Raw genomic sequence first — 57671 nt, 5'->3', positions numbered from 1 at the left:
GGGTGTTGGATAAATTCTTTATATATTTCGCCATAATTCCACAGCGTCCATAAGGTATCGTTCCCGTTTTCATCGAACATGGGTACATGGTCAGTGTGGATGCCATCAAAAAAATCTATCTTTTCTTCCAGTGTCATTGATTGCCATGCGTTCTTTTTGATTTTTCTGTAATGTTCGAGGTTTTTCAAATATTCCTCATGTGATTCTATCGGCTTATATGCCATAGTGTTATCCTCCTCCAGTCAAGCTGTCTCTTTCCACTTTGTGCTTTCCTATTTTACCACAATTCCGAGAGCGTGGAAATAGGGAGTTTTCCGGGCCGATTTCCGACTTTATGGATATACGGGATGGACGGTCATTTAGGTGTAGACTTATCTTAGTTCATCGATGAGCCGCACCTTGAAAACAGAATGACCGTCCGAAAAGGAATACCCCGGCGGGGGAAGCACCGCAAGGAGCCGACTTCGGGACAAATTGTCCCGAAGTCCGGGGAGCGTGCCAACGCCGGAACACGCCGCAGAAATGGGGCAGGAAGCCTTTTCGGGGAGAACGGCAACAGGAAAACGGAGGGATACATGAGAAATAACCTATACAAGGATTTGCCGCCGTTGGAGCGCAGGCCGGACGGTTCCCTGTACCGCATGAACCCGGCGCAGAGGAAACAGGCCAACGCCCTTATCCGGCGGGAGTGCTGTAACTGTGAAAACGGGAATTGTATCGCCCTTGACGACGGGGACGCCCACGCTTGCCCGCAGATGATTTCTTTCTCGGTCTGCTGTAAGTGGTTCCGCTGGTCGGTCTTGCCGCTGGCGGGGACGCTGGAAGCAGAGATTTACCGGGGGCGGGATTTGAAACGCTGTGCGGTCTGTGGCGGCGTGTTCGTTCCGAAGTCCAACCGGGGGAAATACTGCCCCGACTGCGCCGCCAGAGTTCACAGGCGGCAGAAAACAGAAAGTGAACGGAAAAGGAGGTCTGCTGTGGACAGTTAGGGCTTAAAAAGTCCTTGATTTTCAAGGCTTCCAGAGAGCGGAACCGGGGCAGGTGGTATAAAGTACCGTTCTCCCCCGAAAATGCCGCCCTAACCGTCCACAAAACACGATATGACAAGCACGATTTATATTCATCAGCCGGAGAAAGCGGTCAGCTTCACACGGCTCCCAAATTTCCTCTTTGAAGCCCCCACATTCAGCCCTCTGTCCAACGAGGCAAAGGTGCTGTACGCCTTTATCCTGCGCCGGACGGAGTTATCCCGCAAGAACGGCTGGGCGGACGAATACGGGCGCATTTACCTGTATTATCCAATCTGCGAGGTGGTCGCCCTGCTCCATTGCGGGCCGCAGAAGGCGGTCAACACCCTGCGGGAATTGCAGTATGCGGGGCTTGTGGAGATACAGAAGCAGGACTGTGGAAAACCCAACCGCATTTACCCAAAATCCTATAAAGCGGTATCAAACACCTACTTCAAGAAATCCGGTTATGGTACGCCGGAGGGCTGAAAACCGCACTCATGGAGTACGATAATCAATCCTCTTGAAGTACGAAAACCGGACGGAAGATAGAAATACAGAGATTAACAGATTTTATTCATATCTTATCCATTCCAATCCTATCAGAGATAATTCCGGCGGGATTTTCCCTGTGGAAAAGTCCCGGATAGGAAAGGAATGGGGAAAGGAGTTTATGGCACAACACGCAATTTTGCGATTTGAGAAGCACAAGGGCAACCCGGCAAGGCCGCTGGAAGCCCACCACGAAAGGCAAAAGGAACAGTACGCCAGCAATCCCGACATTGACACCAGCAGGAGCAAATATAACTTCCACATTGTCAAGCCGGAGGGACGCTACTACCACTTCATTCAGAGCCGCATTGAACAAGCGGGGTGCCGCACCCGCAAGGACAGCACACGCTTTGTGGATACGCTCATTACCACCAGCCCGGAGTTTTTCAAGGGCAAGTCCCCAAAGGAGATACAGGCGTTTTTCCAGCGGGCGGCAGACTTCCTCATAAACCGGTTAGGCCGGGAAAATATCGTGTCAGCGGTGGTACACATGGACGAAAAGACGCCCCACCTGCATTTGACCTTTGTTCCGCTGACAAAGGACAACCGCCTGTGTGCTAAAGAGATTATTGGGAACAGGGCAAATCTGACGAAGTGGCAGGACGATTTTCACGCCTATATGGTGGACAAGTACCCCGACTTGGAGCGTGGCGAGAGTGCAAGCAAGACAGGACGGAAGCATATCCCCACCCGGCTGTTCAAGCAGGCGGTTTCCCTCTCCAAACAGGCGAGGGCGATTGAAGCCACGCTGGACGGTATCAATCCGTTGAACGCCGGGAAGAAGAAAGAGGAAGCCCTTGCCATGCTCAAAAAGTGGTTCCCGCAAATGGAGAACTTCTCCGGGCAACTCAAGAAATACAAGGTCACGATAAATGACCTTTTGGAAGAAAACAAAAAGCTGGAAGCGAGAGCCAGAGCCAGCGAAAGCGGCAAGATGAAAGACCGCATGGAACGGGCAAAGCTGGAGAGCGAGTTACAGAACATTCAAAGGCTGGTTGATCGTATCCCGCCGGAGGTGCTGGCGGAGTTGAAGCGGCAACAGCGATACACAAAGGAAAGGTGATTGATATAAGCAGAATTTCACGCCGCCAGCGTGCGGCATTGTACCTTGAAAATTGAATATGGGAGGTTCTATGGAGCATATCAGATACAAAAAGGAAACAGAGGTCGTGACTTTTCAGGGAAAGGAAATCACGCTGGAAAATCTCTCCCCGGTGTTCACGCCGGAGCAGGAAGCGGCAAAACGCCGGGAGCTGGAACAGCAGCTTTATGAGGTGTTCCGCAAGTATGCCGACAAGCGGCAGAGTGAGGAAGCCGGGGCATAAGATTTTCCGAAGCCATCGTTGATTTGCGGGGTTGCTGGCGGTATAATAAAACTGTCAGCAGCTCCGTTTCTTTTTTAAGAAAATGAGCGACAATATGAACAATCGAATAGACGCAATCTATGCAAGACAATCGGTAGACAAAAAGGACAGCATTTCCATTGAAAGCCAGATTGAATTTTGCAAATATGAGTTGAAAGGCGGTAACTGCAAGGAATACACAGATAAAGGGTACAGCGGCAAGAACACAGACCGTCCAAAGTTTCAAGAACTGGTGCGGGACATCAAGCGGGGCTTGATTGCAAAAGTCGTGGTTTACAAGCTCGACCGTATCAGCCGTTCCATTCTGGACTTTGCCAATATGATGGAGCTGTTCCAACAGTACAATGTAGAGTTTGTGTCCTCTACGGAAAAGTTTGATACCTCCACCCCGATGGGGCGGGCGATGTTAAATATCTGTATCGTGTTCGCCCAGCTTGAACGGGAAACGATACAGAAGCGGGTGATAGACGCTTACTACTCCCGCAGTCAGCGGGGCTTCAAGATGGGTGGGAAAGCCCCTTACGGCTTCCATACGGAGCCGATTAAGATGGACGGTATCAACACAAAGAAGCTGGTGGTAAACCCGAACGAAGCGGCAAATATCCGGCTGATGTTTGAGATGTACGCCCAACCCACTACCTCCTACGGAGACATTACCCGGCACTTTGCCGAACAGGGGATTATGTTCAACGGCAAAGAGCTGATACGCCCCACGCTGGCGCAGATGTTACGCAATCCTGTCTATGTGCAGGCAGACCTTGATGTGTACGAATTTTTCAAAAGTCAAGGGACGGTCATTGTCAATGACGCTGCCGATTTTACGGGAATGAATGGCTGCTATCTGTATCAAGGGCGGGATGTGAAGCCCAGCAAAAAGAACGACTTGAAAGACCAAATGCTGGTACTGGCTCCCCATGAGGGCATTGTCCCCTCCGACATCTGGCTGACCTGCCGCAAGAAGCTGATGAACAACATGAAAATCCAGTCCGCCCGGAAAGCTACCCACACATGGCTGGCGGGAAAAATTAAATGCGGGAATTGCGGGTATGCTCTTATGAGCATTAACAATCCTGTGGGAAAGCAATATCTCCGCTGCACAAAACGGCTGGACAATAAAAGCTGTGCCGGGTGCGGGAAAATCATTACTTCGGAACTGGAAGCAGTTGTTTATCAGCAGATGGTAAAGAAACTGGCAAGCTACAAGACGCTGACAGGCAGAAAGAAAGCGGCAAAGGCAAACCCGAAAATTGCAGCACTGCAAGTGGAGCTTGCCCATGTGGACAGCGAGATTGAAAAGCTGGTGGACAGTCTGACGGGCGCAAACAATGTCCTGCTCTCCTATGTGAATGTGAAGATAGCGGAACTGGACGGGCGCAAGCAGGAACTTCTGGCGAGGATAGCGGAACTGACGGTGGAAGCCATTAGCCCGGAACAGGTCAACCAGATTTCTGGCTACCTCGACACTTGGGAGAATGTATCCTTTGACGACAAGCGGCGGGTGGTGGATTTGATGATTACCACCATAGCCGCCACAAGCGACAGCTTGAATATCACATGGAAAATCTGACGGGTGGACCCCCTCCCGTCAGATACCTACTCTGTGTAGTTCCTTGTAAACTGCACTTTTTCACTGTATAAATATTTGAAAATCCCCTGATATAGGGGGTGTGCAGTATCTGTCATCCCGATTTCCCGCAGCAGGTTTATCGCATAAAGCGTCGTATAGGGCGTGGAATCGGGATTCCAGTTATCCGGCTCCAGCGCATTTCCAAAACCGCCGTCCTCATTCTGATAATAAGAAAGCGCAGAAACAACGTCTTCCTTCCGCCCTTTTTCAAAATAGAATTTCCATACGTTTAAATCAATTTCTCTGGCATTCCGATATACCCATGCTTTGATTCCTGAAAATTGTTTTTCTGTCAGCATATGAATCCTCCTTGGTTATATGGAGCAAAATTGCCCTCTGGCGGGCAGAAGATGCTCCTCCTCGTTTACTGAAGGATAATAGTATATCCCCGGCTATTTGTATTGTAAATTTGCGACAGGATTTCCGGCCATTTTCCGTGCATAGGCTTTTGCCTCTTTGGGAAGAAGCGTATGATATTTTTTAAAATCATGCAGGAGATGAGACTGGTCCGTATAGCCGTATTTGTGTACTGCATTTGCTGCATCAAACGATTCCTCCCGCAGGATATCCTGCCACAGATACTGGTATCGGATCAAAGAAGAGAGCTGTTTGGGGGAGACACCGGTATATTCCCGGAACAGCCGTTCCAACTGCCGTCTGCTGAGGAATACCTCATCTGCCAGAGCCGCTGTGCGAAGGTTCCCTTTTTGAGTAAGTAGGACAGCTATGGCGGCTTCCAGGGCAGGCTTCTGCCGTCTGGTTTCCAGGCGGCGGAGAAGAATTTTTTCCGCTTCTTTTGCCCGGCTGGGGAAAGCGGTTATTTCATACAGCAACGGTTCCAGGCAGTTTTTTATTGCCATGAAATGCTGCTCTGCATCAAAGACATTGTTTTGCACCCCATCCATGGAATCCTGGGAAAACAGGACGGCGGTCCATGCATAAAAACGGATGCCGAAGACGGAACGGCGGTCCGTCCCTTTCATACCGCCCGCTGTGAGGAAAGCTTTGTTATTAATACCTACAAACCGGTTTTCTATCCGGTTCCGGGTGTGGTTCACTTCAAAAATAATATCCATGCAGGTATCCGGTATAATCAGCTCCCCTTCTGTCCCGGCGCCGTCCGCCGGCCTTTCACTGCTCCAGAAGCATTTGATATAAGGCTTCAGGGCGTCGCAGGGAGGAATTTCCGTATAAGTGCCGTCGTTCCGAAACGGGGCGGCGGTGATAGGGCGGTAAAGCCGGTAATAACTATTCATTCTGTTTTCCCCCGGTTCATCCGGATAAATTCCCTGGGAGAGCAGCCATACTGCTTCCGGAACACCCGGTAAAAATAGCTCAGGTTATGAATCCCGCATTCCTGGCAGATATCAATGACCTCCAGCCTGTTTTCAAGAAGCAGCCCCGCCGCATAATCCATCCGTCTCATGTTGATGAATTCCGTGGGAGACATGTGCAGGAATCTGCGGAAGGACCGGTTCAGGTATTCCTGGGAAAGACTGGCGAGAGACAGCAGCCGCGGAAGACCTTCGATGTAATTTTCCGGTTCCTCCATTTTCCGGATAAGCTCCGACAGCCAGGCGGGAAACGGCGCCGTTTCCCGCAGGGACGGGCCCGGACAGAACTGGTAAAGGAAAAAAGGCAGCACCGAGTTCAGGTACAGCCTTCTTCCTGCACCCGGATCCAGCCTCCCCACCTGAAGCATTTTATCCCGGATATCGGAAAGCAAAGGCTCCGCCAGTTCCGTATGGAGGCTTAAGGGGGAGCCGGTAAAAAAAGACTGGGGACAGCCCAGAAGCCCGCAGATCTTATCAAAAATGGAGGGCAGGAAGGAGACATTGATTAATTCCAGATCATACTGGTTCAGAAAGTCATATCCATGCCTGTCCGAAGGGCGCACAAATACAAAGGAACCCTCCGAAAGCAGGATAGATGCCTCGTTGATCCGGTGGATCCCTTTTCCCTTGCTGATAAGAAAAAATTCATAAAAGGTATGAGTATGGAACGGATAAGTCTCCCCCACACTGAATTGATGCTGAAAGCCGCAGTCCTCTCCCTTCAGGGTGAGAAGAGGAACCGGTTCTGCGGCATCCTCAGCCGGGGGCACCTGCTCATAATTCTTCAAAGCCGATCTCCTTTTTTGATAAAAACGTCTTTACGGCCTTATCCCAGAGAACATCCACGGTTTTGTCGGGAAGAAAGGTATGAAAAGCCGTTCCCGTTACCAGGCTCAGTCCACCTCCGTCATACTTGCAGGTGAGCACCAGCGCCTTAATCTGCTCCGGGGAAACCGGCGTCTCTCCCGGTTTTAAAATGCCCGGCACATACCGGGGCATCAGATGAAAAATAAACTTAAAACCCGCGGGCGTTTTCTTGCCCTTTATCAAATCAAAACACAGATGCCGCATGGTTTTCCATGCCGAAAAATCATCCGGATGATTTTCCGCGTTTTCCCATTCCTCATTGCTGAAAAACTCCCGGTTAATGCGGCCGTCAATATGAAAGGTATTATAGGTGGTAATAACCGCCTCTTCCAATAGGAAGGAATCAAAACATTCCGTCCCAAGCAGCTTTCCCATAAAACTCTTTACTTCTTTTATCTGTAATGCAATCATGTTTCTTCTCCATTACTAATTAAAAGGTTACTGTTCACGCCCCCTGTACCGCTGTCTCGTGGTGGTGAACAGTTACATCATAAGGAAGCATCGGTTCTTAGCAACCTCAATCTTTCATGCAGCGTATCACACCATCCAGCCCATTCCGGCAGGCGGCCAAAGCCCTCGTATGTCCGTCTGTAAAGATAATCCTTCCGTCCAGCCGTTTCACGGGAACCGGCTCAAAGTTTGATAGATCGTCAGGGCGAAACCAATGTTCCACCTGGGCCAGTTTCTCCATGGATACATAAAATTGCGACGGCTGTATGTCGGAAAGCTTTATATCAGATAGTTCCATTCCAAACCTCCTCAGACAAATGCAACAGTATGCCGGCTGCGCGCATGATAGGAACAGCAGCTGATCTTTCTTATTTTAACACAGCAGAATACGATCCGCTATTCTTTCTTCATTGATGGTAATATTTTAACAAAGTACTTGTAAGCTGATAAAAACTGAATAACTTTCAGAAATTCTCTTTACAATAGATACAGGCGGGTGTTATTATAAGTGGTAATGAAAACTACTTGTGATTGTAGTGAATAATCGGAGGAACGAATGAGTTATAAGATTGTAGTGGATAGCTGTTGTGAATTACCTGAAGAATTAAAAGGAGATCCCCGCTTTGAGATTGTCCCTCTGGGTATAGAAGTGGGAGATTGGCATATCCAGGATGATGCCGGCTTTAATCAGGCGGAATTTTTGAAAAAGGTGGCAGAATGTCCGGAATGTCCCCGTTCTTCCTGTCCGTCTCCCGATAGGTACAGACAGAGTTTTGACTGCGATGCGGATCATATTTATGTGGTTACGCTGTCCGCAAATCTGAGCGGCAGCCATAACAGCGCCATGCTTGGAAAGAATTTGTATGAAGAAAAGCACAGCGGCAGGAAAATCCATGTGGTGGATTCCAAATCCGCGTCCTGCGGAGAAGCACAGATTGCCCTTAAGGCCATGGAACTGGAAGAACAGGGATTGTCCTTTGAAGAGATTGTGAAAAAGCTGGAAGCTTTCAGGGATGAAATGAACACGTACTTTGTTTTGAATAATCTGGAAACCCTGCGCAAAAACGGCCGTCTTACCGGCGTAAAGGCGCTGGTTGCATCCACCCTGAATATCAAGCCGGTCATGGGAGCGACGGAGGAAGGGACCATTGTCCAGCTGGGACAGGCCATCGGTTTTAAAAAAGCTTTGCAGAAGCTGGCGGATACCGTTGTCCAGGGAACCAAAAACCCCCAGAAAAAATGTCTTATGATCACACACTGTAACAATCCGGCCAAGGCGGAAAGCGTTCGGCAGATGATATTGGAAAAAGTAAAATTTGCCGATTCCAGAATCCTGGATACCGCAGGAATCAGCAGTATGTACGCCAATGACGGCGGAATTATCATTGCAGTATAACGAAGGTTTAACCCAATATAAAAAAGAAGGCCATCTGCGGACAGGGATATCCGCAGGATGGCCTTTTTTCAGAAATCCTGCCTGACCTCCGTCACCATGGTGCGCAGCGCTTTCCGGCTGGAGGGCGAAATCTTGATTTTGTGCCCGTCTGTCATGGAAAGCTGGAAAAGAGAGACCTTGTCCGCATATTTCAGATTTATCACCGCACTGCAGCCAATCATGGCGAGAAGTCCGGATTCGCTCACCCGGATATATCCGATATCAAGCTTGGTGGTGCCTCTTGCGGAATAATCGATGTCAAAGCCGAGGGTGGCGCAGAAGTTCAGCATGGTAGCCACACATTCCCTGTTTTCCCCGTTTGCCAGATGGATGCGGACAAAACGGTCATCGGGATATGCGTACATAATATCTTCTTCCGTCAGATAAAAGGCTTCCGTATCCGTGCGGAATTCCAGCCGTTTTTCCTGGCTGTTTTTAATAGTAAGAAGCATTTCCACCATTTCGGTAAGCTTGTCGGCCTGGATGGGCTTGTCCAGGAAATAGCAGTTTTCCGGCAGATCCGGATCTTCCCTGTAATTGATTTTGGAACAGCAGAAGATGATCGGAAGCTTATTTCCTGCCTTGCGCAGCTCCCGTGCTATTTCCGCCGCATTGCAGCCGTCTTCCACCATGTCCATGAACAACCCGTCATAGATCATGGGGGTGGATAGAACCGCATTCCTGTTGCCGAAGGAGTCCACATACAGGACCCCGGTCGTGTTGATCCTCCGATCCGATTCCCGCCCCAGAAGACGCTCCGTCTGTTTTCTGTCGGCAATATTGTCGTCACATACCGCTAGATGCATAATGTTTCCTCCTGTTATTCCCGTGAGCAACGAGACAAACGGATGCGCCCGCTGCTTAACAAGTTTGATGCCCCGTCAGCCTGCTGCGGGGGATTTGGCTTTTCCTGGATAGATCCCCATACGGAAAGGCCCGTCTGAACACTGCTTCAGACGGGCCGGATTCTTTTGCTACATAAGTGTGAACTGTACAGGTGCCGCTAACAAAAGATAGAGAATCGCCGCCAGCTGAACGAGCAGTATGACAGGCATGCCGATAACAAAGCTTTTGTGCTTGGTTTTATGGCGGAAGGTATACATACCTGTAATACAGCCTATGCTGCCGCCTATCAGGGCGATCAGGAAAAGATTGGCTTCCGGTATGCGGAAAGCACCTCTTTTGGCCTTTCGCTTGTCAATACCCATTTCGGCAAAACCCACTATATTCACTATTATAACATAAAGAAACAAAATTAAAATAACATTCATAAGAAAACCTTTATTTCCGCAGGCAACGAGCCAAACGGACACATGAATGCGTCCGCTTGGCGACTGCCGCCGGGGTATTTGACTAATTTTTTGCCGTTTCCTGCTGCTTCATGGCGCGCACTTTGCTGGAAAGGCCGAACAGATTGATAAAACCTTCCGCGTCATGATGGTCATACAGGTCGCCGGTGGTAAAGGAGGCGATGGATTCATTGTACAGGGAATAAGGGGAGGTGGTTCCTGCCTTGATGATATTACCCTTGTAAAGCTTGAATTTCACTTCTCCGGTTACGTATTCCTGGGTGCTTTCCACAAAAGCCTGGACAGCTTCACGAAGAGGGGTGAACCATTTGCCTTCGTATACAATCTGTGCAAATTTGTTACCCATATCCAGCTTCACGGTAGTGGTTTCCCGGTCAAGGATCAATTCTTCCAGCTGCTGGTGGGCTTCATACAGAATGGTTCCTCCGGGAGTCTCATATACGCCGCGGGATTTCATGCCTACCACACGGTTTTCCACGATGTCCACAATACCGATGCCATGCTTGCCGCCAAGCTCATTCAGTTTGCGGATAATATCAGAAACCTTCCTTTTTTCTCCGTTGATGCTGACAGGCGTTCCCTTTTCGAAGGCAATCGTTACATATTCCGGTTCGTCCGGCGCTTTTTCAGGAGTGGTTCCCAGGACAAGCAGATGCTCGAAGTTAGGCTCGTTGGCGGGATCCTCCAGCTCCAGTCCTTCATGGCTGATGTGCCACAGGTTGCGGTCACGGCTGTAGCTGCTGTCTGCGGAGAACGGAAGATCGATGCCATGGGCTTTGCAGTATTCGATTTCAGATTCCCGGGAATCCATGGTCCATTTGTCATTTCTCCATGCAGCGATGATTTTCAGGTCGGGAGCAAGCGCTTTGATCCCCAGCTCAAAACGGATCTGGTCATTACCCTTTCCGGTAGCGCCGTGGCAGATAGCGGTAGCCCCTTCCTTGCGGGCAATTTCCACCAGCTTCTTGGCAATAAGTGGCCTTGCCATGGAGGTTCCCAGAAGATATTTGTTTTCGTATACGGCCGCGGCCTTTACACAGGGCATTACATATTCATCACAGAATTCATCGATAACATCCAGGACATACAGCTTGGCGGCGCCGCAGAATTTTGCTCTTTCTTCCAGGCCGTCCAGTTCTTCCGCCTGTCCGCAGTCGATGCAGACACACACTACCTCATAATCAAAATTTTCTTTCAGCCAGGGAATGATAGCTGTGGTGTCAAGTCCGCCTGAGTAGGCAAGGATTACTTTTTCTTTCATAAGATTCCTCTTTCCTGCCGCGAATGCCGGCATATTTGGTATATGTAGATTACAGGAGCCTTCCGCCGGAAAGGCCGGCTCATTTGTTCTGGAATTAATATACAACAAAACCTTTTAGAATGCAAGTGAAAAAATATGCATATTTTTGCTTGGTTTTTATAGAAAATATGCATAAAGTTTAAAAAACTATTGCATATTATGCAAAATGGACGTATAATTATGCGAAAACCGAAGCTGCTGTTATATTTGTTTCCGCAGTACGGATAATCCGGGCAGCCGTTACGGTTCGCTCCGTGTCCAGTGACGGACAATAGTTACTGCTCACTCAGTACTGTGCATTTACTGCACAGTACGTGAGAAAGTGATTCAAGAGTACATAAATCCCATCACCGCAGGTGATTTTAATGGATTTATGCTTGTTACTGGTCACGGAGTGAACCGTAACGAACAATAACCGGTTTGTCCCATTATAATATAGAAAAGGTTGAGTTTCGGAAAGAATCTGATTATACTGAGAATAGCGCCGGCAGCTGCCGAAAAGAACGGAAAGCTATGGGGGAATCGGGAAGGCCGGAACAGTACAGAAAAAAGAAAGTACAGAAAGGATTAAAAAAATGATAAAAGCAGGAATCATCGGAGCAACAGGATATGCAGGAGGGGAACTGGTAAGGCTGTTAACCGCCCACCCAGAGGCGGAAATCGCCTGGTATGGCTCCAGAAGCTATATCGATAAGAAGTATTATGAGGTTTACCGGAACATGTTCCAAATCGTGGATGACAAATGCCTGGATGATAATATGGAAGAACTGGCGGAACAGGTGGATGTGATTTTTACGGCAACTCCCCAGGGACTGTGCGCCTCCCTCGTGAATGAGGAAATCCTCTCCAAAGTAAAAATTGTGGATTTAAGCGCGGATTTTAGGATCAAGGACGTAAAAACCTATGAAGCCTGGTATGGTATAGCGCATAAATCCCCCCAGTTTATAAAGGAAGCCGTATACGGTTTATGTGAAATCAACCGGGAAGCGGTGCGCGGCGCCCGCCTCATCGCAAACCCGGGATGCTATCCCACCTGTTCCACCTTGTCCATTTATCCGCTGCTGAAGGAAGGCCTGATCGAGCCCTCTACTCTTATTATTGACGCCAAAAGCGGCACATCCGGCGCCGGGCGCGGGGCCAAGGTGGATAATCTATACTGTGAGGTCAATGAAAATATCAAAGCCTATGGCGTGGCAAGTCACAGACATACGCCGGAAATTGAAGAACAGCTCGGCCTGGCGGCAGGCGAAGAGGTGCTGCTTAATTTCACGCCCCATCTGGTACCCATGAACCGCGGCATCCTGATCACGGCTTATGCGTCCCTGAAAAAAGAACAGCGGCCCGACGGAACTCAGGTCTGCCCTTCCTATGAAAAGGTGAAGGCGGCTTATGATAAATATTATGATAAGGAAAAATTTGTCCGTGTCCTGGATAAAAATGTATGTCCCGAAACCAAATGGGTGGAAGGCAGCAACTACGTGGACGTTAATTTTAAAATTGATGAAAGAACCGGCCGCATTATTATGATGGGGGCGATGGATAACCTGGTAAAAGGCGCTGCCGGCCAGGCGGTGCAGAATATGAACCTGATGTTCGGAATGCCTGAGGCGGAAGGCCTTGAGCTGGTTCCGATGTTCCCATAGGAACGGGAGGAAAGCGATATGATGGAATGTCCCTATTGCGGCAGGCCTATGAAAGCCGGCAGGATAGATACGGTAAAGCCGGTAAACATGGAATGGTACCCGGAGGATAAGGAATCCTTTCTGGAAAAAGCGGAAAACAGCATCACCATTAAGAATACATATCAATTTGAACGTCCCGCCGCCTGGCTGTGCTTCCACTGCCATAAGCTGGTAATGGACGTACCGGAGAGAGCGAATTTCAGGTTCACGGAGGATTGATCACGGCAACGTGACCGGATGCAGATAAGAAGGAGGACACCATGAGACTCAGGCCTTACAGGAAAAGAGATGCCGGTGCTGTTGTAAACTGGATAAAGGAGGAACGCACCCATGCCCTGTGGTGCGCCAACCTTCTGCCTTTTCCTTTTACGGAACAGGACTTAACCGGGTATCTGGAGGAAATGGAGGAACAGCGGGGCAGCAGCGGCTTCACCGCCACCCTGGCAGACGGCACCCCGGCGGGTTTCTTCCAGATAGGGATCAATCCCGTTCTGAACAGCGGCTTTTTAGGTTTTGTGGTGGTGGATCCCGGCATAAGGGGAATGGGTTACGGAGAACAAATGCTCCGTCTGGCCGTTAAATATGCCTTTGAAATCGCCGGCCTGCAGTCGGTGGCGCTGCATGTGTTTGACTGCAATACCCCCGCTATCGGCCTATACAAAAAGACCGGCTTTCAAGAAACCGCCGTAACGCCGGAATGCTTTGCCTTCCGGGATGAAGTATGGGGGAGATGCAAAATGGAAATAACCGTTAATTAAGTCTGCGCATTTACAAATGGAAATGGCCGTAAGAAAGTAATTCAGGAGTGCCGGAACCAATACTTCGCGGAGGAAGCAAAAATGCTCACAGAAACGTTTGACATAAATACGGAACCTTTGATAAGTCCGGAAGCTTTTTACGGAGTCAGGGAAAAGGTATGCGATATCTGTATTATTACTTTTTCCGATGTGGTGGTGGAGGCGGTCAGAACAAAATTTGCCTGTACCAGGATAGCGGATATAGGGAGTGTAAACGGAGGCCGCCCGATCTGGCTTATGACCTATAAAGGAAAAAAGATTGCTTTTTACATGACAATGGTTTCCTCCTCGGCGGCAGGTTCCTGCCTGGAGGAGGCCAGATGCCTTACCGGGGCGGGCAGTTATATTATGTTCGGTTCCTGTGGAGCGCTTGACCGGGAAATCACCGCGGGAAAGATCATTGTACCCACCCACGCGTACCGGGATGAGGGGCTTTCCTACCACTATGTACCCCCCGCTGATTACATTACCATGAAAAATGCGGGAAAGGTGTCTGCCTGGCTGAAGGAAATGGGAATTCCCCATACAGAAGGCCGCACCTGGACCACCGATGCCATATACCGCGAGACAAAAGGCAATATGGATAAACGGAAGGCGGAAGGCTGTATTGCTGTGGAAATGGAGTGCGCCGGCGTGCAGGCAGTCTGTGATTTCAGGGGGCTTGCGCTGTATTCCTATCTGATAAGCGGTGATTTGCTGGACTGCGAGGAGTGGGATGCCAGGATTCTGGGGGACGAGGAAGAAAAAATCCACCAGCTGAAGAACTTTTATATCGCCCTGGAGATGGCTTTGAAGCTGCCGGTATGAGCGGCTTTCCGGGAACTGGCCAGATTTAGTCATCCGACACATCAAATGAGTTTTCATACAATTTCCGCACTTAATACACTTACTTATCAAAGGAGCGATGAAATTTATGGCAGAAAAAAATAACAGTGATTTATTTTATACATGCAGCCTGCTTGAGTTTATAGGCCGCAAACAGAAGCTGCCCCGTGTATCTGGTGCCGGATTACTGGACCATTGGTGAAGTGTATGAAAGGCTGATAGAAGATTGTTTTTCCGATAATATGATAAAGACAGGAATCTGGGAGATATATCATTCCTGGATAGACAGTCATTTGTCGGATTATAACACTGATTTTTACTATCAGCCAAGAGATTATATAGCGGCCTGTTATAAAGAAGGCATGATATTGTAAAAATTCAGGCAGCATGGTGCCGCCCGGGGAACCGGGCATGGGAATTTACAGGAGAAAAAATGGAACAGAACCGGATTAAAGAATTTGTAAAGAAGTACGATCCTTCCCTTACCCGTTATGAGGCCTATTATTATGGCTATCTGGAAATCGCGGATGAACTCTGCAGTCTGGTGCTGCGGGGAGAAAAGAAAGCCACCACGGGCCTGCTGAAGTCGTACCTGCTGGAGGGGGAGGAACTGCCCCGGGAAGGTGACTACTCCGTCATTCTAGACAGCAGGGAGCAGCCCCGCTGCATTACCCGTATCAGCCGGGTGACGCAGGTGCGGTTTTCGGATATCACGGAAGAATATGCCCGGACGGAGGGGGAAGGAGATAAATCCCTGGCTTACTGGAAAGAAGCCCACAGACAGGCATTCGGAAGGGAATGCAGGGAAGAATACGGAATAGAGTTCACGGAAGACATGATCTGTGTCTGTGAGGAATTCGAAGTAGTATATGCGGAGCCTTTTATAGAAGAAGAGCCTTCCATGGAAGAAGAGCTTTCCACGGAAAAAGCGGCTGTCATAGATACCATGAAGCCGGAGGATTATGAAGAGGTACGAAAATTATGGGTGGACACCCCGGGAATGGGGCTGAACGAAACAGACGATTCGGAAGAAGGGATAACTGCATATCTTAAGAGGAATCCCTCCACCTGCTTTGTGGCCCGGAAGGAAGGCCGGATGGTGGGAGCTATTCTCAGCGGACACGACGGCAGAAGAGGTTTTATATATCATACGGCGGTGAAGCAGACGGAAAGAAAGCAGGGTATCGGCAGCGCGCTTGTGGACGCTGCATTAACCGGCCTGAAGCGGGAAGGAATTAAGAAGGTTGCGCTGGTGGTATTCCGCAAAAACCAAACGGGGGATGCTTTCTGGGAAAAGCAGGGATTTGCCCTCCGGGAAGATCTGAACTATCGGAATAAGGCATTGGCGGAACTGGTCAGAATCGATACATAGAGGCCGTAAACAGGAGCTAAGCTACGGAACCTGCCAGGGGGTGCAGATAAAAAAGTTCGGCATCACCTGCCCCTGCCGGGTAATCGGCTTGACAGAAGCCGGGGATGGGCGTACACTGCAATAGGTTTTTGGATTGATTCCACGCAACAGTAACATAAAAAGGAAAAGAAAATGGAATATGTAGCACATGAGTTTGCGCCTGTCTGGAACAGGGATTCCCGGGTGTTGGTGCTGGGGACGTTTCCTTCGGTAAAATCCAGGGAGCAGGGGTTTTATTACGGGCATCCGAGAAACCGTTTCTGGAAGGTGACGGCGGCATTACTGAAATGCAGGGTGCCGGAGACGGTTGAAGAAAAGAAAAAAATGCTGCTGGAAGGACACATTGCTGTCTGGGATGTGATAGAAAGTTGTGAGATAGAAGGGTCCAGCGACAGCTCTATCCGGAATGTGAAGGCCAATGATATTGGGGGACTTTTGGAAAAAAGCGCTGTGAAAGCGGTATTTGCGAATGGGGATAAGGCGTATCAGCTCTATTGCAGGTATTGCAGGGAACAGGCGGGGATGGATATTGTGAAGCTTCCTTCCACCAGTCCGGCAAATGCGGCGTGGCAGCTGGAAGATCTTACGAGGGCCTGGCGTGTGATGGAGAAATATCTGTAACAGCTCAGACAGGTCCGGACTGTTACAAATACCTGTATACAGAAAATAAGCGAAGGAGCTAAGACATGGTACGGACGATGACAATCGGAGATTATGAGGAGGTAAGCCTGCTGTGGCATAAAATCAAGGGATTTTCTATCCGCAGCATTGATGATTCCAAAGAAGGAGTGGCGCGTTTTTTGCGGAGAAATCCGGATACCAGCGTGGTGGCTGTGGAGGATTCCCGGGTGGTGGGGGCTATTTTGTGCGGTCATGACGGCAGGCGGGGATGCATGTATCATGTCTGCGTGGATCCGGCGTACCGGATGCGCGGAATAGGAAAGTCGATGGTGGTTTTTGCTATGAATGCGCTGAAGAAGGAGGGGATCAGTAAGGTATCGCTGATCGCTTTTACGAAAAACGATGTGGGGAATACCTTCTGGAGATGTATCGGATGGACAAAGAGGGAAGACCTGAATTATTATGATTTTGTGTTAAACGGTGAGAATATAGAGCGTTTTATTACTTATTAGCAGGTCTGTGCATTTAGTGCACAGACCGTAAGAAAGTGATTCAAGAGTGCAAAAATCCCAACACCAAAGACGATTTCGGATGGATTTTGCAGTAACTGTGAAGGAATGGAACCGTACGTTTTAATGATGGATTCCCATGTGGCCAAGCGGATGGAAAGGAGTACATATGGAAGCAAAGAATACCATGGAAAAAATAAAAGGCGGTGTGACTGCCGCAAAAGGATTTCAGGCAGCGGGTGTGGAAGCGAATGTGAAATATAAGAACAGGAAGGACATGGCGATGATCATAAGCCGGGTGCCCTGTAAAGCGGCAGGCGTTTTTACCAGTAATGTGGTGAAGGCGGCTCCGGTGGTCTGGGACCGGGAAATGATTGATAATTCTCCTTATATCCAGGCTGTTGTGGTGAATTCGGGGATTGCCAACGCCTGTACGGGCCGTCAGGGATATGCATACTGCCAGGAAACGGCCGCTGCCGCTGCCGCTGCGCTGCAGATTCCGGAAAATGCCGTGCTGGTTGCTTCCACCGGGGTTATCGGGATGCAGCTACCCATGGACAGGATTACGGGCGGTGTGGAAAAGCTGGCCGGCGCCCTTTCGGATACCAGGGAAGCAGGGACACAGGCGGCGGAAGCTATTATGACTACAGACACGGTTTCCAAGCAGGCGGCGGTGCAGTTTGAGGCGGGCGGAAAAACGGTTACCGTTGGCGGCATGGCAAAAGGAAGCGGGATGATACATCCCAACATGTGCACCATGCTGGGGTTTGTCACAACGGATATCGCCATTTCCAAAGAGCTTCTCCAGGAAGCGCTCCGGGCAGATGTGGCGGACACCTTTAACATGATTTCCGTGGACGGCGACACTTCTACCAATGATACGCTGGTGGTGCTGGCAAACGGCTGTGCGGGTAACCCGGAAATAACGGAAAAAAATGAGGACTATGACAAGTTTGTGGAAGCCCTTCATGAGGTGAATGAGACGCTTGCGAAGATGATGGCAGGAGACGGGGAAGGGGCCACCGCTCTGTTTGAAACAAAGGTCATCCATGCGGCCAGCAAAGAGGACGCAAGGACGCTTGCAAAGTCCGTAATCTGCTCCAGCCTGACCAAAGCGGCTATTTTCGGGCATGATGCCAACTGGGGCCGGATCCTGTGCGCCCTCGGATACAGCGGCGCCAGCTTCGATCCGGAAGCTCTTGAGCTGTTTTTTGAAAGCAGCGCAGGGCGGATCCAGATTTATAAGGACGGACAGGCGGCGGATTACAGTGAGGAGCAGGCTACCAAAATCCTTTCCTGCCCGGTGGTTACCGTTGTTGTGGATATGAAAATGGGAGAAGAGCAGGCCACTGCTTGGGGCTGTGATTTGACCTATGATTATGTGAAAATTAATGCGGATTACCGCTCTTAAGAAAGTGATCAGGGAGGAACAAAGCAAATGGAACAAAAAGAAATGGATCAGGTGATGCAGAAGGCGTCGGTGCTTATTGAGGCCCTGCCTTATATCCAGAAATTTAACCGTAAAATCATTGTGGTAAAATACGGCGGAAGCGCTATGAGCAATGAAGAGCTGCAAAGGAATGTCATTCAGGATGTTACCTTGCTTAAGCTGGTTGGTTTCAAGCCCATTATTGTCCATGGCGGCGGAAAGGCCATCAGCAAGTGGGTGGGAAAGGTAGGCAAGGAAGCCAGATTTGTGAACGGCCTTCGTGTGACGGATGAGGAAACCATGGAAATCGCGGAAATGGTCCTGGGCCGTGTGAATAAAAACCTGGTAACTATGGTGGAAGAGCTGGGCGTTAAGGCCGTTGGTATCAGCGGCAAGGACGGCGGTCTGCTGAGAGTGGATAAAAAATATGCGGACGGAGAAGATATCGGCTTCGTGGGAGATATCAAGGCCGTGGATCCCAAGGTGCTTTATGACCTTATGGAAAAGGATTTTCTTCCCATTGTGGCACCTGTGGGGCTGGATGATGATTTCAATACCTATAATATCAATGCGGACGACGCGGCCTGTGCCATTGCCAGGGCTGTGGGAGCGGATAAGCTGGTTTTCCTGACGGATATCGAAGGGCTGTACAAGGATATCAACGATAAATCCTCGTTCATTTCCAGGCTGTCAGCCGCGCAGGCGGAGGAGCTGACGGGCAGCGGCGTTATAGGCGGGGGAATGCTTCCCAAGCTGAATAACTGCACCTTTGCCATCCGCAACGGGGTAAACCGGGTACATATTCTGGACGGCAGGGTCCCTCACTGCCTTCTTCTTGAGATTTTCACCAATGAAGGCGTGGGGACGGCAATTTATTCGGATGATGACGCACTTTAGGAAGCAAACAGTTCCGAGCTGTCTGAACTGTTACGAAGGGAGAATGGGAAATGGATGAAAAAGCTTTGAGCATGAAAGAATATATAGACGAGGCGGAAGCCGCCCTGCTTCATACCTACAACCGCTATCAGGTGGTTCTCGACAGAGGCGACGGCGTTTACCTGACGGATATCGAAGGGAAAAAATATCTGGATTTCTGCGCCGGAATCGCTGTTTTTGCCCTGGGGTATAATAACCGGGAATACAACGATGCGCTGAAAAGCCAGATTGACAAGGTGATCCATACCTCCAATTATTACTATAATGTACCTGCTGTGGAAGCCGCCGTTAAGTTGAAAAAAGTATCCGGTATGGATCGGGTTTTCTTTACCAACAGCGGCGCGGAGGCGGTGGAAGGCGCACTGAAGGCCGCCCGCAAATATGCCTTCCTGAAGGACCAAAAAACGGATCATGAGATAATTGCCATGAACCACTCCTTTCACGGACGGACCTTCGGCGCTCTTTCCGTAACCGGAAATCCCCGCTACCGCGAAGCCTTTGAGCCTATGATAGGCCACATCCGTTTTGCGGATCTGAACGATTACGACAGCGTCCTGGCCCGGGTGACAGACAAAACCTGTGCCATTATTATGGAAACCGTACAGGGGGAGGGCGGGATTTACCCCGCTTCCGGAGAATTCCTGAAAAAGGTGCGCGCCCTCTGTGAGGAAAAGGATATCCTTCTCATTCTGGATGAAATCCAGTGCGGCATGGGTCGCACGGGTGAGATGTTCGCCTGGCAGCGTTTCGGCGTAAAACCGGATATTATGACAACAGCCAAGGCGCTTGGCTGCGGTGTCCCTGTGGGAGCCTTCCTGATGACGGAGAAGGTGGGGGCCCATTCCCTCACCAGCGGGGACCATGGCACCACCTATGGCGGAAACCCCCTTGCCTGTGCGGCTGTGAGCAAAGTGCTTGATTTATTCGAAAAGGACCATATAATAGATCATGTGAGAGAAGTCGGTGCATATCTGGAAGAAAAGCTTAAGGGTCTTGTGGATAAGTATGCTTTTATAGAAGAGCACAGAGGACTGGGGCTGATGCAGGGACTGGTTTTCAGCGTGCCGGTGGGAGACATTATCGCCCGGGCACTGGAAAAAGGCCTGATCCTCATTAATGCCGGGACGAACATTATCCGCTTTGTACCGCCTCTTGTTATTACCAGGGAACATGTGGATGAAATGCTCGCTGTTCTCACCGAATGCCTGGATGAGACAAAGAAATCCTGAACCCCCATGCCCGGTTCACCGGGCGGCACCATGTATGAAAGCAGCCGGGCCGAATGGCCATAAGGCTGTGGAAGAGAAGCTTTCACAGTAAAAGGAGAAATGAATGAAGCTTTGGAAAAGAATTCTGGCCGTGGCTGTGGTGGCAGCTGCCGCCGGCGTGTTACTCTATTTTGGTATCGGCAGCAACAGGCTGGCGGGTCTGGCAGAAATTCCGGACAATGCCCTGATCAGCAAACCTACAATTAACCTGTGGTATACGGATGAGGCGCTTGGGGATTATCTGGGAAGCGTCGCCCTGGATTTTTCCGAAGAAAAAAATGTCCGTGTTATTCCAAAGCTGGTTTCCGGCCTGGAGTATCTGGAAAACATAAACAAGGATTCCCTGCAGACCAATACCTATCCGGATTTATATATTATAAGTAATGACAGCCTGGAAAAGGCCAGCCTTTCCGGGCTGGCAGGCACTATACAGGACGAGGCGGGGGTGGTGACGGAAAGCAATTTTTCCCGGCCGGCCCTGGAAGCGGTGACCTATGACGGAAACCTGATTGGTTATCCCTTTTATTTTGAGACAAGCGCCCTGGTATATAACAAAACCTATATGGAGGCCCTTGCCCTGCGTTCCCTGGAGGCGGAAGCGGATGCCCTGGCCGGGGAGGAAGCTATGCAGGCGCTGGATGAAAACGGAGAGCCTCTGGAGGACGTGGCGGAAGGGGAAAACCCGGAACAGGAAAGCTTTACGGCGGATGAAGCCCGGCTTCAGGAACGGATCGATTCCATGATCCCTTCCACCATTGACAATATCCTCACCTTTGCGGACAGCTATGACGCCCCGGAACAGGTGGAAGCGGTATTTAAATGGGATGTTGCGGATATCTTCTATAATTATTTTTTTGTCGGGAATTATATTGACGTAGGCGGCCCGTCCGGGGATAATACGCAGGAAATCGATATTTATAACCTGGACGCCATCAAATGCCTGCTGGCTTACCAGGAACTGAACCAGTTTTTTTCCATCGATCCCGATGAAGTGGATTATGATTCCGTCGTCCGGGAATTTATCGACGGTAAGCTGGTATTTACCGTAGCTACCACGGATATCGTGGCGAAAATTGAGGAAGCGAAGAAAAACGGGGAGTTCCCTTATGAGTACGGGGTTACCAATGTGCCGAATATCAATGAGGAGCTGCAGACGAAGAGCCTGTCGGTTACCAATGCGGTGGTGGTAAACGGCTACAGCCAGAAAAAGGATATCGCCAATGAATTTGCCGCGTACCTGACGGTGGACAGGGCGCAGAACCTGTATGAACGGACAGGGCGGATGCCGGCCAAAAAAGGAGTGACCTTTGAGTCCCCCCAGGCAGAAGCTTTCGGCAGGGAATATGAGCTTTCCGTGCCGATTCCGAAAATGATGGCCACAAGCAATTACTGGGTGCAGATGGAAATCGCCTTTACCCGGATCTGGTCCGGGGAAGGGGTCTCCGATACCCTCAAGGCCCTCTCTGAAAAAATAATGACGCAGGTAACCGGAGAACCGTTTGAAGAGGAATTTATCGAGGAGCCTGCAGAAGAAACCGCAGGGGAAGATTATGCAGGCGAAGAAGAATAGTAACAGATCAGACCTCTCTGAACTGTTATGAAGAATAACTGTCACGGTTCAAACTTGTCCGAACCGTGACGAATAATCAGCCGGACACATGGGCAAAATGTAGGAAAGGACAGGTGCAGCGTCTGCTGTACCGGTTTCCTACGTATAAAAAGCGGAGCGCATTGTTCGCTCCCATGACAGGAGGCCCATATGATTGGTTTGATTATTGCTTTGATTTCCGGTGCGCTGATGAGTATCCAGGGAGTTTTCAATACGGAGGTCACCAAGTCGTCCAGTATCTGGGTGGCAAACTGCTTTGTCCAGTTCACAGCGCTGGTGGTGTGCCTGATCGCCTGGGCGTTTGCCGATCGAAGCTCCCTTCTGGGTGTTTTCCAGGTACAGCCCAAATACATGCTTCTGGGCGGCGCTATCGGTGCTTTTATTACCTATACCGTCATTAAGAGCATGGATATGCTGGGGCCGGCCAGGGCGGTAATGCTCATTGTGGTAGCCCAGCTGCTGGTGGCATATGTCATAGAGCTTTTCGGGATGTTCGGTGTGGAAAAGACCGGATGGGAATGGCGGAAAGCAATCGGGATGGCAGTAGCCATAGCCGGGATCGTGATTTTTAAATGGAAATAAACAAGGCGGACAAAAACAAACTTTCCCTTGTAAAACCATTGTTTTTATCTTACAATAAAAGAGCAGCGGCATACGGGGGCCTTTTCGTGTGATTGACGGAATTCCGTAATCATTGGAAAAGGAGATAACATGTCAAAATGCAGATTTACTCCAGTACTTATTACAGTACTGGTCTTTCTTTTCGTTTTAAACGGCTGCGGCAGGGGAATGGAACTACAGGAACTGACGCAGCAGCCGGAGTCCGTGCGTGATAACAGCGGAGAACCTGCACAAGAGGACGGTAAGGTGTCTGCGGAGGAAGCCGGGAAGGCTTCCGGCGCATCAACAGAGGCCGGGGAGGATAGGCAGCCTTCCCACTGCCTGGTACATATATGCGGCGCCGTGAAGGAGCCGGGGGTGTACAGCCTGCCGGAAGGCAGCCGGGTGGTGGATGCCATACAGGCGGCCGGCGGCCTGACGGAGGATGCGTCGGAAAGAGATGTGAACCAGGCGGCTGCCGTTACCGATGGTATGCAGGTTGTGGTGCCTACGCTGGAAGAAGCGCAAAGCGGCGGCTATGCGCGGAATGCACAAAGTGCAGGAAACACAGAAGACGGTCTGGTGAATATTAACACCGCGGATGTATCACAGCTGATGACACTTCCCGGAATCGGTCAGACGAGGGCGGAAGCTATTGAGGCGTACCGCCGGCAGCATGGAAATTTTCGTACCATTGAGGAGATTATGAAAGTGGACGGGATCAAGGAAGGCAGCTTTGCAAAGCTTAAGTCCAGGATTACCGTCGGATAGTAAAGAAACAGGATTTTCTGGAATTTCTTTGGAGGAACTATGGCAAAGCGGGTTTTGGTTGTAGACGATGAAAAACTGATTGTGAAAGGGATCCGGTTCAGCCTGGAGCAGGACGGAATGGAAGTCACCTGTGCCTATGACGGGGAAGAAGCCCTGGAAATGGCGAGGAATACGGAGTTTGATATTATCTTGCTGGATATTATGCTGCCGAAGCTGACGGGCCTGGAGGTCTGCCAGCAGATCAGGGAGTTTTCCAATGTACCCATAGTCATGCTTACGGCAAAGGATGATGATATGGATAAAATCATGGGGCTGGAATATGGGGCGGATGATTATATCACCAAGCCCTTTAACATCCTGGAGGTAAAGGCCAGGATCAAGGCTATCATGAGAAGGACGACAGTCAGGGATAACGCATCCAATGCGCCCAAAACGATAGTGAACGGTGATCTGCGCCTGGATTGTGACAGCAGACGTGTCTATATTGCGGGGAAAGAAGTGAACCTGACCGCAAAGGAATTTGATGTGCTGGAGCTTCTGGCGCTGAATCCCAATAAGGTATACAGCCGTGAGAATCTTCTGAAGCTGGTCTGGGGGAGCGATTACCCCGGGGATGTACGTACCGTGGATGTGCACATCAGAAGGCTTCGTGAAAAGATCGAGAGCAATCCCAGTGAACCGAGATTTGTGCATACCAAATGGGGAGTAGGCTACTTTTTCCGCGCCTGAACCCCATCCGGAGACGGCCCGGGCTTTTGTACCGGGCCGCACTTCTTATTCCTGCGGACTGTAATCCGCTGTGCTTGCTGTGCGGGGGTTTTGGACTGTAAACAATGTCAGGCTGAATAGTAGGAGCTGCCAAAATGCTTACCAGGCTTAAAGAGTTATTTCACAAAATACCTGCTCTCAGGAGCATGAAGGTTTATATATTCCTGCTTATGCTGATCATGGGGATTCTTCCCAGCATTTTTATGCGGGTGGGCATTCTCCAGAGCTATGAAGAACGGGCGGTTGACCTGAGAACCTCCGATACACAGACCCAATTCAAGATTATTGCAAACCATCTTCTGAATAATAATTATCTTCAGGACACCTCCTCAGAAGCTATCAATGCGGAGCTGGAGCAGATGTCCAATCTGTATGACGGACGCGTTATCATTATCAATAACAATTTCCGGGTTGTAAAAGATACATATAGTATCAGTGAAGGCAAGACCATGATTTCGGAAGAGGTCATCCTCTGCTTCAAGGGGCAGGGCAGCACAAAATACGATAAGAAAAACGGCTATATCGAAATGACCATACCCATCGAGGAAACCAGCTCCGGCAAGAGCCAGACGGCCTCCCCCGATACGGTGAAAAAGGACAATGCAGGCCAGGTGCAGGGCGTCATGCTTGCCAGTGTATCCACGGACAGCATAGCCGCAACGATGGAGATTCTGAACCGCAAGGCGATGATCATAGAAATCGTGATGATTATCTGTATTTTCGGGGTTGCGGTAGGGTTTTCCACCATCCTGGTGAAGCCCTTCAACCGGGTTACCCAGGCTATAACGGAGGTAAAGGACGGTTTTACCGATGAACCTATAGCCGTGCCTGATTATATCGAAACAGAGCATATCATCAATGCCTTTAACCAGCTGCTGACCCAGATGAAGGTAATTGACGATTCCCGTCAGGAATTTGTTTCCAATGTATCCCACGAGCTGAAGACGCCGCTGACCTCCATGAAGGTGCTCGCGGATTCCCTCATGCAGCAGCAGGATGCCCCGCTTGCGCTTTACCAGGAATTCATGCAGGACATTGCGGATGAAATCGAGAGGGAGAATAAGATCATCAACGATTTGCTTTCTCTTGTGAAGATGGACAAGACCGCCGCCCAGATGAACATTTCCTCGGTGGACGTAAACGAGCTGATCGAGTCCGTACTCAAGCGTCTGCGCCCCATTGCCCGGCTCAGGGATGTGGAAGTGGTTTTTGAAAGCATCCGGCCGGTAACGGCGGAGCTGGATGATGTGAAAATCACCCAGGTATTTACCAATCTGGTGGAAAATGCCATTAAATATAATAAGGAGCATGGATGGGTAAAGGTCCTTCTGGATGCGGATCATCAGTTTTTTACCGTGGAAATCTCCGATTCCGGAATCGGTATCCCGGAATCGGATTATGATCATATTTTTGAACGGTTTTACCGGGTGGACAAATCCCATTCCCGGGAAATCGGAGGTACCGGCCTGGGGCTGGCTATTACAAGGAATGCCGTGCTGCTTCACAGAGGATCGGTGAAGGTATCCAGCCTGGAAGGGCAGGGCACCTGCTTTACGGTGAAAATTCCCCTCACCTATGTAAGATAAGGGAATAGTCCGGAAGGAAGGAGGATAAACGGATGAAGGAAGCTTTTATTGGAAAAAAAACGCTGGCGGCAATGCTGCTGCTTTGCGGCACTTTGGGCCTGCTGCTTTCCGCGTGCGGGAAACCGGCGGATCAGCAGAGCGGAACGGCCTTCGACGTTTATTATCTGAACAGAGAAGAAACCAAAATTGTCAAAGAGGTTTTTTATATCGAATCCCAGGACCAGGAAAGCCAGATCCGCCAGTTAATCTCAGCCCTGGAGGCAGCCCCGGAGGATGTGGCATTAAAATCCCCGGTGGGGACCGCCTTCCGGATAACCGGTTTTCAGGTAGAGGAAGGGGGACAGCTCGATCTGGATGTGGACGAAGCCTATAAGAAACAGCCCCCCACTACCGAAATCCTGGTCCGCGCGGCGCTGGTACGGACCCTGTCCCAGGCGGAGGGAATCAATCATGTGCTCATGACGGTGGGAGGGCAGCCTCTTACGGATAATACGGGCATAACGGTAGGCCCTATGACCGCGGATGCGTTTATAGATAATGCAGGAGAAGAGATGAACACCTATGAAGGAGTGAGGCTGAAGCTGTATTTTGCCAACGAAACGGGAGACGGCCTGGTGGAAGTCATCAAACCCGTGGAATACAACAGTAATATTTCCATGGAAAAGCTGGTGGTGGAGTACCTGGTGAAGGGGCCTGATTCAGAGGACGTCTATCCGGTGATCAATCCCGGCACCAAAATACTGGGGGTAACGGTAAAGGACGGGATCTGCTATGTGAATCTGGACGAGAATTTTCTGACCCAGATTTATAATGTCACCGCGGATGTGGCAGTGTACTCCATAGTCAATTCCCTGGTAGAGCTTTCCAATGTAAATAAAGTCCAGATAGCGGTGAACGGAAAGACCGATATTGTATTCCGTGAAACCTTTAATCTGGTGAACCTGTACGAAAGAAATCTGGAACTGATAAAGACAGGAGAAAACCAAGAATGAGACGTCCTTTATGCCTGGCTATGCTGGGCTTTGTGGCGGCAGTCCGGGTTATAACGTGGGTGAAGCCTCTGCCCGCCCCATCCCCTCCGGCGGAGGACGGGCAAAGCTGTACCATCGTGGGTACGGTCCGGGATATCGTAAGCTATAAGGATATAACTACCGGCCGGCCTGTTCGGCTCGTTTATATAAAGGCTGCAGCGCCTGCTGCCAATACCATTTCACAACCCAATTCTGATTCTAATCTGTCTGCTGATTTCAAGCAGCAAATATCCGGTACAACAACAGAATACAATAAGGAAACCCAGGTGATATGCAGGCTTTCCGGAGAAGAAAGCATACTTCCGGAAATAGGGAGCAGGGTGCGTTACCAGGGGAAGGCACGTCATTTCAGAGAAGCTTCCAATCCGGGAGAATTTGATGAAAGGGCTTATTATGCCTGCTATGGAATCAGTATGCAGCTGACGGACGCACAGCTTACCGGAAGGAGCCGCGGCTGTTCCGGATTCCGGCAGTTCCTTTATGAAATCCGCTGCCGCGCCGGGGATATCCTGGATGGCATTTTACCGGAAAAAGAGGCCTCTGTGGCAAAAGCTATGCTTCTCGGAGAAAAAAAAGGGATAGACAGGGAACTTAAAAGTCTGTATCAGGGGGCGGGAATTGCCCATATCCTGGCTATTTCCGGGCTTCATATCTCTCTGCTGGGCATGGGGCTTTACCGGCTGCTCACCTTGCGCCTGTCCCGGAAAACAGCCTGTCTGCTTTCCTGCCTCGTCCTTTTTTCCTATCTGCTCATGACAGGGTTTTCCCCGTCCGCCGTTCGTGCGGTCCTCATGTTTTTCCTTTATATGCTGGCACGGCTGGCGGGAAGGACCTATGATATGCCCACGGCCCTTTCCGCTGCTGCCGTATTGCTCCTGGCGGAGAATCCCGCCTGGCTGCAGGATGGCGGCTTCCGTCTTTCCTTTGCGGCAGCGGCAGGGGCGGCTGTGGTGATTCCGGGTTTTGCCGGAATGGGCAGTGAGAGACAGCGGTACCGGCGCACACAGCAAACCGGCATACTTGCCGGCAGGCTCCGCGAGGGACTGTGCTCCAGCTTCTGTATCAGCCTGGCAACCCTTCCGGTACTCTTATCTTCTTTTTATGAATGGAATCTCCTTTCTGTTTTGCTCAATGTCCTGGTAATTCCTCTTATGGGAGTACTGATGGGGGGAATCCTTATGCTGGTGCTGGCAGGAGGCATCTGCAGCGGCCTGGGGATACCTGCGGGCACCTTTCTTTCTCTTGCCGCCCTGCCGGTGCGGGGCATCTTCTTTCTGTATGAAAAGCTGTGTCTGCTGGCACAGGGACTGCCGGGGATCTGGCATGCAGGGATGCCGCAGACCTGGCAGATCCTTCTTTTTTATGCGGGTCTTGCCCTTCTTCTTCTGACTGCAGCGAAAATCCCCAGGAGATTGGGCTGGCCTCTTGCCGCCCTGCTGTGCCTGGTTTTTGCCGTAAATCCACGGGGTGAGACCCGTCTGACCATGCTGGATGTGGGACAGGGAGACTGTATCTATATCCGGACGGAAGCGGGGAATCATTATTTGTACGATGCGGGCAGCACTTCCAAAAAGGATACCGGAACCTGGCAGGTGATACCTTTCCTGAAGTACCAGGGGGTGGATCGGCTGGAAGCCGTATTCGTGAGCCATTGGGATGAGGACCATATCAATGGACTGGAGGCCGTTTTCCAATGGGCCGCCGAAAGCGGGGTTTCCATAGGCGGTCTGGTTCTGCCGGGGGCCGGGCCGGACGGAGAAGAACCGGAAACGCTTCTGGCATGCGCCCAAACCTATGGGATTCCGGTATACCGCATGCTTGCAGGAGATCAGCTTTTTGACGGGGACGGAAGGACCGCTTTTTTATGTCTCCATCCCCGCGAGGGCGGTTTTTACAAGGATCGCAATGCCTCCTCTTTGGTGCTGAAGCTTAGTGTGGAAGGAAAACAACGTTTGACATACCCCACGGCCCCTGATGGGCAGGAAAATAAGCCGGGCTTCACCGCTCTTCTCACCGGAGATGTGGAGGAGGAAGGAGAACTTCAGATGCTGGAAGAGGACAGGGAGCTGCTGGAAAACTGTGATATCCTCAAAACAGCCCACCACGGCTCCGCCACCTCGTCGGCAGAGGCGTTTCTGGATGCGGCTTCCCCTTCCCTTGCCCTGATTTCCTGCGGGAAAAACAATACCTACGGACATCCGCACAAAGAGGTGCTCCAGCGCTTTGCGGAACGAGGAATTCCCGTGCTTATCACCAGCGGCAGCGGTGCCGTTACAATAAGGGCAAAAAATGAAAAAATTTGGGTGGAACCTTTTTGTAACGGATCAGGATGAAAGACAGCCCTTTGTGCCCTGCGGCATCCCCTTTTTTTAGACGTTGACTGAGAGACGGGAATGTGTCATGATAGGAAAGAAAGATGTTACTGGTCACGGAGTGAACAGTAACAGAAAGGCGGCCGGACGTAACCGTTCAGACGGGACGGTCACAGAGCAGCACAGCGGAAGAAAGGAGGCCTGAAATGCAGCAGCTGTTGGAAGACATGAAAAAAAAGCAATTCAGGCAGGTTTATCTACTATATGGGCAGGAGGCCTATCTGAAGAATCAATACCGGGACAAGCTGAAAGAAGCTCTTGTTCAGGATGGTGACACCATGAATTTCACTGTTTTCAAGGGTAAAAATATAAACCCCGGCGAGATTATTGATCTGGCGGAAACCATGCCCTTTCTCGCCGAAAGAAGGGTTATTCTCATTGAAGACAGCGGTTTTTTTAAGAAAGGCGGCGAACAGCTTGCGGATTATCTGAAGGAACCGGCATCCACCGTATGCATTCTTTTTACGGAATCCGAGGTTGATAAGAGAAACCGGCTGTTTAAAGCGGTAAAGGACAACGGCTGCGCCGTGGAATTTGCCACCCAGGATGAGACTACGCTGAAGCGGTGGATATTGGGCAGGGTAAAGAAGGAGAATAAAGCCATTTCTTCATCCGGCCTGGATTTTTTCCTGCAGAAGACCGGTTCGGACATGGAAAATATAAGCCGGGAAATGGAAAAGCTTTTTTGCTATACCCTGAAAAAGGATACGATTACGGAAGCGGATATAGAAGCTGTCTGCACCCATCAGGTGACCAGCCAGATTTTTGATATGGTGGAAGCTATCGCCATGGGCAGGCAGCAGCAGGCACTGAAGCTGTATTATGATCTGCTGGCACTGAAGGAACCGGCTATGCGCATCCTGTTTCTTATAGGAAGGCAGTTTAATCTTCTGCTGCAGGTAAAAGAACTGAAGGCAAAGGGCTATGACAACAGGAAAATCGGTGAAAAAACAGGGCTGCACAGCTTTATTGCGGGAAAATATGTGAGCCAGGCAGCCCGTTTCCGGAAGGAAGAACTGCGTGAAGCCCTGGAAGCCTGCGTGGGTACGGATGAGGCGGTAAAAAGCGGAAAACTGAATGATACCATGGGAGTGGAGCTTCTTATTGTCAGATACAGCTCCGGAGGCAGGACCCCGGGGCGGGCATAGCGTGTGCTTGGAAAGCGGTTTTTGCAGGAGGTGCCACACACATTGCAGGAACTGGGAAATACGGAACAGTTAGGAGAGAAAATATGAGCGGATTGATATCCATAGTTCTGTGGATTATAATTATGGCGGCCGTATCCGGTGTTTTGAAACGGAAAAGCAGCGGCGGCAGCGGGGATCAGAATCCTTATTATAACCAAACGCCGCCGGCGCCCCCGGCTTATACGCCTTCCCCGGCGCCCCAGCCCGGGATGCGGGAAATGCAATCCGGGACAGCACCGGTACATACGGGAGCAACCAATTATTCAGCGGGTACGGTACCCGATAAAAGCAGGCATGCGGGTACTAAAAATACAGCCTATTCCCCCTCACAGAAAAAGGGCGCCAAAGCGGATATGTCAACAACCGACTATCTCAGACAGAAGGCCAATCTGGACGAGGCGGATCACCGCCAGGAAAAGCAGCAGGAATTCCGGCGCGACAGATGGGAGACCGGCGGACTCCCCGCCGCAAAAAGGCTCTATGAAGGGGACAGCGTGCCTCAGGGAATGCGCCGGGTGGCCTGTTCCTATTGCGGTGCCGATAATCTGCTTCCTCAGGGAAGCGGGCAAAAGTATACCTGCTACTTTTGCAGGGAAGAATTGGAGTAAACACCCTGCTGTCAGGCGTGTATCCCGGCATGGGTGTAGATAAAAAAGTTTGGCGTCATCCGGCACATGGCGCTTCTTGCGGGAATCTGGATTTTGTTGGTGTGCTTCGGCGCACGGAAAGGAGTAAATATGGGTAAAATAGAAGAAGTAAGGGCAGAAATGGTCGCAGCTATGAAGAACAAGGATAAGGAAAGAAAGGACACCCTTTCCGCCCTCCTTGCCGCCCTCAAAAATAAAGCGATTGATAAAAGGTCGGATTTGACGGAAGCGGAAGAAAATGAAGTTATCAAAAAAGAGATCAAGCAGACCCAGGAAACCAGGGAACTGGCACCTGCAGACAGAACGGACATAATCGAGGAATGCGAAAAACGACTGGCCGTCCTGAAGGAATTTGCCCCCGAAGAAATGAGTGAAGAAGCGATCCGCAGAGAAATACAGGAGGTTCTTGCCTCTTTGGGACTCGAAGCACCTGCTGGAAAAGATAAAGGCAGAATCATGAAGGCGCTTATGCCCCGTGTGAAGGGAAAAGCCGACGGAGCGCTGGTAAATAAGCTTGTCGGGGAAGTGATACAATAAAAGAAAAAAAGCAGGGCCTTTGTGCCCCGGCGGTTCTTTCCGGATGGAAAGGGCGGCGGGGTGCAAAGGCCCTGCTTTTATCAGCCGGAATTAATAGGACAAGGCAGGAGAGAAAATGATCCGAACGATATTCTTCGATATGTATGGCGTTATAGTAAAAGAAAGCAAGGGTAATTTTATACCTTATATTTTTCAGTATTTTCCAAAGCAGGAACATGAAAGATTGGTAAGACAAATAAAAGAAGAACAGTTATTTACAAAAGCCGGAAACGGAGAGATAAGTTCAGAGCATTTTCTGACATTATTAGGATTTAAAGATCCCCAATACCATATGAAGAATTATCTGGAAAAATATCTGACATTAGATGAGGAATTTATAACTTTTGCAGAAAAATATAGTGCAAATTACAACTTTGTTTTGGTATCTAATGATATATCCGAATGGAGTGCCTATCTTACTGAGTACTACAGACTTAATAAATACTTTCGGTGTAAAATCGTGAGTGGTGATGTAAACTGCAGAAAACCGGATAAAAGAATATTCAATATTGCATTGGAAGGAAGTAAAAGCAAGCCTCAGGATTGTATTTTTATTGATAACAACATAAATAATTTAGATGCGGCAGCGGAATTGGGGATAGTTCCCATTTTATTTGACCGGGACAAAGTACTTTATAAGGGAATGATAATTAATAGTTTTGAAGAATTGGAAAAATTACTCCATAAGAGGTGACAAAATGGATGGGACTTTGAGAAACGAAAATAAATATTATACTATTTATAATTGCGATAATAATAGCTTCCCTGTTGTTGTCAGCCTTCCCCATAGCGGTACGTTTATTCCTCCGGTTATGAAAGAAAAGCTTAATGATAATATAGTATTACCCAATATGGATTGGTATCTATCTGATTTATATTCTTTTTTACCGGAAATGGGGTTTACTGTAATAATAAATGATGTAAGCAGGTATGTAATTGATCTGAACAGAAAGTGCGGGAATAATTTGACAGGAGCATACGAAAACCATCCTGTTTATAAACAAACGACGATGGGATATGAGATGTATAAGGAGGAAATAAGCGATGCGGAAATAAAAAACAGGATTCATGTAATTTATGAACCTTATCATGAGCGGCTCAGAGATTTACTTTCCCAAAAGAAAAGATGTTTTTCTAGTGCTATTTTACTGGATTTGCATAGCTTCGGATGTAATCTTGACTGTGATTTAGTTCTGGGAAACAGGTTTGGAAAAACTGCTTCGGGAAATTTTTTCGGTATTATTAAAAGAATACTGAAAAAAGAGAATTTTATTATACAGGATAATACCCCTTTTCCAGGCGGCTTTATTGTGCAGGAGCATGGTGGGCGGCTTAATTCATGTGAAGCATTACAGATTGAATTGAACTATAAGACGTATATAAATACAAGGAATTTTGGTAATGAGGAATTTCCGCAAATTAATTATGAAATCTTTGATAATACTAAAAATAAAATGCAAAGTTTTTTTAAAAATCTGCAAAGATTATATTACTAACTGGAACTCCGCCTATACCGCCGACACAGGCGGAGTTTTCAGTTCAGTTAATTTATTTGGAAATTGACGGTCTGTCCGGTGAATGGACACACCAGCTGGATAATTACCGGAAAAATTCATATTTTTTGAAACGTTTCCCCTCCCATCTGCATCTAATGAAAGAGAGACGGAATAGTATCCGTCATAAGAGGACAGACAAGCCGATGAGTCCGTATTATCGTACAGCATAAGTGCCATAATAGGCAAAAAGGTGCAGGGCGGAGGAAAATGTTTATGAGGAAAATAGTAAGAAAAAGAACCGGCCTTCTGGCAGTTACCGCAGTGTTGATGCTCATTTGCGCTTTTTTTATTACAGGGACGGTGATGAGCCAGACAAAAGACAGAGTGAGGCTGGATGAGAAATATTACATCCGGCTGGAAGAGGAATATCTGGATCGGGTGAGGGATACCCTGAAGCAGGAAGGATATTCCAACTGCGGCCTGACACTTACCTATACCAGGGATGTATCAGGGGAACGCAGCTATTTCCTGAAAATCCATAACAAACGCTTTGACAGACTGGACAGCCTGCAGAAAAAAGCCATTCTGGATCGCGTGGGCAAAGTGGAATTCGGTGTGGAAGGCTGCAGCCTTTACCAGGAATTTCTTTGAGCACTTTGGATTTGGGGAATGACATAAATATCGTTTGGGGGTATAATAAGCAAAAAAGCACGACCGGGAGAGAACCGGAAAAGCGACGGATAATATGAGCCGGAACCTTACGTGCGGACGGGAGAGAAGAATATGGAAAGAACCCCCAGGCCAAACGAAATATATCAGCATTTCAAAGGAAATCTTTATAAAGTTATCACGCTTGCAACCCATTCCGAAACAGGGGAAAGCATGGTGGTTTATCAGGCGCTATACGGTGATTTTCCGGTATTTGTAAGGCCGCTTAACCTGTTTGTGAGCCAGGTTGATCATGATAAATATCCGGAAGCAAAGGCGGAATACCGTTTTACCCTGGTACCTCAGATTCTGGGACAGGGTGGCATGCCGGAGACGGAAGCTTCACAGCCCTTTGCTCCGGCGGAGGATAAAACGGTTATGCGGAAGGCATCTGGTGAGCAGGGACATCCTGCCGCTGATATATCTGCTGCGGGACATGAAGCTTTTGCCGCAGAACAGGCTTTTCCCGGACCGGAACGGACAACTGAGGAAGCGGAAGAGGAGGAAGCGGTTTTGGATCCGCTGCTGCTGCAGTTTCTGGATGCGGATACCTATGAGGATAAGCTGAATATCATGGTTGGCCTGCACAGCCGGATTACGGATGAAATGCTGAATACCATTGCCGTATCCCTGGACCTGGAGCTGGAAGAAGGGGAACTGGAGGAGCGTTACCAGACATTGAAAAATTGTCTGATAACACTGGAAAAATATGAATGCAACCGACTCAGATAACAGCAGATAACGCCGGGAGCTTCCGGTACGGTATTGTATCCGGCGTACCGGCTATAAAGAAGACTCTGTCCTGCACCGAAGGAGGAGGACTTCATGGCATATGATTTGGACAACAGGCTGGTTATAGGCGTTTCCACAAGGGCGCTTTTTGATCTGTGCCTGGAAAATGAAATATTTGAAAAAGAAGGTGTGGAAAGCTACCGGAAGTATCAGACGGAGCATGAGGCGGATATCCTGAAGCCCGGCCCCGGATTTCCTCTGATAAAGGCGCTTCTTGCCATCAATAGGCTGCCCGGTCAGAAGGGCCGGGTGGAAGTCATCGTGATGTCAAGAAACAGCGCGGATACTTCGCTGCGTGTTTTCCGTTCCATAGAGCATTATGGGCTGGATATCACCCGTGCGGTTCTTGCAGGGGGCGCGTCCCTTGCCCCTTACCTGGAAGCCTTCCGTACGGACCTTTTTCTTTCTGCCTGTGAGGATGACGTGCAGCGGGCAGTGGATTCCGGCATTGCGGCAGGCATAATCTGCGACGGTGTGAGGGAATATGCCCGGGAGGAGGAAATCCGGCAGATCCGCATTGCCTTTGACGGGGATGCTGTCCTGTTTACGGATGAATCCGAACGGATTTTCCAGGAGCAGGGGCTTGCCGCTTTTGAAGAAAACGAACGGCGCAAGGCCGGCAGTCCCCTGGAGGAAGGGCCTTTTGCACGCTTCCTCAAAACCATTGCTGTACTGCAGCAGGAGTTCCCGCCGGATCAGACACCTATCAGGACGGCCCTTGTCACCTCCAGAAGCGCACCGGCCCATGAACGGGTTATCAGGACCCTGCGCGCATGGAATATCAGGATAGATGAAGCTTTTTTTCTGGGAGGCATTTCCAAAAAGGAGATTCTGGCTGCCTTCGGCGCCCACATCTTTTTTGACGATCAGGCGGTGCATACGGGAAATGCCGCTGCAGTGGTACCCTCCGCCAGGGTGCCATGCCGTTGCCGGAAAGAGGAGAAGCCGGAGAAAGGAAATCCGGACGTTAAGGGCGGTATAGAATAGAAAATGGGACAGTATAGAAAATGTATCGCATAGAAAAGGACAGTATAGAAAAAAGGCAGCAGGTAATTTATGAAATATGAAAATATAAAGGAAGGCATTTTTATTGAAAGGCCAAACCGGTTCATTGCCTATGTGGAAATAGAGGGAAGGCAGGAGAAGGTGCATGTAAAAAATACCGGAAGATGCAAAGAACTTCTGTACAGAGGTGTCCGTGTATATCTGGAAAAAAGCGGAAATCCGGAAAGAAAGACGGCTTATGATCTGATCGGTGTGGAAAAAGAGGGCCGCATGGTAAACGTGGATTCCGCGGCGCCGAATAAGGCAGCGGGAGAGTGGCTGGCCTCCGGAGGCCTGTTCCCGGGGGTAAAACGGATCCGGCCGGAATGCACCTATGGGAATTCCCGGTTTGATTTTTATATTGAAACGCAAGAGCATAACATATGGCTGGAGGTGAAAGGTGTAACCCTGGAAACGGAGGGAGCGGCTCTGTTTCCGGATGCACCTTCTTTGCGTGCCCTTAAGCATGTGGAGGAGCTGGTACAGGCTAAGAAAAACGGATACGATGCGGGGATCCTTTTTGTGGTACAGATGGAAGGCGTCCGGTATTTCACGCCTAACAGACAGACACAGCCGGCTTTTGCCCTGGCGCTGGAGAAGGCGGAGGCCGCCGGAGTGGGGCTGTATGCCTATGGCTGCCATGTGGCCCGTGACAGTATGGAAATCACTTATAAAATACCGGTGGTTCTGGATCCGGATAAAGAGGCAGGAGACAATCTGGAAGCTATTGCGGCTCCGCTGCTTAAATGGTATGATGGGAACAGGCGTATCCTTCCATGGAGAGAGGATCCGGCACCCTATCGGGTATGGATATCGGAAATCATGCTGCAGCAGACGCGGGTGGAGGCCGTAAAGCCTTATTTCCAGCGGTTTATGGAAAGCTTTCCCGATATAGCGTCGCTGGCTGACGCGCCCGAGGACAGGCTTCTGAAGCTGTGGGAGGGCCTGGGGTATTACAACAGGGCCAGGAACCTGAAGAAGGCGGCAGGGGTTATTATGGCCGAACATGCGGGTGTCATGCCTTCCACGGCCGGAGAACTTCTGACACTGCCGGGAATCGGCAGCTATACGGCAGGTGCGGTGGCCTCCATCGCCTATGGGGAGCCGGTACCCGCGGTGGACGGAAATGTACTCCGGGTGATTGCCCGGTACCGGGCGGATGACCGGGATATGCTGAATGCAAAAGTCAGAAAGAGCGTGGAAGAGGATTTGCTGGCGGTGATCCCCCGGGAGCGCCCCGGTGATTTTAACCAGGCGTTGATGGAGCTGGGTGCAACGGTTTGTATACCTAACGGAATTCCCAAATGCGGAGAATGCCCATGGGAAGACCGCTGCCAGGCCCACAGGCTGTCGGCGGAAACGGATTTTCCGCAAAAATCCCCGAAAAAGGAGCGTACCATAGAGAAAAGAACGATCCTGGTGATACAGGATGACGTGAGGACGGCAATACGGAAACGCCCGGAAAAGGGGCTGCTGGCGGGAATGTATGAGTTCCCTTCTGTGGAAGGACATCTCAGCCGGGAGGAGGTGCTGGCATTCCTGAAAGAAAAAGGAATGCATCCTTTACGGATAAGCAGGCTTCCTGACTCCAGACATATTTTTTCACACAAGGAATGGGATATGGTGGGCTATTGTATCCGGGTGGATGAACTGGAGCCGGTGGGAGGTTCGAAGGAAGGACTGTTGTTTGTGGAGCCTTCACGTACCGAGAAGGAATATCCGATTCCCTCCGCATATGCCGCTTATACGGACTATCTGCAAATCCGGCTGGGAAATGAGAAATTTGAAAACTCTTATCAAACGGCGGATTGATGCGGTACCCGGGCGTGGCTGCGATATGCGGGGATAAATTTGAAATGGAAGCAGCTGTGTGATACGGAACAGTTACAAATCAGCAAGGATGCGCCGGGCCAAAACGGAAAGGAAAGCCGGGGGCGCGAAACGGAGGAAGCTATGAAACTGCTGTCAATAACAATACCCTGCTATAATTCTGAAAAGTACATGCGAAAGTGCATCGAATCCCTCCTGCCGGGAGGGGAGGATGTGGAAATACTGATTGTGGATGACGGTTCCACCGATGGAACAGCCGCAATTGCGGATGAATATGCGGAAAAACACCCTTCTGTAGTCCGCGTGATCCATAAAGAAAACGGAGGTCATGGATCAGCTGTAAATACCGGTATCGAGAATGCTTCCGGCCTTTATTTTAAAGTGGTGGACAGTGACGACTGGGTGTCGGACACGGCCTACCGGGAAATTTTAGATAAGCTGACACAGCTTACCGGCGGTGAAGAAGTGCTGGACATGCTGATTGCCAACTATGTATATGAAAAAGAAGGCGAAAAGCGCAAAAAGGTAATCCGTTACCATCATGTACTGCCGGAGGATGAGCTGTTTTCCTGGAATGATGTACATCGGTTCCATAAGGGGCAGTATATCCTTATGCATTCCGTGATTTTCAGGACCAGGCTGTTAAAAGACTGCGGTCTGAAGCTGCCGGAGCATACTTTTTATGTAGACAACCTGTTTGTTTTCGAGCCTCTTCCCTTTGTGAAAAAGATGTATTATATGGATGTCAATTTTTACCGCTACTATATCGGAAGAGCGGATCAGTCGGTAAATGAGCAGGTGATGATAGGCAGGATTGACCAGCAGATCAAGGTCAACAAGATTATGGTGGACTATGTGGTGTCCAAAAAGCAATTCCTGGCTACCCACAAAAAGCTGCGTAATTATATGCTTAACTATCTGGATATTATTACCACGGTCTCTTCGATCATGCTGATTTATTCCGGTACCGAAGAGAACCTGGAAAAGAAAAACGAGCTTTGGAAATATATCAAGCAGAAGGACCCGATGGTGTTCTTCCGTCTCCGCTACGGCCTTTTGGGAAGCTATACCAATCTGCCGGGTAAGGGAGGAAGAAAAATATCCGTGGAAGGGTATAAACTCTGCCAGCGGTTTTTTAAGTTCAATTAACCAATGTATACAGAAAAAAGTGCCGGATTTCCCGGCACTTTTTTGTTCCCGGCCCATGAAAGGAAACATCAGGTCGGTTACTCCTTGCGGAGGGCCGCAAAGAAGGTGATCCAGAGGAGAAGGAACTGCAGGGCGAAACCGATCCAGGTAAGAGTGTTGTCCAGGGGAACGTAATAGATGTCCTGTATGCTCACGTTCCTTTCGTCCAGAAGAAGGCCCTGGTTCCAGAGGAGCCGGCCGCTTATCCGGGTGGTGATGAAAAGGAGGATAAAGATCAGGAGAAGGGCGAGGCGTTTGAAGCGGATGGTTCTTTTAAGACGCTGGGTGGTGTCTTCCAGTATGGCGTTTGCTTTTTCCAGGTCAATGCTGTTTTCCTGGTGGCGCTGGGCGTCCATTAATTCCACGACGGAAATGTCCAGGGCCCGGGACAGGGGGCTGAGCAGATCAATAGCGGGAAGGGAAAGGCCGCGTTCCCATTTTGATACCGCTTTATCCGTTACGTGAAGCCGATCCGCCAGCTCCTTTTGCGTGAGATTCTTTTCTGTGCGAAGCTGTCTGATAAACAGCCCGATTGCTTGGTTATCCATAGCTGATACCTCCTGTATTTGCTTTTATTGTATAGGACAGGCAGGAAAAAATCACCCGACTGTCGGTAGACAAGCGGGTGATTGGGATAAATGCCGTTATTTGATTTCGTTGTGTGCAGCTTTGGCGGCCCGTCTTGCCGTGCGGTGCTGTTTCAGGTATACGAGGACATCATAGTGATAAACCACGCCGTACATGGCGGCTGCCATAACGAAGGCTGTCAGCATGTCAAAAACAGAATGCTGCTTCAGGAAAACAGTAGCCAGTATGATGGAAACACAGAGTGCAGCGGAACCGAAGCGCAGCCATTTCTTTTTACCCAGCTGGGAATGGGACAAGGCGATATGTGCGCCCAGGGAGTTATATACATGGATGCTCGGCCACAGATTGGTGGGAGTATCGGTACGGTACAGCGATGCCACCATCTGGGTGAGGATATTGTCTCGGGGCATAACCGCCGGCCTTAACCGATGTCCGTTCGGGAAAAAGGTGGACACCAGCAGAAAGACCGTCATTCCGGTGCAGAGGAAAATCGCCGTCCTGTAGTAATCGTCCTTATTCTTGAGGGCCAGGTACAGGACAACAGCCGGTACATAAACAAACCACAAAAAATAAGGAATGATAAATATTTCATTAAACGGAATATGATCATCAACCGCCATATGGATGATTTGGTATTTCCAGATATGTCTCTGCTCCAGCCAGGAAAACCAAACCATGTAGACGAGGAAATATAAGGCAAAGGGCAATATGTGTTTATACTTTTCATAGATATTTTTCATAATAATCGCCTCATGATAAATTAATAGTAAAAACGAAGCAGCTGTCTGGTACAGCTTACTGTGATGTCGTCTGAAAGGCAGGATACCTCGCCGTCCGTATGTACCCATAGAGGGACTGTGGTATGTATCCGGACGGAACGGCCGCTGTAGCGTTCCACGCCGTCATAACGGTAGTGCTTTCCTGTAAAAGCGGTGGGGAGCACCATAAGCACCTTCCACTTGGGCACGCCGCTGACCGTACATAAATCCAGTATTCCGTCCGACGCGTCGGCGCCGGGACAGAAGTAGAATCCGCCGCCCTCATAGCAGTGGGACATACAGGCAATGAACATCAGCCGGGACAGATTCACCTTTTCGGAAGACAGCCCGTCTTTCTCCACAGTCAGCTCAGCAGCCGCATTTCCGGAGCGGATCAGCTGTTTTAACGCGATTCCCAGATAGGTCAGCTTGCCAAGTCCTATCTTGTTTAGGAAATCCTTTATGTGCGAATGCATGGCTTCCTGGCATACGCCGGCATCAAAACCAATGCCGCAGCTTACCAGAAAACGTCTGTCGTGAGGCACCGGTTTGTCCTCACGCGGCCTGCCGTCGGATTTATAAACACTATTATAATGAAGAAAGCCTACATCCATAGGCCGTTCCCTGGCGGAAGATAGTATGCGTTCCAATGCTTCGGCAGGGTCTCGGCTGATGCCGGTATCCCGTGCGAGATCATTGCTGGAACCGGTAGGGATGTAGCTGAACCGGGTCCTTTTAAAGTCCCGGATCCCCTGCACGGCTTCATTCGCCGTGCCGTCCCCGCCTAAAATAATCAGATGGATGTCCTCTCCGCCGGCCGGCAGAGAACCGGTGAGCATTTCAGCCAGCCTGACAATATCGCCGGGTCCCTGGGAAAAATAAACCTGATATGGTATCTTTCTTTCCTCAAGAATACTCTTGATCCGTTCCCAGTACTTCTGTCCCCGTCCGGAACGGGAGGCAGGATTTACCAAAAATGAATACATATGTTTCTCCCCGGCTTTCCCCATAAAACTTAATTTTCTAAGGTTGTATTGTAACAGAAAAGAAATGGCAAGTAAAGGGGCGCGGACAGGACTTAAGAAAAGAATAAGAATAATTTTTTGATTTATTTATATTTGCAATTAACTTAATGTATGCTATAATCATCATAATTTGACATAATAAGCGTTTCGTTTTTTGCCAGTACTAGAGGTGGTTGAAGCGCCGAACCTCAGATAAAGGCAGTGGCGGGCAGAGATAATTCGGTATCCCCCACTGGTATCGATCCAAGTTATGTGGTTTCATAAAATGCGGCCGTGCTCTGTGAAATTACCGGACGTTGATAGAAATATGCAGGAGGTTGAAAGATGTATTCTCTGGACGATGTGATGAAGACGGATCCGGAAATCGCACAGGCGATTGTGGACGAACAGGAAAGACAGAACAGCCATATCGAGCTGATCGCTTCCGAAAACTGGGTCAGCAAGGCTGTTATGGCCACAATGGGAAGCGTACTGACCAACAAGTATGCGGAAGGCTATCCGGGCAAGAGATATTATGGCGGATGCGGCTGTGTGGATGTGGTGGAAAATCTGGCTATTGAGCGTGCCAAAGAGCTGTTCGGCTGTGATTATGCCAACGTGCAGCCCCATTCCGGAGCACAGGCCAATATGGCGGTACAGTTTGCCGTATTGAACCCCGGTGATACGATTATGGGGATGAACCTGGATCACGGCGGACATCTTACCCACGGAAGCCCGGTGAATATGTCCGGCAAATATTTTAACATCGTTCCCTACGGCGTGAATGATGAGGGTTTCATCGATTATGATCAGTTAAAACAAACCGCCAGAGAATGCAAACCTAAAATGATCATTGCAGGAGCATCCGCTTATGCAAGGACGATAGATTTCAAAGCCTTCAGGGAAGCTGCCGACGAGGTGGGAGCCTGCCTGATGGTGGATATGGCCCATATTGCCGGCCTGGTTGCCGCAGGGCTGCATCCCAGCCCCATCCCGTATGCGGATGTGGTGACCACCACAACCCATAAGACTCTGCGCGGCCCCAGAGGCGGTATGATCCTCTGCAATAAGGAAGCCGCAGAAAAATATAATTTTAACAAAGCGATTTTCCCCGGAATCCAGGGCGGTCCCCTCATGCATGTTATCGCCGCAAAGGCTGTTTGCTTCAAGGAAGCCCTGAGCGATGATTTCAAGGTGTACCAGCAGGGAATTATCGACAATGCACAGGCGCTCTGCCGCGGCCTGATGGATCGCGGGATTAAGATTGTTTCCGGCGGTACGGATAACCATCTCATGCTTGTGGATCTGACCAATTTTGATCTTACCGGAAAAGCGGTGGAGAAGCTGCTGGATGCGGCTCACATCACCTGCAATAAAAATACGATCCCCAATGACCCGAAATCCCCGTTTGTGACAAGCGGTGTCCGTCTGGGAACCCCTGCCGTTACCTCCAGAGGAATGAACACGGAGGATATGGACAGGATAGCGGAAGCGATCTCTTTGGTTATCAAAGGCGGCGAGGATAAGATTCCTGAGGCCAGGGCTATTGTTCAGACATTAACTGATAAATATCCGCTCGTATAAGGAAAAGAACTGTTTAGTACCTTCACAGTTACAAGTAAGAAAACGGATAACGGGGCCGCAGGCTCCGTTATTTTTACATGCACACATGAGGACAGCAGGACAATTATAGAGACGGAGAGGATTTTATGGGAAAAAAAAGATACGGTGCGCAGACCGTAATCAGTAATCTGAGGGATAAAAACGGAAGATTTTCGTTAGATGCGCTGAAGCTTCTTGCCTTGGTAACCATGTTTATTGATCATACCGGGGCAGGGATTATGGAGGCCTTTTTTTTACAGAGTTTTCCCTATGACAGCCAGGCATTCCGGATCTGTCTGACAGTGGATGAGCTGATGCGGTGTGTGGGCAGGCTGGCTTTTCCCATATACTGCTACCTTTTGGTACAGGGTTTCCTCCATACAAGAAGCGTCCCCAGATATGCCCTCCGTCTTTTCGGGTTTGCCCTGCTTTCCGAGCTGCCTTTTGACTTGCTTTTATTCGGCGGCATCACGCCGGATTACCAGAATGTATTCTGGACGCTGCTCATCGGCCTTCTGACGCTGACGGGGCTTCGCCGGGCCGGGAAATGGGAAAGCAAAGCATGGTCCGTCGGAGGCAGTATCGTGATACTTGCTGCCGGGATGACGGCAGCCCTGCTAATGAGGACGGATTATGATTATAAGGGTGTGGTTTTGATTGCCGCCCTCTATCTGCTGCGCGGCGACAGAAAGAGGCAGTGCCTGCTTTCCCCCCTTTTCTTTTTGGCCTCCTTCTTCCTGGATGTGCTTTTAGGGCTGCATACGGCAGCGGGGATCGTTTCCTCCCTGTCCGTAGAGGTATTCTGTATTTTTGCATTTTTATTCCTGTATGCGGGCAATGGTAAAAGATATATGAAAAAAGGCAAATATTTCTTCTATTTCTTTTATCCCGGTCACATGCTGCTTCTGCTGGGTATCCGTTACCTCCTTCTTTTCCTGTGGTAAATACTGGAACCGCTTATATTAATGCCATATTCAGGCGGATTGTATTCCTAAAAATACAATCCGCCTGAAAGTTTTTATTGCTTTCCCGGAAACCCTATGCTACAATATCCATCGGTGACACACAAATGTTTGCAGTGGAAAGACATGTTAAAATAAAGGCTTTTACAGAGGAAGAGGCTTCGGATACGAAATGAAAAATATGCAGAAAAAAACGGATTATTATGTAGTGAAACAGAAGGCGGTTCCGGAGGTCCTGCTTAAGGTAGTGGAGGCCAAACGGCTGCTGGATTCAGGAAAAGCCGCCACCATCCAGGATGCGGTGGAGAAGGTGGACATCAGCCGCAGTTCCTTTTACAAATATAAGGATGATATATTTCCCTTTCATGACAATGCCCAGGGTACCACAATTACACTGGCCATGTCAATTGAGGATGAGCCGGGGCTTTTGTCCGATGTGCTGAAGGTGATCGCGGACTTCGGCGCCAATATTCTGACGATCCATCAGAGTATCCCCATCAACGGCGTTGCATCCTTAAGCATCAGTGTCCAGGTTCTCAGCACTACGGGAGATGTATCCAGAATGCTGGAAACCATGGAAGAGAAAACAGGTGTCCGTAACGTCAAGATTTTGGCGAAGGAATAAAGCTCTACAAAAGAAAAGCAGACGGAGGAAGAGATATGATAAACGTAGCGGTACTGGGATATGGCACGGTGGGAAGCGGAGTTGTTGAAGTAATTGAGACAAATAAAGAGGTCATTGACAAACGGGCAGGAGAAGAACTGCATGTGAAATACATACTGGATTTAAGGGATTTTCCGGGGGATCCGTACGAAGACAGGGTGGTTCATGATTACAGCATTATCTTAAACGATCCCGAGGTATCCATTATCTGTGAAACGATGGGAGGCAACGAGCCTGCCTTCACCTTTTCCATGCAGGCCCTGAAAGCCGGAAAAAGCGTATGTACTTCCAATAAAGAGCTGGTGGCTAACCATGGGGCACAGTTAATCCGCACCGCCAGGGAAAACTGCTGCAATTATCTGTTTGAAGCCAGTGTGGGCGGCGGGATCCCCATTATCCGTCCATTGAATGTGGCTCTTACCGCGGAACGCATTGAACTGATTAACGGCATTCTCAACGGTACCACCAATTACATTCTCACCAAGATGGCGGAAGAAGGATGCGATTTCGATTCCTGCCTGAAGGAAGCCCAGGAAAAAGGCTATGCCGAGCGTAATCCGGAAGCCGATGTGGAGGGCTATGATGCCTGCCGTAAAATTGCAATCCTGTCTTCCCTGATGACAGGAAAAACCGTCCGCTACGAAGATATCTACACGGAAGGAATTACGAAAATAACGAAAGAGGATTTCCTCTATGCGAAAAAAATGAATAAATTCATTAAGCTGTTAGCCGGAGCAAAAGAAGCCGGCGGTGAATATTATGCCATGGTAGCCCCTTTTATGATCGGGGAAAAGAACCCGCTTCACAGCGTCAATGATGTTTTTAACGCTATTTTTATCAGAGGGAATACACTGGGGGATTCCATGTATTACGGAAGGGGCGCAGGAAAGCTGCCCACGGCCAGCGCGGTGGTGTCCGATGTGATTGACTGTGCCAAACACGGCCGGAAGCATATCATCTGTATCTGGGAGGAAGAAAAGCTTTCCCTTAAGAGTATGGAGGATTCTTCCAGGAAGTTCTTCGTCCGTGTTTCCGAAAAATCGGAGGAAGCGGTCAGGAAGCTCTTCGGTGAAGTGGAAAAAATAGAAGCAGATGGCGTGAGCGGAGAATTCGGCTTTGTAACTCCTGTAATGACGGAAAGGGAATTTGCTGCAAAAACCTCGGAACTGCCCGGGTTTATCAGCCGGATCCGTCTGGAAGAAGACTAGAGTGTGTTTCCATATCCAATTTAAAACACGCTCTGAAGAAAAGCCGTACAGCTCGGCGGAATCGAGGAAGAAATGAAATATGTGGTTGTTTTGGGGGATGGAATGGCGGATGAGCCGTTATCCCGCCTGAATGGAAAAACACCTCTCTCTTATGCAAAGACACCGGCTCTGGATGTGTTAAGCAAAAAATCGGAAATAGGCATGGTTAGCACCATACCCGAAGGAATGAAGCCGGGATCCGATACAGCGAACCTTTCTGTCATGGGATATGACCCAAGGAAGTATTATTCCGGGCGTTCCCCTCTGGAGGCCCTCAGCATAGGCGTTCCTATGCAGGATACAGACATCGCCATGCGGTGTAATATCGTGACCCTTTCGGAAGAAGAGGGAATCCCCTTTTCCAAAAGAAGAATCCTGGATCACAGCTCCGGTGAAATCAGCACAAAAGACTGCAGTGTGCTTCTGCATGCGGTAATGGAAGAAATGGACGCAGAGCCTTATCATTTTTATGTGGGAACCAGTTACCGCCACTGCCTGATTTGGAAAAACGGGGAAGCGGAAGAACTGACCCCGCCCCATGATGTGCTCGGAAGGGAAATTGCCCCCTACCTGCCTTCGGATAAAAAGCTGTATGAAATGATGGAAAGAAGCTATGAGCTGCTTAAAAGTCATCCAATTAACAAAGAGCGCCGACGCAATGGCCTGAATCCGGCCAACTGCTGCTGGTTCTGGGGAGCCGGAACCCGTCCGGCCCTGCCCTCTTTCCAGGAAAAAACGGGGAAAAAAGGCATTATGATATCCGCCGTGGATTTGCTGAAGGGTATTGCCGTAGGGGCCGGAATGGATGTGGCCGAGGTGGAAGGCGCCAACGGCGGACTTCATACCAATTATGAGGGAAAGACCCAGGCGGCTGTGGATGCGCTGACAAAGGGCGGCTATGATTTTGCTTATATCCATGTGGAAGCCCCGGATGAAATGGGACATCAGGGAAGCCTTGAGAAGAAACTGAAAGCCATTGAGTACCTGGATACCAGGGTAATTGGCCCCCTGACTTCTGCTCTTGACAGAAGCGGAGTGGATTACAGGCTGCTGGTGATGCCGGATCATCCCACTCCTATACGGATTCGTACCCACACGGCGGAGAACGTGCCTTATCTTATTTATGACAGCACCAGACCGCAGAAGAACGACTGGAATTATAACGAAGCGGAAGCTATTTTAAGCGGAAACTATATCCCGGAAGGCTATAAGCTCATGGACCAATTCCTGCAGATCAAGCATAAAAAGTAAAGACAATGCCTGTCTGGACGTTTCTCATAAAAATCATCAGTAAGGAAAGGATAAAAGCCGCCGTCTTCCGGTGGCAGAGGAAAAGTAAGTATGAAAAAAGTGGTTAAATTCGGTGGAAGCTCCCTCGCCAGTGCAGAACAGTTCATGAAGGTGGGCGGGATTATAAAAGCCGATGAGGAAAGACGGTTTGTGATACCCTCCGCACCCGGAAAACGTAACAAGAAAGATACCAAGGTGACGGATATGCTTTACGACTGCTATGGGGCGGCGGAAGAAGATAAGCCCTTTCAGGAGCAGCTGAAGGCTATTGAAGACAGATATGAAGAGATCATCAAGGGCCTGGGCCTGGAACTCTCCCTCAAAGAAGAATTTAAAACCATTTCTGCTAATTTTAAAAAGAAGGCAGGCAGGGATTATGCCGCTTCCCGAGGAGAATATCTAAATGGGATCGTTATGGCCGCTTATCTGAAATTCACCTTTATTGATGCCGCAGAAGTGATTTTCTTTGATGAAGAGGGCGTTTTCGATGCGGCCAAGACCGATAAGGTCATGTCCGAACGTCTGGAAAAAGAAGAGTACGCCGTTATCCCCGGGTTCTACGGCTCACAGCCTGACGGCAGCATCCGCACCTTTTCCAGAGGAGGATCCGACATTACCGGTTCCATCGTGGCAAAGGCTGTCCATGCGGAGGTTTATGAGAACTGGACCGATGTATCTGGCTTTTTGATTGCAGATCCCCGTATTATCCCCAATCCGGTGGGTATCGACACCATTACCTACAAGGAACTGCGGGAGCTTTCTTATATGGGGGCCACCGTCCTTCACGAGGACGCTATCTTCCCGGTAAGAAAAGAAGGGATTCCGATTAATATCCGCAACACCAATGCACCGGAGGATAACGGAACCTGGATCGTGGAAAGCACCTGCCAGAAATCCAAATTTGTCATCACCGGGATTGCCGGTAAAAAAGGCTTCTGCTCCGTAAATATTGAAAAGGATATGATGAATGCGGAGATAGGTTTTGGCCGAAAGGTTCTTCAGGCTTTTGAAGACAGCGGCATTTCCTTTGAGCATGTCCCTTCTGGTATTGATACCATGACCGTATTTGTCCATCAGGATGAATTCATGGATAAGGAACAGAAGGTGGTTTCCGCCATCCACCGTCTCGCGCATCCGGATACGATTGACATTGAATCCGATTTGGCGCTGATAGCGGTAGTTGGCCGGGGAATGAAATCCACCAGAGGTACTGCGGGAAGAATTTTTTCCGCTCTGGCCCATGCCAATGTCAACGTTAAAATGATCGATCAGGGCTCGAGCGAGCTGAATATTATCATCGGCGTAAGAAATGAAGATTTTGAAGCCGCTATCCGCGCTATTTATAATATTTTTGTGCTGGTACAGATTTAAGCCGCCGTTTGCTGCGGTAAATACGGAATACGGGATAAAAGCGTCTGAAGCTGCCTTTACGGGCTGTTTCAGACGCTTTATCTGTATCTGCCGCTATTTTTGACCGGTTTACATATAGTAACAATTCAGACGGCCCCTTCCAGGATTCCCCGCAGTACCGCAGCCCCAGGGAAAAGAAGGGGAGGGGGATGCCGCAGGACACAAGGGGCCGTCTGAACGGTTCCTTTATGTAGAAGTGGAAAAGAAGAATCAAAATAAATTGTCAGATAATTCATACAATAATAAGCAAAATACATATAATACATTGGAAATGATTATATAAAATGTTAAAATTAAAAGAATTAAGAAAAAAGTCTAAAAATATATTGACATTTCTAATTTATACAGATATAATGAAGTCACAAACAAAGAAGTAAACAAAAAACAGAGGAAAGGAAGGTACAGACCACCGAAAACGTAAGTTAATCCCTTTAAAGTAATATTAAAGGAGAAAAAACAATAACAGTACAAGACAACTTAATAAGGAAGCCTTAAAGATTGTTCATAAAGAAGAAAGGATTTTCTTTCAGAAGGAAACGCTTTAGAATGAAGGAAACGGAAACTATCTGGTAAACTGGTAACTGTAAATAAAGATTCTTTTGAAGAACGAGAAAATTTCTGACAGCAGAGAAGATTATCTTTAGTTTAAAGTAACGACAGAAGCCGATAGCTTTAGTTTAAAGAAAAGGTTCTATAGAGCGAAGGAAACAGTATCCTTAGTTGAAAGAAGTAATTTATTATAGATGGTGACCAGATAAGAACAAGAGCCGTCATACTAAAGAAATCCCGGAAAGAAGAGAATGGAATCTTTAAAGAACAATAACAATATACTTTAAGGACGATGCTAAAAACCGAAGCAGGATGAGTACACTTACTTGAGTGACGAAGAATCATCAAAGAATTATGATGAATACCGTTGCAGTACATGAGTACAAGGAGTAGGATGAGTGGAAAGCAAGCTGAGGAGAAAAAATGGAGGAAGAGGCCATTGGATAGCATAGTTTAGGAGCGGGTATCAGTGATGAAAAATGATTGATACCCGCTTCTATTTGTGGTACTGTTATGGTAAGAACGGAAGGAGTGTTGGTATGAACCGGAGAGACAGAAGACGGAAGAGACGGGTAAGGAACCAGATTATTTCCTATATTGTGGCAGTTTTGCTGCTGGCCGGGTTAGTGACCGGCGGATTTTTTGGTGTCCGGCACATTTCCAACGCTATGGAAGAGAAAAAACAGCAGGAGGAATCCCGCGCTCAGGAAGAATCCCAGGCCCAGGCGGAGGCCGAGGAGCAGAACGGGACCGAAACAGAAACGGCGGGGGAAGCGGCGACGGAGACCGAAAGCGTTCAGACACAGGAAGAAATCCTGGAGGAACTGGTGGAATCCTGTGTGGCAAATATGAGCCTGGAAGATAAGGTCGCCGGTTTGTTCTTTATAACGCCGGAACAGCTTACCGGTGTGGGGACTGCTATACAGGCAGGAGAAGGGACACAGGAGGCCCTGAAAAAATATCCGGTGGGCGGTTTGGTTTATTTTGCCAAGAATATACAATCGGAAGAACAGCTTACGGAAATGCTTTCCAAAACGACGGGTTATGCCACCTACCCTCTTTTTCTTGGTGTGGATGAGGAAGGCGGTACCGTTGCCAGGGTTGCCGACCAGCTCAAGCTGGCCAATGTGGGACCTATGGCGGATATCGGGGCAGGAGGGGATCCGAATGCGGCATACGCCGCAGGGCAGACTATAGGCAGTTATCTGAAAGGCTACGGCTTTAACCTGGATTTTGCGCCGGTGGCGGATGTGCTGACTAATCCGGACAATAAAGTAATCAAAGACAGGGCGTTCGGCAGCGATGCGGCCGTGGTGTCCCAGATGGTGGCAAGTGCTGTACAGGGCTTGCAGGATACGGGGGTAAGCGCCTGCATCAAGCATTTCCCCGGGCACGGGGATACCTCGGGGGATTCCCATGAAGGTGCAGTGGAGACGGACAGGACGGCAGAAGAAATGCAGGGAACTGAATTCCTGCCTTTCCAGGCCGGGATAGACGCGGGAACTGCAATGGTTATGGTAGGCCATATATCAGCCCCGGCCCTTGCGGACGGAGATGCCACTCCTGCATCCATAAATGAGAAAATTATTTCCGGTGTGCTGCGCAACCAGCTTGGTTATGAGGGGATTGTCATTACAGATGCCATGAATATGTCGGCAATATCCGAGTATTACACGGCTGATGAAGCGGCAGTCAAGGCGCTGAAGGCCGGCGCAGATATGATTCTCATGCCGGAAGATTTTGTCACTGCATATGAAGGTGTCGTTAATGCGGTAAAAGACGGAACCATCGATGAAAACCGGATTAACGATTCCCTGAAAAGGGTATACCGGGTAAAATATGCGGATACCCTTAAAGGAGGCCTTTAAGGCCGGATGCCGCTAAAAAGCAGTGCTGCCGTTTTTCTTATTATAGAAGGCGGCAGCACTGCTTTTTATTTGCATTTTTAATACTTCTGTTTTTTATGCTTCCATAATGTAAAAACAGCGGTTATCCGATAGACGGAAACCGCTGTTTTTATAAGAGCGATAGACGGGGCTCGAACCCGCGGTCTCGACCTTGGCAAGGTCGCGCGTTACCAACTACGCCACTATCGCATTTTGATGAACCGGATAGCTGTAAATCTATCTGTCCAACAGGCAAGTATTACTATACAATAACCTTTCAAAATTGTCAATCCCTTTTTTGTATAAAATTCATATCCGGTTATAAATCAGGGAACAGTTCAGACAGGTCTGAAGAGTGTATTTTATTTTTCTCTTATAATGTGTTATACTAATCCCCATATACGAAAGAAGTGGGTTAACTGTTAATATATATGGAAAATAACGGCTTTTAGAAAGCGGGCGGACCTGGGAGGCCATGGCTGTGTTTTCGGGAAAATGGAAAATTGCGGATGTCCGGCGGCCGGTATAATTACGATTGATTACCTGATAGGAGAAAGGAGGCTTTCTATGGGCAGGGAAAACAGAAATGAAATGGAGCAGATTCAGAGGAGCCTGGAACAGTTCCTGGACAGAGAAGTGGAAAAGTATGAGAAAAGCGATGCTGCTTATAGTAATGCGGAGGGACCTGACGGGGAAGGGTATGAAGAAGAGACGGCGTTCGGGGAAGAACCGGATTACGAAGAACCGGACTACGAGGAAGCGGATTACAGGGATTCAGACTATGAGGAAGCGGATTACGGGGATTCATACGACGAAGATGGCACGGATTATGAGGAGGAGATGTACGGGGAGGAAGAGGACGGCTTATATGAAGAGGAAAGGGATTATGACAGGCATGCAGGACGTTTATCATATGAGGAATCGAGACATATAAACAGAAGGAACAGAAACAGGAAGGATAATTACACGGAAAAACCGAAGAAGCAAAAGGCTGGGAAGGAGAAACCAAAGAAGGAAAAACGGAAACGGGAGGAGGACAAACACGCCGTAATGAGCAAGGATAAGAAGAAAAACGGAAAAAAGAAGAAGTCCCGGGGAAAGAAGTTTTTAACCATTTTGGCAGTGCTGCTTGTACTTTTCGGGGCGGTCTGGTATCTGGCAATTGGCAGTATCTATGGAAAAATGAGATACAGCAGGGTGGAAACGCTTGCAGGAGAGCCGCTGAAGGAAAACGGTGTTGTGAATATCCTGTTAATCGGCAGTGATTCCCGTACGGAAGGGGACGACGGCCGGTCGGACGCTATGATTCTTCTGTCTGTGAGCAGTAAGACCAGGACGATTCATATGACGTCTCTGCTGCGGGACATGTATGTGGACATCCCCGGACGGGACGGCAACAGGCTGAACGCGGCTTATGCCTTCGGCGGGCCGGAGCTTTTGCTGGAAACGGTAAAGCAGAATCTGGGGATTGAGGTAAACCGGTATGCGGTGGTTAATTTCCAGGCCTTTGCGAATCTGGTGGATGCGGTGAATGGGGTGGATCTGGAGCTTACCAATGAAGAGGTGCAATGGGTTAATGCATATTTGAACGAATATAATGAACTCAGGGGGATGCCTATGGAGACGGATTATCTGGATACTTCCCTGAGCGGCATGATTCATTTGAATGGGGCGCAGTCTCTGGCGTACAGCAGAAACCGGTATATCGGAACGGATTTCGGAAGAACGGAGAGGCAGAGGAAGGTGCTTTCGGCTGTGATGAAAAAGCTTCCTCTGGCGGCAGTGACGAATCCGGGAGAGCTGGTGAATGGCCTGTTCCCTAACCTGACAACGAATCTGACCCGGACGGAATGCCTGCGCCTGAGCCTGATGGCAGGAAAGCTGCTCACGTATGATATTGTCCAGGAAAGCATTCCTCTGGAGGGAACCTATACCAGTGCCAAGATCAGAGGTATGGATGTCCTTCAGGTGGATTTTGATAAAAACAGGGCATATCTGCAGGAACAGCTTTATGGGGAAAAGGGAGAATAAAACGTACTGTTTAGACCGTGCCGTGTACTTGCGGCACGGTATCCTATTTGCCAATGGTTACGAGTTTTAAAGTGTGATTGCAAAAAAACGATACACAGAATTGTAAATATCAGGAAAATGTGATATTATGTGTGTAAATTAAAAGAAAGAAGGGACTCGCTTATGGGTAAAGATGTATTGGATTATGTAGTGGAAAAAACCAACGAACTGATTAATGCTGCCACCTGCAGCAGCGAAACAAAGGCAGCGGCCCAGGCATGGCTGGAGGCTGTCGGAACGGAGGAGGAAGCCGCAGAAACCAAGAAGTACATAGAAGAACTGGAAGCGGACATCATGCCGATAGACGGTCTGATCGGTTTTGCCGAATCGGAACAGGGAAGCCAGGTGTTTGGAGCGGACAAAGCGAAAGAAGTAGCGGTCCATGCGAGGGATATCAAGGCTGCGGGAGCCAGGTACTGTGATTGTCCGGCCTGTGCTGCGGTAGAGGCGATACTGGAGAAGAAGGCTTCTCTTCTTGGCTGATAATAGTTTGTAATGAGTGAGGATGAGGTCGACTTTATGGAGCGGTTTAAAAAGATTTACAGTCAGGGGATTGTTGATGTCCTTGAGATTTGGGTTGATACGGAAACAGGTATTAACTATATGTGGCATAAAGCAGCTGAGGCAGGCGGACTGACGCCGCTTTTGGATGAGAGTGGGAAGGTTGTTGTTACGAAGGACAGTACTCTGAAAAGCTGAGTAGGATATGGATTATGTGCGGGAATTGAGAAATATATTCCCGGAAATGATTGCGAAAAAGCCTCTGGTAAACCTGATGCCGGGAGGCTTTTTTTACGCATGTATTGAAAAGGGGATTTATTATGACGACAAAAACAGGAACCTTTGAAATCAGAGATCAATTTTATCTGAACAACGAGCCGTTCCGTATCATTTCAGGGGGGATCCATTATTTCAGGATCCTTCCTGAATACTGGGAAGACAGGCTGCAAAAGCTCAGGGAGCTGGGCTGCAACACGGTGGAAACCTACATCCCCTGGAATATGCATGAGCCTGTAAAGGGGACATTTGATTTTTACGGGGAAAACGTGCATGGGATGCTGGATGTGGTATCCTTTGTCAGGACGGCACAGAGGCTGGGGCTGTGGGTGATACTGCGCCCTTCGCCTTATATTTGTGCGGAATGGGACTTCGGAGGACTGCCCTCCTGGCTGCTGGCCGGGGAAGAAATGGATATCAGGACCAGTGACGAGCGGTATCTGCGCCATGTAAGAGACTATTACGACAAGCTGATGCCTCTGCTGGCGCCGCTTCAGATCGATCAGGGCGGCCCGGTGCTCATGCTTCAGGTGGAAAATGAATACGGCTCCTTCGGGAATGATAAAAAATATCTGGAAAGTCTCAGGGATATGATGCGTGAGAGAGGAATCACGGTGCCGCTTTTCGCATCGGACGGCCCGGATCACAACATGCTTTCCAATGCTATAACAGAGGGTGTGTTTCCTACGGCGAATTTCGGTTCCGGCGCGAGAAAGGCATTTTCCATCCTGAAGGAATATACGGACGGGGGTCCTTGTATGTGCACGGAATTCTGGATCGGCTGGTTTGATGCATGGCATGATGAGGCGCACCATAAGGGAGATGCGGAAACGGCAGCGAAGGAGCTGGAGGATATTCTGGAACTGGGAAACGTAAACATATATATGTTTGAAGGCGGTACCAATTTCGGTTTTATGAATGGGGCAAATTATGGCAGCCGTCTGACCGCGGATGTCACCTCCTATGACTATGATGCGCTGCTTACTGAGGACGGACAGATCACGGAGAAATACAGACGTTTCCGGGAGGTGGTTTCCGGGTACGGCAGGACAGAAAACGGGCAGTCACCTGCATATGGCAAAAAGCTGCCTTTTGAAAGGGTGGCTTACGGTTCTTGTTCCGTTGTCCAGAAGGTGGATTTGTTCCATGCGCTGGATTGTCTGGCGGAGCCTGTGGATACGGTCAGTCCCAAATCCATGGAGCGCCTGGGGCAGGGCTATGGCTATATGCTGTATTCCTCCGTGCTTCATACGGAGCGCAGGCTGCACAGTCTGCGGCTTTATCAGGCGGCGGATCGGGCGATTGTTTTTGCGGACAGGAAGCGGGTTCTGACCGCGGCGGACAGGGAGCTTCTGGAGCGCCATGAGATAGATCCGGTTACGGCGGAGGATATCAGGCTGGATATTCTGATGGAAAATATGGGAAGGGTGAATTATGGCCCCATAATAAATTGGCAGCGGAAGGGAATTGACGGATGTGTGATGATCAATGACCGGTTTGCCCAGCACGGATGGCAGCAATACTGTCTTCCCCTGGATAATCTGGAGAAGCTGGATTACACAAGAGGCTGGGAGGAGGGAATGCCCGCGTTTTACCGTTTTACCTTCCTTGCGGGAAAAACAGGGGATACGTTTCTCGATTTCCGGGGCTGGGGAAAAGGCTGCGCCTTTGTTAACGGTTTTCACCTGGGAAGATTCTGGGAGGCCGGGCCGCAGAAACGGCTGTATCTGCCGGGAGCCCTTCTGAAGGAGGGAGAAAACGAAATCATCCTGTTTGAAACGGAAGGCAAGTGCGGGGGGAGTATTTCCCTGCAGGCGGAACCGGATCTGGGGCGGTAAGCAGGGGATACCCGCGGGGAAAGCATGGCTCATATAGCCATGCTTTTCTTGTGGAAATAAAGAAGGATTTGTGATACACTAAGAAACGTCACATGGCGCAGCAGAAGGAAAGTTCCGTGCTGCGCGGGTAAAACAACATAAAGGACGTAGAAATAAGAGCTATGAAAACGAGTAAACTGTTAAGAAGATTTGTTCCCTACTATCGTAACTATGTGGGGATCATGGTAATGGATCTGTTCTGTGCCGCCCTCACCACGGTGTGCGAGCTGGTGCTGCCGTTAATCCTGCGCTATATTACCAACATAGGCATGAATGATCTGGCGTCGCTGACGGTACGTACCATTGTTACTATCGGCGGGGTGTATTTTGTGCTCCGTATTATAGATGGTATGGCAAGTTTTTATATGGCTTATACCGGCCATGTCATGGGAGCGTCCATAGAAACGGATATGCGGGAAGATGCCTTTGCCCATTTGCAGAAGCTGTCCGACAATTATTTCAACAATACCAAGGTGGGACAGATCATGTCCCGGATTACCAGTGATTTGTTTGATGTCACGGAATTCGCGCATCACTGCCCGGAAGAGTTCTTCATCGCATTTCTAAAGGCGGTGGTATCCTTCGTGATTCTTGCCGGGATCAACCCGTTGCTGACCGTAATCATTTTTGTGCTGATTCCGGTCATGGCAGTATCCTGTTCTTATTTTAATCTGCAGGTAAGAAAAGCATTTAAAAAACAGAGAAACCATATCGGTGAACTGAACGCCAGGATCGAAGACAGCCTTCTGGGCAATAAGGTGGTCCGGGCTTTTGCCAACGAAGATGTGGAGCTTGGAAAATTCAACCGGGATAATCAGGAGTTCCTGAAAATAAAACGCGAGACCTACAAATATATGGCAGCCTTCCAGAATACAATCCGTATTTTTGACGGGCTGATGTATGTTGTGGTGATTGTGGCGGGCGGTATTTTTATGATTAAGGGGCTTATATCCCCGGCCGACCTGGTGGCGTATACGATGTATGTGACGACACTGCTGGCGACGATCCGCCGTATTATTGAATTCGCGGAGCAGTTCCAGAGGGGAATGACGGGAATTGAACGTTTTACGGAACTGATGGATGCGAGTGTGGATATTTTTGACGAGGAAGGGGCGGTTCCTCTTCAGGATGTGAATGGAAAAATTACATTCAGGCATGTTTCCTTCGAATATCCGGATGACCATACACCGGTTCTGTCGGACATTGACATCACCATCCGGCCGGGAGAAAAAGTGGCGCTTGTAGGCCCGTCGGGAGGCGGGAAAACAACGCTGTGCAATCTTCTTCCCCGTTTTTATGATCCCACGGAAGGGGAAATCCTGCTGGACGACCAGAATATCAGAAAGGTGACACTGCAGAGCTTACGCAGCAATGTAGGCGTGGTCCAGCAGGATGTGTATCTTTTTTCCGGCAGCGTTTATGAAAATATCGCCTACGGGAAGCCGGGCGCATCCCGGGAAGAAGTGATAAAAGCGGCAAAGCTGGCGGGGGCGCATGATTTTATTGAAGAGCTGAAGGACGGTTATGAAACCTATGTGGGAGAACGGGGGGTGAAGCTGTCGGGCGGACAGAAGCAGAGAATCAGCATAGCGCGCGTATTCCTGAAATCACCCAAGGTCCTGCTTTTGGATGAGGCCACGGCGGCTCTTGATAACGAAAGCGAACACCTTGTCTCCGAATCCCTGGACAAACTGGCGGCAGGACGGACGACGCTTACCATTGCCCACAGGCTGACCACAATTCATGGGGCCGACCGGATTCTGGTGCTTTCCGGAAGCCGTATAGTGGAGGAAGGCAACCATGATACACTGATGAAGAAGCGGGGGATTTATTACCAGTTATATACATCCGCCAATATCGTGGATCAGGCGGCTGAATAGCTGCCTACGTTTTGTTTTTCTGGGGTGTAGATAAAAAAGTCCGGCGTCACCTGCCCCTGCTTCCCTGTGCGGCCTGCTGTCCTGCAAGGATTCCTGGAAGGGGCGTTATAAGCACGCCGGTACTAAGGCTGCGTCCTTTGCAGCCTTAGTACCGCTGCGTGATTATCCGAGCGGAAGC

Annotated in this window: 59 protein-coding genes and 1 tRNA gene (1 of these 60 running past the window's edge); 47 read left to right on the top strand and 13 right to left on the bottom strand. The window is 49.3% G+C overall.

The window, feature by feature from the left end; translation table 11 throughout:
* Positions 1-224: the start of a hypothetical protein gene (locus DXA36_RS27285; RefSeq protein ID WP_118682421.1), read on the bottom strand. Its footprint begins 409 nt before the window's first position; 224 of the gene's 633 nt are visible here — the first part of the coding sequence; the start codon lies at positions 222-224; its stop codon lies beyond the left edge, outside the window.
* A 351-nt stretch (positions 225-575) separates the two neighbouring features.
* On the opposite strand from DXA36_RS27285, the gene DXA36_RS27280 reads away from it, so the two are divergent.
* From DXA36_RS27280 to DXA36_RS27255, 5 genes are all read left to right on the top strand, one after another.
* The gene (locus tag DXA36_RS27280; RefSeq protein WP_118682420.1) at positions 576-989 is read left to right on the top strand and encodes a cysteine-rich VLP domain-containing protein; all 414 of its coding nucleotides are present in this window, start codon (positions 576-578) and stop codon (positions 987-989) included.
* Between the two features lie 111 nt (positions 990-1100).
* Positions 1101-1496, top strand: a complete 396-nt coding sequence (locus tag DXA36_RS27275) for a replication initiator protein A (RefSeq protein ID WP_118682419.1) — start codon at positions 1101-1103, stop codon at positions 1494-1496.
* 184 nt (positions 1497-1680) lie between these two features.
* The gene (mobV, locus tag DXA36_RS27265) at positions 1681-2622 is read left to right on the top strand and encodes a MobV family relaxase (protein ID WP_118682436.1); all 942 of its coding nucleotides are present in this window, start codon (positions 1681-1683) and stop codon (positions 2620-2622) included.
* Positions 2623-2692: 70 nt separating this feature from the next.
* Positions 2693-2884 carry a hypothetical protein gene (locus tag DXA36_RS27260; RefSeq protein ID WP_002566025.1) on the top strand — a complete coding sequence of 64 codons (192 nt, stop codon included), beginning with the start codon at positions 2693-2695 and terminating at the stop codon, positions 2882-2884.
* Between the two features lie 94 nt (positions 2885-2978).
* On the top strand, positions 2979-4490 hold the full coding sequence (locus tag DXA36_RS27255; protein WP_118682418.1) for a recombinase family protein: 1512 nt from the start codon (positions 2979-2981) through the stop codon (positions 4488-4490).
* 26 nt (positions 4491-4516) lie between these two features.
* Here the strand turns inward: DXA36_RS27255 and DXA36_RS27245 are convergent, their stop codons facing one another.
* From DXA36_RS27245 to DXA36_RS27225, 5 genes are all read right to left on the bottom strand, one after another.
* The gene (locus DXA36_RS27245; RefSeq protein ID WP_182479278.1) at positions 4517-4849 is read right to left on the bottom strand and encodes a hypothetical protein; all 333 of its coding nucleotides are present in this window, start codon (positions 4847-4849) and stop codon (positions 4517-4519) included.
* Positions 4850-4942: 93 nt separating this feature from the next.
* Positions 4943-5806 carry a helix-turn-helix domain-containing protein gene (locus DXA36_RS27240; RefSeq protein WP_118682417.1) on the bottom strand — a complete coding sequence of 288 codons (864 nt, stop codon included), beginning with the start codon at positions 5804-5806 and terminating at the stop codon, positions 4943-4945.
* Positions 5803-6672: an AraC family transcriptional regulator gene (locus tag DXA36_RS27235; protein WP_118682416.1), complete on the bottom strand. Its 870-nt coding sequence runs from the start codon at positions 6670-6672 to the stop codon at positions 5803-5805. Before DXA36_RS27235 ends, DXA36_RS27240 begins: the two co-directional genes overlap by 4 nt.
* Entirely contained in the window at positions 6659-7162 is a 504-nt protein-coding gene (locus DXA36_RS27230) for a DUF5721 family protein (RefSeq protein WP_118682415.1), read from the bottom strand. Before DXA36_RS27230 ends, DXA36_RS27235 begins: the two co-directional genes overlap by 14 nt.
* 106 nt (positions 7163-7268) lie before the next feature.
* The gene (locus DXA36_RS27225) at positions 7269-7499 is read right to left on the bottom strand and encodes a hypothetical protein (protein WP_182479277.1); all 231 of its coding nucleotides are present in this window, start codon (positions 7497-7499) and stop codon (positions 7269-7271) included.
* A gap of 258 nt (positions 7500-7757) precedes the next feature.
* Between DXA36_RS27225 and DXA36_RS27220 the strand changes: the two genes are divergently transcribed.
* Positions 7758-8597, top strand: coding sequence for a DegV family protein (locus DXA36_RS27220; RefSeq protein WP_118682414.1), 840 nt, complete (start codon positions 7758-7760; stop codon positions 8595-8597).
* A gap of 68 nt (positions 8598-8665) precedes the next feature.
* On the opposite strand, the gene DXA36_RS27215 is transcribed toward DXA36_RS27220, so the two are convergent.
* From DXA36_RS27215 to DXA36_RS27205, 3 genes are all read right to left on the bottom strand, one after another.
* A complete protein-coding gene (locus tag DXA36_RS27215) occupies positions 8666-9442 on the bottom strand; it encodes a hypothetical protein (protein WP_118682413.1) in 777 nt (258 codons plus the stop codon).
* 168 nt (positions 9443-9610) lie between these two features.
* Complete coding sequence (locus DXA36_RS27210) at positions 9611-9907, bottom strand: DUF1294 domain-containing protein (protein ID WP_118682435.1); 297 nt, start codon at positions 9905-9907, stop codon at positions 9611-9613.
* A gap of 82 nt (positions 9908-9989) precedes the next feature.
* Positions 9990-11207, bottom strand: coding sequence for an argininosuccinate synthase (locus DXA36_RS27205; RefSeq protein ID WP_118682434.1), 1218 nt, complete (start codon positions 11205-11207; stop codon positions 9990-9992).
* A 614-nt stretch (positions 11208-11821) separates the two neighbouring features.
* Here DXA36_RS27205 and argC point away from each other — a divergent pair.
* The 28 genes from argC (at position 11822) to DXA36_RS27060 (ending at position 38890) form a co-directional block, all read left to right on the top strand.
* On the top strand, positions 11822-12889 hold the full coding sequence (gene argC / locus DXA36_RS27200; protein ID WP_118682412.1) for an N-acetyl-gamma-glutamyl-phosphate reductase: 1068 nt from the start codon (positions 11822-11824) through the stop codon (positions 12887-12889).
* 18 nt (positions 12890-12907) lie between these two features.
* Positions 12908-13147, top strand: coding sequence for a PF20097 family protein (locus DXA36_RS27195; RefSeq protein WP_118682411.1), 240 nt, complete (start codon positions 12908-12910; stop codon positions 13145-13147).
* A 41-nt stretch (positions 13148-13188) separates the two neighbouring features.
* Entirely contained in the window at positions 13189-13686 is a 498-nt protein-coding gene (locus DXA36_RS27190) for a GNAT family N-acetyltransferase (protein ID WP_118682410.1), read from the top strand.
* 81 nt (positions 13687-13767) lie between these two features.
* Positions 13768-14532, top strand: a complete 765-nt coding sequence (locus DXA36_RS27185; RefSeq protein ID WP_118682409.1) for a nucleoside phosphorylase — start codon at positions 13768-13770, stop codon at positions 14530-14532.
* 185 nt (positions 14533-14717) lie between these two features.
* Complete coding sequence (locus DXA36_RS27175; RefSeq protein WP_330425112.1) at positions 14718-14924, top strand: hypothetical protein; 207 nt, start codon at positions 14718-14720, stop codon at positions 14922-14924.
* Between the two features lie 59 nt (positions 14925-14983).
* Positions 14984-15922, top strand: a complete 939-nt coding sequence (locus tag DXA36_RS34115) for a GNAT family N-acetyltransferase (RefSeq protein ID WP_118682408.1) — start codon at positions 14984-14986, stop codon at positions 15920-15922.
* Positions 15923-16093: 171 nt separating this feature from the next.
* On the top strand, positions 16094-16582 hold the full coding sequence (locus DXA36_RS27165; RefSeq protein ID WP_118682407.1) for a DNA-deoxyinosine glycosylase: 489 nt from the start codon (positions 16094-16096) through the stop codon (positions 16580-16582).
* A 65-nt stretch (positions 16583-16647) separates the two neighbouring features.
* Complete coding sequence (locus DXA36_RS27160) at positions 16648-17094, top strand: GNAT family N-acetyltransferase (RefSeq protein WP_118682406.1); 447 nt, start codon at positions 16648-16650, stop codon at positions 17092-17094.
* 184 nt (positions 17095-17278) lie between these two features.
* A complete protein-coding gene (argJ, locus tag DXA36_RS27155) occupies positions 17279-18502 on the top strand; it encodes a bifunctional glutamate N-acetyltransferase/amino-acid acetyltransferase ArgJ (protein WP_118682433.1) in 1224 nt (407 codons plus the stop codon).
* A gap of 27 nt (positions 18503-18529) precedes the next feature.
* Positions 18530-19417 carry an acetylglutamate kinase gene (argB, locus tag DXA36_RS27150; RefSeq protein ID WP_118682405.1) on the top strand — a complete coding sequence of 296 codons (888 nt, stop codon included), beginning with the start codon at positions 18530-18532 and terminating at the stop codon, positions 19415-19417.
* A gap of 50 nt (positions 19418-19467) precedes the next feature.
* Positions 19468-20685 (top strand): aspartate aminotransferase family protein, encoded by a 1218-nt coding sequence (locus DXA36_RS27145; RefSeq protein WP_243114754.1) that lies wholly within the window; start codon positions 19468-19470, stop codon positions 20683-20685.
* A 103-nt stretch (positions 20686-20788) separates the two neighbouring features.
* Positions 20789-22294, top strand: a complete 1506-nt coding sequence (locus DXA36_RS27140; protein ID WP_118682404.1) for a sugar ABC transporter substrate-binding protein — start codon at positions 20789-20791, stop codon at positions 22292-22294.
* 189 nt (positions 22295-22483) lie between these two features.
* Positions 22484-22915: a DMT family transporter gene (locus DXA36_RS27135; RefSeq protein ID WP_118682403.1), complete on the top strand. Its 432-nt coding sequence runs from the start codon at positions 22484-22486 to the stop codon at positions 22913-22915.
* Between the two features lie 129 nt (positions 22916-23044).
* A complete protein-coding gene (locus DXA36_RS27130; RefSeq protein ID WP_118682402.1) occupies positions 23045-23704 on the top strand; it encodes a helix-hairpin-helix domain-containing protein in 660 nt (219 codons plus the stop codon).
* A gap of 39 nt (positions 23705-23743) precedes the next feature.
* Entirely contained in the window at positions 23744-24433 is a 690-nt protein-coding gene (locus DXA36_RS27125) for a response regulator transcription factor (protein ID WP_118682401.1), read from the top strand.
* A gap of 134 nt (positions 24434-24567) precedes the next feature.
* A complete protein-coding gene (locus DXA36_RS27120; protein ID WP_118682400.1) occupies positions 24568-26058 on the top strand; it encodes a sensor histidine kinase in 1491 nt (496 codons plus the stop codon).
* 32 nt (positions 26059-26090) lie between these two features.
* Positions 26091-27050, top strand: a complete 960-nt coding sequence (locus tag DXA36_RS27115) for a GerMN domain-containing protein (protein WP_118682399.1) — start codon at positions 26091-26093, stop codon at positions 27048-27050.
* The gene (locus DXA36_RS27110) at positions 27047-29422 is read left to right on the top strand and encodes a DNA internalization-related competence protein ComEC/Rec2 (RefSeq protein ID WP_118682398.1); all 2376 of its coding nucleotides are present in this window, start codon (positions 27047-27049) and stop codon (positions 29420-29422) included. The genes DXA36_RS27115 and DXA36_RS27110 overlap by 4 nt, the downstream gene beginning before the upstream one ends.
* Before the next feature lie 185 nt (positions 29423-29607).
* Positions 29608-30609, top strand: coding sequence for a DNA polymerase III subunit delta (holA, locus tag DXA36_RS27105; protein WP_118682397.1), 1002 nt, complete (start codon positions 29608-29610; stop codon positions 30607-30609).
* A gap of 83 nt (positions 30610-30692) precedes the next feature.
* Positions 30693-31256 (top strand): hypothetical protein, encoded by a 564-nt coding sequence (locus DXA36_RS27100; protein ID WP_118682396.1) that lies wholly within the window; start codon positions 30693-30695, stop codon positions 31254-31256.
* Positions 31257-31385: 129 nt separating this feature from the next.
* On the top strand, positions 31386-31832 hold the full coding sequence (locus DXA36_RS27095) for a GatB/YqeY domain-containing protein (protein WP_118682395.1): 447 nt from the start codon (positions 31386-31388) through the stop codon (positions 31830-31832).
* Positions 31833-31947: 115 nt separating this feature from the next.
* A complete protein-coding gene (locus DXA36_RS27090; protein WP_118682394.1) occupies positions 31948-32565 on the top strand; it encodes an HAD family hydrolase in 618 nt (205 codons plus the stop codon).
* A gap of 4 nt (positions 32566-32569) precedes the next feature.
* Positions 32570-33367: an N-formylglutamate amidohydrolase gene (locus tag DXA36_RS27085; RefSeq protein WP_118682393.1), complete on the top strand. Its 798-nt coding sequence runs from the start codon at positions 32570-32572 to the stop codon at positions 33365-33367.
* 273 nt (positions 33368-33640) lie between these two features.
* On the top strand, positions 33641-34018 hold the full coding sequence (locus DXA36_RS27080) for a hypothetical protein (RefSeq protein WP_118682392.1): 378 nt from the start codon (positions 33641-33643) through the stop codon (positions 34016-34018).
* A gap of 132 nt (positions 34019-34150) precedes the next feature.
* On the top strand, positions 34151-34807 hold the full coding sequence (locus tag DXA36_RS27075; protein ID WP_118682431.1) for a DUF1653 domain-containing protein: 657 nt from the start codon (positions 34151-34153) through the stop codon (positions 34805-34807).
* 93 nt (positions 34808-34900) lie between these two features.
* Positions 34901-35854: a 5'-nucleotidase gene (locus DXA36_RS27070; protein ID WP_118682391.1), complete on the top strand. Its 954-nt coding sequence runs from the start codon at positions 34901-34903 to the stop codon at positions 35852-35854.
* 69 nt (positions 35855-35923) lie between these two features.
* Positions 35924-37723: an A/G-specific adenine glycosylase gene (gene mutY, locus DXA36_RS27065; RefSeq protein ID WP_118682390.1), complete on the top strand. Its 1800-nt coding sequence runs from the start codon at positions 35924-35926 to the stop codon at positions 37721-37723.
* 141 nt (positions 37724-37864) lie between these two features.
* On the top strand, positions 37865-38890 hold the full coding sequence (locus DXA36_RS27060; RefSeq protein ID WP_118682430.1) for a glycosyltransferase family 2 protein: 1026 nt from the start codon (positions 37865-37867) through the stop codon (positions 38888-38890).
* A 77-nt stretch (positions 38891-38967) separates the two neighbouring features.
* Here the strand turns inward: DXA36_RS27060 and DXA36_RS27055 are convergent, their stop codons facing one another.
* From DXA36_RS27055 to DXA36_RS27045, 3 genes are all read right to left on the bottom strand, one after another.
* Positions 38968-39477, bottom strand: coding sequence for a helix-turn-helix domain-containing protein (locus DXA36_RS27055; RefSeq protein ID WP_118682389.1), 510 nt, complete (start codon positions 39475-39477; stop codon positions 38968-38970).
* 96 nt (positions 39478-39573) lie between these two features.
* Positions 39574-40257, bottom strand: a complete 684-nt coding sequence (locus tag DXA36_RS27050; protein ID WP_118682388.1) for a phosphatase PAP2 family protein — start codon at positions 40255-40257, stop codon at positions 39574-39576.
* Between the two features lie 20 nt (positions 40258-40277).
* Complete coding sequence (locus DXA36_RS27045; protein WP_182479276.1) at positions 40278-41261, bottom strand: diacylglycerol/lipid kinase family protein; 984 nt, start codon at positions 41259-41261, stop codon at positions 40278-40280.
* Between the two features lie 363 nt (positions 41262-41624).
* Here DXA36_RS27045 and glyA point away from each other — a divergent pair, with 363 nt between their 5' ends.
* From glyA to DXA36_RS27005, 7 genes are all read left to right on the top strand, one after another.
* Positions 41625-42863, top strand: a complete 1239-nt coding sequence (glyA, locus tag DXA36_RS27040) for a serine hydroxymethyltransferase (protein ID WP_118682386.1) — start codon at positions 41625-41627, stop codon at positions 42861-42863.
* Between the two features lie 125 nt (positions 42864-42988).
* A complete protein-coding gene (locus tag DXA36_RS27035; protein WP_118682385.1) occupies positions 42989-43825 on the top strand; it encodes a TraX family protein in 837 nt (278 codons plus the stop codon).
* Positions 43826-44024: 199 nt separating this feature from the next.
* On the top strand, positions 44025-44468 hold the full coding sequence (locus DXA36_RS27030) for an ACT domain-containing protein (protein ID WP_118682429.1): 444 nt from the start codon (positions 44025-44027) through the stop codon (positions 44466-44468).
* A 35-nt stretch (positions 44469-44503) separates the two neighbouring features.
* The gene (locus DXA36_RS27025; protein ID WP_118682384.1) at positions 44504-45715 is read left to right on the top strand and encodes a homoserine dehydrogenase; all 1212 of its coding nucleotides are present in this window, start codon (positions 44504-44506) and stop codon (positions 45713-45715) included.
* 72 nt (positions 45716-45787) lie between these two features.
* On the top strand, positions 45788-47005 hold the full coding sequence (locus DXA36_RS27020) for a cofactor-independent phosphoglycerate mutase (RefSeq protein ID WP_118682383.1): 1218 nt from the start codon (positions 45788-45790) through the stop codon (positions 47003-47005).
* A gap of 90 nt (positions 47006-47095) precedes the next feature.
* Positions 47096-48415 (top strand): aspartate kinase, encoded by a 1320-nt coding sequence (locus DXA36_RS27015; protein ID WP_118682382.1) that lies wholly within the window; start codon positions 47096-47098, stop codon positions 48413-48415.
* A gap of 1127 nt (positions 48416-49542) precedes the next feature.
* Positions 49543-50871, top strand: a complete 1329-nt coding sequence (locus DXA36_RS27005) for a glycoside hydrolase family 3 protein (protein WP_118682380.1) — start codon at positions 49543-49545, stop codon at positions 50869-50871.
* Between the two features lie 155 nt (positions 50872-51026).
* Here the strand turns inward: DXA36_RS27005 and DXA36_RS27000 are convergent.
* A tRNA-Gly gene (locus DXA36_RS27000) sits at positions 51027-51099 on the bottom strand.
* A 357-nt stretch (positions 51100-51456) separates the two neighbouring features.
* Here DXA36_RS27000 and DXA36_RS26995 point away from each other — a divergent pair.
* From DXA36_RS26995 to DXA36_RS26975, 6 genes are all read left to right on the top strand, one after another.
* On the top strand, positions 51457-52920 hold the full coding sequence (locus DXA36_RS26995) for an LCP family protein (protein ID WP_182479275.1): 1464 nt from the start codon (positions 51457-51459) through the stop codon (positions 52918-52920).
* 162 nt (positions 52921-53082) lie between these two features.
* Positions 53083-53442, top strand: coding sequence for a molecular chaperone Hsp90 (locus DXA36_RS26990; RefSeq protein ID WP_118682378.1), 360 nt, complete (start codon positions 53083-53085; stop codon positions 53440-53442).
* 36 nt (positions 53443-53478) lie between these two features.
* The gene (locus tag DXA36_RS26985) at positions 53479-53658 is read left to right on the top strand and encodes a DUF6440 family protein (protein ID WP_118682428.1); all 180 of its coding nucleotides are present in this window, start codon (positions 53479-53481) and stop codon (positions 53656-53658) included.
* Positions 53659-53674: 16 nt separating this feature from the next.
* Complete coding sequence (locus tag DXA36_RS33895) at positions 53675-53806, top strand: hypothetical protein (protein WP_279221567.1); 132 nt, start codon at positions 53675-53677, stop codon at positions 53804-53806.
* The gene (locus DXA36_RS26980) at positions 53781-55574 is read left to right on the top strand and encodes a glycoside hydrolase family 35 protein (RefSeq protein WP_118682377.1); all 1794 of its coding nucleotides are present in this window, start codon (positions 53781-53783) and stop codon (positions 55572-55574) included. The genes DXA36_RS33895 and DXA36_RS26980 overlap by 26 nt, the downstream gene beginning before the upstream one ends.
* Positions 55575-55735: 161 nt before the next feature.
* Entirely contained in the window at positions 55736-57493 is a 1758-nt protein-coding gene (locus DXA36_RS26975) for an ABC transporter ATP-binding protein (protein ID WP_118682376.1), read from the top strand.
* Positions 57494-57671 lie beyond the last annotated feature (178 nt).

Origin of the sequence: Eisenbergiella sp. OF01-20, from assembly GCF_003478085.1 — a bacterium.
Classification (GTDB): Bacteria; Bacillota; Clostridia; order Lachnospirales; family Lachnospiraceae; genus Eisenbergiella.
This window is presented reverse-complemented; position numbering and strand designations above follow the sequence as displayed.

Coding starts and splice junctions, on each gene's coding strand:
- DXA36_RS27280 (WP_118682420.1), top strand. CDS start 576: ATGAGAAATAACCTATACAAGGATTTGCCGCCGTTGGAGCGCAGGCCG.
- DXA36_RS27275 (WP_118682419.1), top strand. CDS start 1,101: ATGACAAGCACGATTTATATTCATCAGCCGGAGAAAGCGGTCAGCTTC.
- mobV (WP_118682436.1), top strand. CDS start 1,681: ATGGCACAACACGCAATTTTGCGATTTGAGAAGCACAAGGGCAACCCG.
- DXA36_RS27260 (WP_002566025.1), top strand. CDS start 2,693: ATGGAGCATATCAGATACAAAAAGGAAACAGAGGTCGTGACTTTTCAG.
- DXA36_RS27255 (WP_118682418.1), top strand. CDS start 2,979: ATGAACAATCGAATAGACGCAATCTATGCAAGACAATCGGTAGACAAA.
- DXA36_RS27245 (WP_182479278.1), bottom strand. CDS start 4,849: ATGCTGACAGAAAAACAATTTTCAGGAATCAAAGCATGGGTATATCGG.
- DXA36_RS27240 (WP_118682417.1), bottom strand. CDS start 5,806: ATGAATAGTTATTACCGGCTTTACCGCCCTATCACCGCCGCCCCGTTT.
- DXA36_RS27230 (WP_118682415.1), bottom strand. CDS start 7,162: ATGATTGCATTACAGATAAAAGAAGTAAAGAGTTTTATGGGAAAGCTG.
- DXA36_RS27225 (WP_182479277.1), bottom strand. CDS start 7,499: ATGGAACTATCTGATATAAAGCTTTCCGACATACAGCCGTCGCAATTT.
- DXA36_RS27220 (WP_118682414.1), top strand. CDS start 7,758: ATGAGTTATAAGATTGTAGTGGATAGCTGTTGTGAATTACCTGAAGAA.
- DXA36_RS27215 (WP_118682413.1), bottom strand. CDS start 9,442: ATGCATCTAGCGGTATGTGACGACAATATTGCCGACAGAAAACAGACG.
- DXA36_RS27210 (WP_118682435.1), bottom strand. CDS start 9,907: ATGAATGTTATTTTAATTTTGTTTCTTTATGTTATAATAGTGAATATA.
- DXA36_RS27205 (WP_118682434.1), bottom strand. CDS start 11,207: ATGAAAGAAAAAGTAATCCTTGCCTACTCAGGCGGACTTGACACCACA.
- argC (WP_118682412.1), top strand. CDS start 11,822: ATGATAAAAGCAGGAATCATCGGAGCAACAGGATATGCAGGAGGGGAA.
- DXA36_RS27195 (WP_118682411.1), top strand. CDS start 12,908: ATGATGGAATGTCCCTATTGCGGCAGGCCTATGAAAGCCGGCAGGATA.
- DXA36_RS27190 (WP_118682410.1), top strand. CDS start 13,189: ATGAGACTCAGGCCTTACAGGAAAAGAGATGCCGGTGCTGTTGTAAAC.
- DXA36_RS27185 (WP_118682409.1), top strand. CDS start 13,768: ATGCTCACAGAAACGTTTGACATAAATACGGAACCTTTGATAAGTCCG.
- DXA36_RS34115 (WP_118682408.1), top strand. CDS start 14,984: ATGGAACAGAACCGGATTAAAGAATTTGTAAAGAAGTACGATCCTTCC.
- DXA36_RS27165 (WP_118682407.1), top strand. CDS start 16,094: ATGGAATATGTAGCACATGAGTTTGCGCCTGTCTGGAACAGGGATTCC.
- DXA36_RS27160 (WP_118682406.1), top strand. CDS start 16,648: ATGGTACGGACGATGACAATCGGAGATTATGAGGAGGTAAGCCTGCTG.
- argJ (WP_118682433.1), top strand. CDS start 17,279: ATGGAAAAAATAAAAGGCGGTGTGACTGCCGCAAAAGGATTTCAGGCA.
- argB (WP_118682405.1), top strand. CDS start 18,530: ATGGAACAAAAAGAAATGGATCAGGTGATGCAGAAGGCGTCGGTGCTT.
- DXA36_RS27145 (WP_243114754.1), top strand. CDS start 19,468: ATGGATGAAAAAGCTTTGAGCATGAAAGAATATATAGACGAGGCGGAA.
- DXA36_RS27140 (WP_118682404.1), top strand. CDS start 20,789: ATGAAGCTTTGGAAAAGAATTCTGGCCGTGGCTGTGGTGGCAGCTGCC.
- DXA36_RS27135 (WP_118682403.1), top strand. CDS start 22,484: ATGATTGGTTTGATTATTGCTTTGATTTCCGGTGCGCTGATGAGTATC.
- DXA36_RS27130 (WP_118682402.1), top strand. CDS start 23,045: ATGTCAAAATGCAGATTTACTCCAGTACTTATTACAGTACTGGTCTTT.
- DXA36_RS27125 (WP_118682401.1), top strand. CDS start 23,744: ATGGCAAAGCGGGTTTTGGTTGTAGACGATGAAAAACTGATTGTGAAA.
- DXA36_RS27120 (WP_118682400.1), top strand. CDS start 24,568: ATGCTTACCAGGCTTAAAGAGTTATTTCACAAAATACCTGCTCTCAGG.
- DXA36_RS27115 (WP_118682399.1), top strand. CDS start 26,091: ATGAAGGAAGCTTTTATTGGAAAAAAAACGCTGGCGGCAATGCTGCTG.
- DXA36_RS27110 (WP_118682398.1), top strand. CDS start 27,047: ATGAGACGTCCTTTATGCCTGGCTATGCTGGGCTTTGTGGCGGCAGTC.
- holA (WP_118682397.1), top strand. CDS start 29,608: ATGCAGCAGCTGTTGGAAGACATGAAAAAAAAGCAATTCAGGCAGGTT.
- DXA36_RS27100 (WP_118682396.1), top strand. CDS start 30,693: ATGAGCGGATTGATATCCATAGTTCTGTGGATTATAATTATGGCGGCC.
- DXA36_RS27095 (WP_118682395.1), top strand. CDS start 31,386: ATGGGTAAAATAGAAGAAGTAAGGGCAGAAATGGTCGCAGCTATGAAG.
- DXA36_RS27090 (WP_118682394.1), top strand. CDS start 31,948: ATGATCCGAACGATATTCTTCGATATGTATGGCGTTATAGTAAAAGAA.
- DXA36_RS27085 (WP_118682393.1), top strand. CDS start 32,570: ATGGATGGGACTTTGAGAAACGAAAATAAATATTATACTATTTATAAT.
- DXA36_RS27080 (WP_118682392.1), top strand. CDS start 33,641: ATGAGGAAAATAGTAAGAAAAAGAACCGGCCTTCTGGCAGTTACCGCA.
- DXA36_RS27075 (WP_118682431.1), top strand. CDS start 34,151: ATGGAAAGAACCCCCAGGCCAAACGAAATATATCAGCATTTCAAAGGA.
- DXA36_RS27070 (WP_118682391.1), top strand. CDS start 34,901: ATGGCATATGATTTGGACAACAGGCTGGTTATAGGCGTTTCCACAAGG.
- mutY (WP_118682390.1), top strand. CDS start 35,924: ATGAAATATGAAAATATAAAGGAAGGCATTTTTATTGAAAGGCCAAAC.
- DXA36_RS27060 (WP_118682430.1), top strand. CDS start 37,865: ATGAAACTGCTGTCAATAACAATACCCTGCTATAATTCTGAAAAGTAC.
- DXA36_RS27055 (WP_118682389.1), bottom strand. CDS start 39,477: ATGGATAACCAAGCAATCGGGCTGTTTATCAGACAGCTTCGCACAGAA.
- DXA36_RS27050 (WP_118682388.1), bottom strand. CDS start 40,257: ATGAAAAATATCTATGAAAAGTATAAACACATATTGCCCTTTGCCTTA.
- DXA36_RS27045 (WP_182479276.1), bottom strand. CDS start 41,261: ATGTATTCATTTTTGGTAAATCCTGCCTCCCGTTCCGGACGGGGACAG.
- glyA (WP_118682386.1), top strand. CDS start 41,625: ATGTATTCTCTGGACGATGTGATGAAGACGGATCCGGAAATCGCACAG.
- DXA36_RS27035 (WP_118682385.1), top strand. CDS start 42,989: ATGGGAAAAAAAAGATACGGTGCGCAGACCGTAATCAGTAATCTGAGG.
- DXA36_RS27030 (WP_118682429.1), top strand. CDS start 44,025: ATGCAGAAAAAAACGGATTATTATGTAGTGAAACAGAAGGCGGTTCCG.
- DXA36_RS27025 (WP_118682384.1), top strand. CDS start 44,504: ATGATAAACGTAGCGGTACTGGGATATGGCACGGTGGGAAGCGGAGTT.
- DXA36_RS27020 (WP_118682383.1), top strand. CDS start 45,788: ATGAAATATGTGGTTGTTTTGGGGGATGGAATGGCGGATGAGCCGTTA.
- DXA36_RS27015 (WP_118682382.1), top strand. CDS start 47,096: ATGAAAAAAGTGGTTAAATTCGGTGGAAGCTCCCTCGCCAGTGCAGAA.
- DXA36_RS27005 (WP_118682380.1), top strand. CDS start 49,543: ATGAACCGGAGAGACAGAAGACGGAAGAGACGGGTAAGGAACCAGATT.
- DXA36_RS26995 (WP_182479275.1), top strand. CDS start 51,457: ATGGGCAGGGAAAACAGAAATGAAATGGAGCAGATTCAGAGGAGCCTG.
- DXA36_RS26990 (WP_118682378.1), top strand. CDS start 53,083: ATGGGTAAAGATGTATTGGATTATGTAGTGGAAAAAACCAACGAACTG.
- DXA36_RS26985 (WP_118682428.1), top strand. CDS start 53,479: ATGGAGCGGTTTAAAAAGATTTACAGTCAGGGGATTGTTGATGTCCTT.
- DXA36_RS26980 (WP_118682377.1), top strand. CDS start 53,781: ATGACGACAAAAACAGGAACCTTTGAAATCAGAGATCAATTTTATCTG.
- DXA36_RS26975 (WP_118682376.1), top strand. CDS start 55,736: ATGAAAACGAGTAAACTGTTAAGAAGATTTGTTCCCTACTATCGTAAC.